Origin of the sequence: Citrobacter sp. HN-141 (assembly GCF_033341895.1) — a bacterium.
Lineage (GTDB): Bacteria > Pseudomonadota > Gammaproteobacteria > Enterobacterales > Enterobacteriaceae > Citrobacter.
The window spans coordinates 1-50,354 of the sequence record NZ_JAWPBF010000023.1 but is presented as its reverse complement, the minus strand read 5'-3'; the positions used below and the strand labels follow the sequence as shown (position 1 = coordinate 50,354).

Here is a 50,354-nt window from a genome sequence, read left to right as displayed (position 1 = left end):
GCTGATAGAAACAGAAGCCACTGGAGCACCTCAAAAACACCATCATACACTAAATCAGTAAGTTGGCAGCATCACCTTGACGATGAATCAAGCAAGACCGATCGTTATATAAGCGATATTTAACAATATTTAAAAACAGGGCGCTCGCCGTCATAACGGAATAATGAAAATAGAACCGTAATACCAAAGTGGTATCATTTAATATATAGTTAACAAGTTTATTACAAAAAACGCCTACCGGGGACGATAAGCGTTTGGCGGGAAAATGGGGAGGGGTGAGAATTAATGCAGCACGGTTACCGCATCTTCCAGTCGACCGGCACGATGTTTTACCATTGCTGAAATCTGCGCGCTCTCTTCAACCAGTTCGGCATTTTTCTGCGTAATATTGCTCAACTCATTTACGGCACGGGTCAGGCTGGAAAGTCCATCTGACTGCTCCAGCGTTGAATGGCTGATTTGAGCAATCAACTGCGTCACGTTCTGGACCTGCGCCACAATATCATCCATTGTCCGCCCTGCGGCATGAACCTGATCGGAGCCGGACTGCACCTTGTCGGCGCTGGCATCAATCAGTTTACGGATGTCATTTGCTGCGCTTGCACTACGACTGGCAAGATGGCGCACCTCTCCGGCCACTACCGCAAATCCTTTTCCTTGTTCGCCAGCCCTGGCCGCTTCAACCGCCGCATTCAGCGCCAGAATATTTGTCTGGAAGGCGATATCGTTAATTAGGGTCGTGATAGTGCCGATCCGTTGGGTGCTGTTGGCAATATCGTCCATTGTTTTAATGACCGTATCCATCGCCTCACCGCCCTGTGTCGCCGCGCTGCTGGCGGCAATAGACAGCTTGTCAGCCGCCGCTGCCGTCGCAGAGTTTTGCTTCACCGATGCCGCCATCTGATTCATGGTGGTGACCGTTTCCTGCACATTCTCTACCGTCTGCTGCGTATGCTTGTTTAAATCATCACTGCCTTTCGCCAGCGTTTCACTGTCGTTACGCACACAGCTGACCTGGCTCGACACGTCATGAATAAGCCAGCGGCACATTAACCCTAACTGCCCCACCGCCCGTAGCATCAGACCCAGTTCATCGCTACGGTTAAGATGGGTCACGCTGTTGCGCTCGCCAGTCGCTACTTTCAGTGCCTGCTGAGCAACATTCTCGATTGGACGCACAATCTGCCATTCGAAAATAACCGTCGCCAGCATCATCACCAGTGCGCTCACCAACAGTTGCGGCCATTCAGCCCCCATCTGCTGTAGCGCAGTTGCCAGGATGACAAACATGAAAGCCATGACACTGCGCACCCGCCAGCGAACCGGAAGCGACGGGAGTTTACCCAACCAGCCTTTACGTACCACCAGCCCCTTATGGACGCGCCGATGACAGCGGCCTTCATTGAGTGCTTTATATAAAGGTTCGACCGCCGCAATTTCCGCTTCCGTCGCCCGGGTACGGATCGACATATACCCGGTTACGCGCCCTTCCCGCACCATCGGCACCGCATTGGCCCTCACCCAGTAGTGATCGCCATTCTTCCGCCGGTTTTTCACAATACCGCTCCACGGTTCCCCCTGTTTCAGGGTGTACCACATATCCGCAAACGCCGCTTTCGGCATGTCCGGGTGACGAACCAGGTTGTGCGGCTGAGCAAGCAATTCATTCAGCTGATAGCCGCTGACCTGGACAAAGGTATCGTTCGCATGGGTGATATAGCTTTGTAAATCGGTGGTCGACATGAGGGTGATATCATCATCCAGCGGTGTATTTTGCTGACTAACGTAGGGATGAGAAGACATGGTTGCGTCCTGTGCAGGTTATCTGGTTGTTAACTCTTTCGGCTTATGTTATTTCGGCGCTAATCTTTTTAACTTTAGTTGTTAAATTTGATTTAGATCGCAATTTGCGATTAAACCTCAAAATTTGTATGTTTTCTAATTCATTGATTTAAAATACTTTCATTACGTAACTATTCAACACACCTTCACTCTGCGCACCGCAATAGTGCAATTTTCGCCCACTTTTAGAGCAATAACGCGTTTTTCCCGTCGGTTTTACGCACGTAAACCTGGGCAAAATGCCAGCAAATGTTAATGTTTGAGATTAAATGTTGCACAAGCAAGATCTTCCCTGGTGTTTATCCCGATTTTCGTTAAGCGCATCGGGATGGCGCAATCCCTGCAATACTTAATTCAGTATCATGTGATACGCGAGCTCCGGGAGCATATTTTGAACAGGTTACCTTCCAGCGCATCGGCTCTGGCCTGCAGCGCACACGCACTGAATCTCATCGAGAAGCGAACGCTTGATCATGAGGAAATGAAAGCACTAAACCGAGAGGTGATTGATTACTTCAAAGAGCATGTCAATCCGGGGTTCTTAGAGTATAGAAAATCTGTAACTGCCGGCGGGGATTACGGAGCCGTAGAGTGGCAAGCGGGAAGCCTGAATACGCTTGTCGACACCCAGGGACAGGAGTTTGTCGATTGCCTGGGAGGTTTTGGAATTTTCAACGTGGGGCACCGTAATCCAGTAGTGGTCTCCGCCGTACAGAATCAACTCGCGAAACAACCTCTGCACAGCCAGGAATTACTTGACCCATTACGGGCCATGCTGGCAAAAACGCTTGCTGCACTGGCTCCCGGAAAGCTGAAATACAGTTTCTTCAGTAACAGCGGGACCGAGTCGGTCGAAGCGGCGCTAAAACTGGCGAAAGCGCATCAATCGCCGCGCGGTAAATTCACATTTATTGCCACCAGCGGAGCCTTCCACGGTAAATCGCTGGGGTCGCTATCCGCCACCGCTAAATCAACCTTCCGCAAACCGTTTATGCCGCTGCTGCCGGGCTTCCGCCATGTTCCTTTTGGCGATATTGATGCCATGCGCACCGTCCTGAGCGAATGCAAAAAGACCGGCGACGATGTTGCCGCCGTGATTCTGGAGCCAATCCAGGGGGAAGGAGGCGTGATCCTGCCGCCGCAAGGGTATTTAACCGCGGTACGCAAACTTTGCGATGAGTTTGGCGCGCTGATGATCCTCGACGAAGTGCAAACCGGCATGGGGCGCACCGGCAAGATGTTCGCCTGCGAACATGAAAACGTGCAACCTGACATTCTGTGTCTGGCCAAGGCACTTGGGGGTGGCGTGATGCCAATTGGCGCGACCATTGCCACCGAAGAAGTGTTCTCCGTCCTGTTCGACAATCCTTTCCTGCATACCACCACATTCGGTGGCAACCCGCTCTCATGCGCGGCGGCGCTGGCGACCATTAACGTCCTGCTGGAGCAAAATTTACCCGCTCAGGCAGAGCAGAAAGGCGATATGTTGCTGGATGGTTTCCGTCATCTGGCGCGTGAATATCCGGATCTGGTACACGACGTTCGCGGTAAAGGCATGCTGATGGCGATTGAGTTTGTCGATAATGAGATTGGCTACAGCTTTGCCAGTGAAATGTTCCGTCAGCGAGTGCTGGTCGCCGGAACGCTGAATAACGCGAAGACGATCCGTATCGAACCGCCGTTAACGTTAACGATTGAGCAATGCGAACTGGTATTGCGATCAACCCGCAAAGCCCTGGCCGCATTACGGGTGAGCGTGGAGCAGGTGTAACAACCTTACCCGGCCTATAAAAGACACCCTTTTGTAGGCCGGGTAAGGCGTAGCCGCCATCCGGCAATTAGCCTAACTTAAACAATCCGTACCCCCGCCGGCATGACGCGTTCAGGCGTCAACAGCACGCTTTCACTGCCATCATCAGTTTCGGCGCACAGCAACATGCATTCAGAGGTTTCACCGCGCATTTTGGCCTTTTGCAGGTTACACAGCACCACTACCGTTTTCCCCATTAGCTCCTCTTCGCGATAATACGGCACCAGACTGGTTACCGTTTGCAGCGTTCTATCGCCGACATCAACCTGCACGATATAGAGCTTATCGGCATTCTCGTGGCGCTTCACTTGCGCTACTTTTCCAACACGTATTTCCATCCGGGCAAAATCGGCAAAGGCTACGGTATCCATATCTCTCTCCTTAGTAAATTTTTACTAAAAAATAGTCGATTTTTAGTGGAAGATAAAGCGCGAAGAATTTACTAAAAACAGATGCATCTCATGGGGCTTCATTTACAATAAACAGCCCATGCGGTCGAATGGTGGAATGAAAGGCAAATATGGCAACACTTAAAGATATAGCTGCGGAAGCAGGCGTTTCTCTGGCAACGGTTTCCCGCGTTCTGAATGACGATCCAAACCTGAATGTGAAAGAGGAAACCCGGCATCGTATTCTGGAGATTGCAGAAAAGCTGGAGTACAGGAGCAGTTCTTCCCACAAAATGCAGGTGAATGTTGCCAGTCAGCACCACATCCTCGCACTTTACAGTTACCAGCAGAAGCTGGAGATCAACGATCCCTACTATCTGTCTATCCGCCACGGTATTGAAACGCAGTGTGAAAAGCTGGGTATTGAGCTCACCAACTGCTATGAACATCATGTGCCACCCAGTATCAAAAAGCTGACGGGTGTCCTTGTGGTTGGGAAGTCCAGCGATGCAATACGCCAGACCGCCACAGCGCTAACGGACAATATCTGTTTTATTGATTATCAACCGCCGGGCGGCGGTTACGATTTCGTTGATACCGATCTGGTGCGCATTAGCCAGGAGATCATCGACTTTTTCATCAAACAGGGGGCGACACGCATCGGTTTTATTGGTGGTCAGGACGTGCCAGGAGAAGCGGATATCCGCGAAGTTGCCTTTGTGAAATACGGGCAGCAGAAAGGTGTCGTTTCAGAAATGGATATCTACCGGGGCGGTTTCTCCAGCGCATCTGGCTATGAGCTAGCCAAAAAAATGCTGGAAAAACAAGATTATCCGTCAGCCTTGTTTGTTGCTTCAGACTCCATCGCTATCGGCGTATTACGGGCCATTCATGAAAATGGGGTCCGGATTCCGGAGCAAATTTCGCTCATCAGCGTCAATGATATCCCTACCGCGCGTTTTACCTTTCCCCCACTCTCCACCGTGCGTATCCACTCTGAGATGATGGGCATTCAGGGTGTTAACCTGCTGATTGAAAAAGCGCGCGATGGCCGCGTGTTGCCGCTTCAGGTCTATGTCCCCAGCCAGCTGAAACTGCGCGGTACAACCCGCTAGCGTTCGCTTTGCCCGATAGTGTCGTCGGGCAAATCCTCCCTTCCTCACAGCCCGTCAATTTTCTCTATTTCGTGATCGAGTTAAAGTAAATCGAATTCCTCTATTTTATTTAGTAAAAAGTTTACTAAAATAATTACCTATGATGTCGTTGAGCACAGGCTGTTAACGGTCGATTCATGCGTAAGGAAAGAAAATGAGGATTATCGATAATGTAGAACAGTTGCAACAACATACGCATACGAAAAATCACTGGCAGCGTTGCGCAGAGGTGATAGGAAAGCTCGATAGCCTCTCTCCCGGTGTGGTTTACTCGCAGGGAGAGACACTGAACTACGACGTCAGAATCGACAGCACAACGGATGCCCTGTTTATCGGCCATCGCCGTTGCATTGAAGTGCATTACTTTTTACAGGGCACACAAAAAATCGAATACGCGCCGAAAACCCAGCTACAGGAAATTGACTGCTACCGGACAGACACCGACCGTGAATACCTGAAAGGTTTGGGGCAAACCGTACAGGTCAACGCTGGACAAGTATTCATCTGTGATACTGACGAGGCATATCGATTCATTACCCACGCTATCGTGAAAAAATTGGTTATTAAAATCATCACGGAAGAGAACACCAGGCTGGTATAAACAGATTATTACGCCAGTGCATGGCAAACGCATTTATTTATATTTCATCTGAATTACATAAATAAATCACATAACTAATTCATATCATTGATAGTTTTAAATTACAAATGCCATAAATAATATCTGGAGATGTATTATGAGCGTCGTTGTCTCTGACAAGCAACAGATTATTTCTTTATATACAGAACACGATCATGTTCCTGCTGTATTGGAAGACCATCGTATCAATGGAATTAACAAAGAGCTGCCACGACCATACCTGTTCCCCTTTACCAGCCAGTATCTGGCAATCAAGAATATTCCCGCCGAGGCCAGTAATTTTCTGTCTCTGAATGGGATCTGGAAATTTAACTGCGCGAGCAACCCACGGTCCAGACCTAAAACGTTTTATGAAGAAGATTATGATGTTTCGACCTGGGATACCATTCAGGTTCCAGGCAATTGGGAAGCACAAGGGTTTGATAAAGCGATTTATATTGACGAGCGTTTTCCATTCACCACCAACTGGCCAGAGATACCGCGCGACTATAACCCGGTGGGGTCTTACCGCCGTACATTTTACCTCGACCAACGCTGGTCTGGACGTGAAATTTTCCTGCAACTGGCCGGAGCCAGAACCGCATCGTTTATCTGGATTAACGGCCAGCGCGTAGGCTATACCCAGAATGCGAAGAACCCAGCTGAATTTAATATCACTCCCTATATTCGGGAAGGTGAAAACACGATTTCGCTGCAAATTTATCGTTGGTCTAACGCCAGTTATGTAGAAAAACAAGACATGCTGGATATGTCTGGCCTTGAACGGGAAGTTTTTATCTATTCGACAGCGAAAACACGTATTTATGATGTGTATTGCAAGCCAGAATTGAACGATGATTTTACCCAGGGAATATTAAGCGTTAGCGTGAGCCTAACTCACTACGATAGCCATCCAGATAATCTGTCACTGAATATCAAACTGCTGGACGACGCAAATAATCTGTCTGTATTAATAGAGTACAATCAACCATTTACGCGTAGCGGAACAACACAACAGTTTAGCTTTAGCGATCGCCTGCAGAACCCTCGTTTGTGGAGCGCAGAAACACCTAACCTCTATACATTATTACTGACACTCACCGATCAGCACGGTGAAACCATCGAAGCGACCAGCCATAAAATAGGTTTTCGCAAAGTACAAATCATCAACAGCCAGCTTACGGTAAACGGTAAAGCGATCAAAATAAAAGGGGTAAACCGCCACGAGCTGCACCCGACGCTAGGGCATGTGCCTACGGAAGAAAACATGCTGACCGATATTCGGCTTATGAAAGAGCACAATATCAATGCGGTACGCACCAGCCATTTCCCCTGCCATTCACGCTGGTATCAGCTATGTGATGAATATGGCATCTATATTGTTGATGAAGCGAATATCGAATCGCACCCGTTGGCGCTAAAGCCAGAAACGCAAATTGGCGATACCGAATCCTGGATACCCGCACACTTAGATCGCGTACAGGCTATGGTTGAACGCGACAAAAACCATGCCTGCGTTATCGTTTGGTCGATGGGCAATGAGGCCGGAACCGGACGTGTCTTTGAAACGCTATATCAATGGATAAAAGAGAAGGACGATAGCCGCCCAGTCCAGTACGAACCTGCCGGTGAAGCACACTATAGCGACATTGTGTGCCCGATGTACCCGACCCTTGAACGCCTGGAACAGTTTGCCCGGCAAGGTAACGATCGCCCGATGATTATGATTGAGTATGCCCATGCCATGGGTAATTCCGTCGGTATTCTGCGCGATTACTGGAACATAATCGACAGCCACGACAATCTGCAGGGGGGCTTTATTTGGGAGTGGATGGATCACGCGCTGGCATTAACCAACGAGCGTGGCCAAAAATATTGGGGATACGGTAAAGATTATCACCCGGATAAACCCAGTGACGGCAATTTTTTGAACGATGGTCTGGTCGCCGCTGACCGGGTTCCGCATCCTCATATGGCGGAAGTGAAAAAGGTCTATCAGCCTGTCTATTTCCATGCAATAAATCCGGCATCAGGCCTGTTTGAAATAGAAAACCGATACGATTTTATCGACCTGCGCCACCTCGATATTCAGTACAGCCTCTCTGAAGACGGGCAGCAAATCGCCAACGGCAGTCTGGGTTCCCTTTCCCTTGCCCCTGGCCTGCGCCATTCAGTTAATGTTCCCGTAGCAAACCTGGCGCTTCAGGAGAATAAAGAGTACCTGGTGACACTCAGTGCCGTCACTAAAAACGAAACACCGCTTATTGGCAGTGGCTATGAAATTGCCTGGGAGCAGTTCAGCATCACGCCTCCCGCTACGTTTCATATCTCCCCTGAAGCCTATTCTCTTGCTCTCTCGGTACAAGAAACGTCTTCTGCTATTGAGATCACAGGATCTTATTTCTCTCTTGCGTTTGATCGCCTCAGTGGCCGTATGGATCGCTTTACCGTTAGCGGAAAAGATCTTCTCCTTACCGGTATCGAACCTAATTTCTGGCGTGGGCTCACGGATAACGATCTGGGCGCCAGACTTTTCGATAAGTCTGCAGTCTGGAAAGATGCCGCTAAGCAGCGCGTATTATCCGACCTCAACGTATCGCAGACCGCCAGCCACGAAGCGATCGTGACCAGTGAATTCTCGCTCCCCACCGTGGACTGCAAATATGTGCTGACCTACACCATCTATTCGACCGGTGAGATGCGTGTCAGCGTTGATTTTATACCGGGCACTCGTGAGCTTCCTCTTTTACTGCGTATGGGTACTCAGCTGACATTGCCCAGCGAATTTAACTATATCCAGTGGTTTGGCCGTGGTCCGGTGGAAACCTATGCGGACAGAAAGGGCGCCAAAGCGGGTATCTACGGCGGAACGACCTGGGCGCAATTTCATGCTTACCCGCGACCACAGGAAAGCGGCAATAAAACGGATGTTCGCTGGGTGCGTATTGTCAATCACGACGGGCTTGGTCTGGAGGCCATTGCCGACTCGCAATTATTAAATACCAGTGCCTGGCCTTTCGCCGCCAGTGAGCTCGATTTTGTCGCGGACAATAACGGCAGTAGCGCATCCGGGTTAACACCATTATCACGCAAACATGGCGTTGATGTTCAGCCAGGAGATATCACCACATGGAACATCGATTTAGCGCAGATGGGCACAGGTGGTCAAAATTCATGGGGTTCTTTGCCACCCAAGGATTATCAACTACCGGCCCAACCTTACCATTATGCATTTTATTTACGCCCGGTACGTCGCAATACGTAAGGTGATTTTTATTTCTCCCCTTTTCGAATGTCCGCTACCGGGCATTCGAAATGCGCTTCTAAATAGAACTATATTGATACACAAGTAAAGGGAAATGGTATGTCTGAAAAATCCGATGCAAGATATCAGATGTCATTAATAACATTCCTGTTTTTCTCCATTGCCGGAGGGGGATTTGTTCTTAAAGGCGTTGTAAGCCAATACACTGACTGGGGGTATAACTCCTGGTTATTATATGCTTTCGCTTCATTATTTTATGCAATTCCTTACACCTTCATGATCATTGAGCTTTCATCGATTAAAAAGCTACGTGAATCTGAGAGTGGATATCAGACATGGTTGAACCTGATTTTAGGTCGGAAACTGGGGTTTATTGCCGGTTTTTTCTATTTCTACGTTAACATTTTTTATTTCGTTGACCTGTTACCTAACATCATTACCTATTTTATCTACACCTGTACCAGCGATGTTGCCTTTGTTACCACATTAACCAATCAAACCTGGTTTAAGCCGGTGATCAGCATCACTTCAATCGCGCTGTTCTGGCTGGCAACATGGGTATCGATGAAGGGGCCAAAATGGCTATCGCGTGCGCTGTCGTTCTCTGGATACGCCGGATTTGCACTGACGATGTTGTTCATCATTGCGGCAACCTGGAAGCTATCGTCCGGTACGGTCACATTTAACGGAACGCCGATTGCGCCAGAGTATTTACAGCACATTGATTTATCCTGGTCAAAAATAGCCTCAATGTCATGGGCCTTGCAATCGTTAGGTGGGCTGGAAGCATTAGCGGCATACAAACGTAACATTCGGGGTGGCGATCGTAATTTCAGAACTGGGTTAATTCTTAACGTATTTATCTTCTCAGGTATTATTGTTATTTCGTCTATCCTGATGAATTTTATTTTACCTGCAGATCAGGCCGCCAATCTTGGCTTGTTATCCGCTATTTACGTGGCCTTCCAACAGTTAGGCTTCCCCGACTGGTGGACCAACGTCATTGCCTTGTTCCTGATGATCACCACCCTGTGCGGCTCGCTGATGTTATGGACCGCCGCACCGGTTAAAATGCTGTTTGTTGATGCGCCCAAAGGTATCTTTGGCCATAAACTCTCTGAGGTAAACAGTGAGGGTACGCCAGTCAATGCCCTGAAGATGCAGGGTGTCGTGGTCACAATTATCATTATCCTGTTTATGCTGGGTCAGTTTAACTCTGAAATGAACACCATCCTCGTAGCCGTTAAAAATCTTGATGGCGGGGCGGCAACAATTCCTGTGCTGTTTATGGTTGCAGGCTATATCAAGCTACGTATGAAGCCCAACCACCATGACTACGTCCGGGATTTCCACTTCCTGGGAAAAGGGCGTTTTTGGGCACTGTTATCCGTTGCACCAATAGTTATTATTTTTACTGCCTCTACGGTTGCGGCATTAATTCCAGGACCAGAAGACTGGAGTGCAAACTTTATTGGCGCATTAATTCAGGTCATTCTTGGACCGGTTAGTATTATTGCCGTGTGCTATTATTGCAGTATTATGTATAACCGCTGGAGGATCAAAAACCCTCACGACAACTCACTCTTTAATAAAGTTTAACTTTATTTCCCGTTATAGATTTATTGTTTAAAGCCCGCCTCGCCGTCAATAACACGACAGCGCGGCGGGCTTATGAATGATATAACGGCATGAGCAATATAAAAATATAATAATCTCTTCTGATGGAATAGAAAAATGACATTTAATCTTAATGCCTCCAGGGTACTGATCGCCCTTTCCTTTTGTTGTTACTTGCCTCTGGTTGTCGCAGCAGAAAGCATTTCGGCCGAACATGACGACACCAAAACGCCAGAAATCACGAATACCGAACCTTCATATCGTTTTTATGGCGAGATGGGGGTGGGAGGTTATACGGCGCTGGAGGGGGATTATAAAGGAAAATACGAAGACGGCACTTATATTGAAGGTGGCGTGGAAGGTCAATATGGCCACTGGTTCGGGCTTATATACGGTGAAGGGTGGACAGTACAGGCAGACCACGATGGTAATGCCTGGGTGCCCGATCATGGCTGGGGTGGTTTTGAAGGAGGGATAAACCGCTTTTTGGGGGGTTATCGTACCGATGATAAAACCGAAATTATCCTGAGCCTGCATAACGACTCTTCCCTGGACGATCTGCAATATTGGGCAGATTTCACACCAGAGTTTGGTTATGAACTTCCCAATACCCGCGATATTGCCACAGCAGTCAAAGTACAAAACCTTAGCGGTGATTTCCGTTATAGCATCATCGCGACACCGGCGGGTCATACCGATGAAGATAAAGCGTGGCTGCATTTTGGTAAATACGATCGCTACTCCGATAAATATATCTACCCTGCAATGGCAAACGGCTATATCCAGTATGACTTTATGAAAGATGTCACCTGGATGGGCGGGACAGAAATTACCGATGGCACCGGCCAGCTTTTTGTCACCGCTATTCTGACGCCGAACTTCGGCGCACGTGTCTGGCACCATACCGGACGTGGCGAAGGGCTGGGTAATCCGGGAACGGAAACCGGCACAATGGTCAGCGCCATGTATGAGGCGTTTAAAGGCTTTTATCTCTCTACAGCCTACAGCTACGCGCAACACAACCTGGATAACGATCCCGACACAACCACATCCTATGCGCAATTCGGCATCTGGTACGAATATGGCGGCGGTAAATTCGCCACGGCTTTTGATAGCCGATTCAACCTGGGTAACAGTACTGACGATTCAGATAACAAAATATTCCTGATGCAGTATTACTACTGGGGTCATTAATTTCTCTGTTTATTTCGCTAAATGTGAAAAGGAGCTTCATCATTATGAAAAAAATATATTCGTTAACCCCGCTAACCTGCGCGTTACTATTTAGCATGTCAGCGCATGCAGCAACCGCCACCGATTTTAAAGATGTTATCGATCGCCACGGCGCACCTGAATATATGCGTGATACCAATAACGACAGCCATCAGCGCTTTAATCCTTTCTTCGATCTGGGTTCATGGCATGGGCACCTGCTGCCAGACGGCCCAAATACCATGGGGGGCTTCCCCGGCGTCGCTCTGCTAACTGAAGAGTACATTAATTTTATGGCGACTAACTTTGATCGCCTGACGGTGTACCAGAGCGGTAAAAAAGTGGCCTTCACGATGCAGGCGTACAGTATTCCGGGCGCACTGATACAAAAACTGACGGCCCCCGGCATCGAAATTAACCTGACCCTGCGTTTTGCGGATTCACACACCTCGCTGCTTGAAACCAGGATAACGAGTGATACTCCACTGGATCTGGTGTGGGATGGCGAGCTGCTGGAAAAAGTGGAGGCAAAAGACGGAAAGCCGACATCGACCAACACCGTCGATGAAGAGTATCCAGATTATCAACGCAAAATCGTCACCACCCGCGATGGCCTGAAAGTCACCTTCGGCAAAGTGCGTTCGACCTGGGATCTGCTTACCTCTGGCGAGTCAGAATATCAGGTGCATAAATCGCTGCCGATGAAGACGAAGATCAGCGGTCATCGCTTCACCAGCAAGGCGCATATCAAAGGTTCAACCACGTTCTATACCACTTATTCACATCTGCTGACTTCACTGGAAGTCAGTAAAGAACAGGTGCAAATCCGCGATATTCTGGCGCGCCCGACGTCTTACATGCTCGCTTCCCAACAGCGCTGGGAAGAGTACCTCAAAAAAGGGTTGAACAATCCGGATGCGACAGCCGAGCAAACTCGCGTCGCAGTAAAAGCGATTGAAACCTTAACCGGTAACTGGCGTGTCCCGGAAGGCGCAGTAAAACACAATACCGTAACGCCGTCGGTGACGGCCCGTTGGTTCTCCGGCAACCAGACCTATGCCTAGGATAGCTGGAAAATTGCCTCGGCAATGGTGCACTTCAACCCAGAGATTGCCAAAGACAGCATTCGTGCGCTCTTTGACTGGCAAATCCAGCTCAACGATCCGATACGCCCGCAAGATGCCGGGATGATCCTCGACTTAGTGACCTGGAACACGATCCCAGAGCGTGGTGGTGACGGCGGAAACTGGAACGAGCGCAACACCAAGCCCAGCCTGGCGGCATGGTCGGTGATGGAAGTCTACAACGTCACCAAAGATAAGGCCTGGCTCGAAGAGATGTACCCTAAACTGGTCGCGTACCACGACTGGTGGTTACGTAACCGCGATCACAATGGAAATGGTGTCCCTGAGTACGGCGCCACACGGGATAAGGCTCACAACACCGACAGCGGCGAAATGCTGTTCACTGTGAAACAGGGCGACAAGGAAGAGACCCTCTCCGGGTTGAGTCACTACGCAGCTGTCATCAGTAAGGGGCAGTATGACAGCCTGACGATCCCGGCACAGGAAGCCGCTGGCTGGGAATCCGGGCGTGATGATGCCGCCGTATTTGGTTTTATCGATAAAGATCAGCTGGATAAGTACATTGCCAACGGGGGTAAACGCAGTGACTGGACGGTCAATTTTGCTGAAAACCGGGATGAAAATGGCAATCTGGTCGGTTACTCATTGCTTCAGGAGTCTGTCGATCAGACCAGCTACATGTACAGTGATAACCATTATCTGGCAGAGATGGCAACGATCCTCGGTAAACCAGCAGACGCGAAGCACTATCAAACGTTAGCGAAGAAGCTGGCGGATTACATCAATACCTGCATGTTTGATTCAACCACACGGTTCTTCTACGACATCAGGATCGAAGACCAGCCGTTGGCAAACGGCTGCGCAGGAAAACCGATTGTTGAGCGTGGCAAAGGACCGGAAGGCTGGTCACCGCTGTTTAACGGTGCGGCCACACAATCCCACGCGGATGCGGTAGTTAGCGTGATGCTCGATCCGAAAGAGTTCAACACATATGTTCCACTTGGCACCGCAGCACTGACCAATCCGGCCTTCGGCGCGGACATATACTGGCGCGGGCGCGTGTGGGTGGATCAGTTCTGGTTCGGGCTAAAAGGGATGGAGCGTTATGGCTATCGCGATGAAGCGCTAAAACTGGCCGATACGTTCTTCCAGCATGCCAAAGGGCTGACGGCAGAAGGTCCCATTCAGGAAAACTATAACCCGCTGACCGGCGCACAGCAGGGCGCACCGAACTTCTCCTGGAGCGCTGCGCATCTTTACATGCTGTATAACGATTTTCTTAAAAAACAGTAATCAGTGGTATTTTGCCGGATGACGCTTCGCTTATCCGGCCGACAAAGCCACATTTTCACCGGCCGGATAAGGTGCTAGCACCGACATCCGGCAAATTCGTTCTCTGGCCTCGCTCCTTTTTTGAATCCCATCACAATCACGGCATTCCCCTTTTCCCTTTTGCGCGACGACGGCTAAATTAGTAACTCATCCGACCACATAACAATAATTTTACATACTGGACACCTTTATGAGCTATCCGTCGCTGTTCGCCCCGCTCGATTTGGGATTCACCACGCTTAAAAACCGCGTGCTGATGGGTTCAATGCATACCGGTCTGGAAGAGTATCCCGATGGTGCAGAACGGCTGGCTGCGTTCTACGCCGAACGCGCTCGTCACGGCGTAGCCCTGATTGTGACCGGAGGAATTGCGCCCGCGCTATCGGGCGTGGGGATGGAAGGCGGCGCGATGCTGAACGACACCAGCCAGCTGGCGCACCACCGTATCATTACCGATGCGGTTCACGACGAAGGCGGGAAAATCGCCCTGCAAATCCTGCACACCGGGCGTTATAGCTACCAGCCGCATCTGGTTGCGCCTTCAGCCATTCAGGCCCCTATTAACCGCTTTACGCCGCATGAACTGACGCACGATGAAGTGCTGCAACTGATTGAAGATTTCGCCCATTGTGCACAGCTGGCGCGGGAGGCAGGTTACGATGGCGTGGAAGTGATGGGCTCGGAAGGCTATCTGATCAACGAATTCCTGACCCTGCGCACCAACCAGCGTAATGATGACTGGGGTGGTGACTATGCCAACCGTATGCGTTTTGCCGTGGAAGTCGTGCGGGCGGTGCGCCAGCGTGCCGGCAGTGACTTTATTATTATCTTCCGCCTGTCGATGCTCGACCTGGTGGAGCAAGGCGGAACCTTTGACGAAACCGTCCAGTTAGCACAGGCGATAGAAGCCGCAGGTGCCACAATAATTAATACCGGTATTGGCTGGCATGAGGCGCGTATCCCCACCATCGCCACACCGGTCCCCCGGGGTGCGTTTAGCTGGGTAACACGCAAGCTGAAAGGTCATGTGACGATCCCACTGGTCACCACTAACCGTATTAACGATCCGACCGTTGCGGATGACATTCTGGCACGCGGCGATGCCGATATGGTATCGATGGCCCGGCCGTTCCTGGCCGACGCAGAGCTGCTGTCAAAAGCGCAAAGCGGACGATCCGATGAGATCAATACCTGTATCGGCTGCAACCAGGCTTGCCTGGATCAGATTTTCGTGGGGAAAGTTACCTCCTGTCTGGTGAATCCGCGCGCCTGTCATGAAACCAAAATGCCCATTGTTGCAGCCACTCACCTGAAGAATCTGGCGGTTGTCGGTGCGGGTCCTGCGGGTCTCGCTTTTGCTATTAACGCCGCCGCACGCGGGCATCACGTAACGCTGTTTGACGCGCATGGTGAGATTGGCGGGCAGTTTAATATCGCCAAGCAGATCCCCGGCAAAGAAGAATTCTATGAAACGCTGCGCTACTACCGTCGGATGATCGACGTGACTGGCGTGACCCTGAAGCTGAATCACTTTGTCAGCGCACACGATCTGCACACCTTCGACGAAGTGATCCTCGCCAGCGGGATCGAACCGCGCATGCCGCCGATCGACGGTATTGAACACCCTAAAGTGCTGAGCTATCTCGATGTCCTTCGTGATAAAACGCCGGTAGGGAAACGCGTGGCGATCGTTGGCTGCGGAGGGATCGGTTTCGATACCGCCATGTATCTGAGTCAGCCCGGCGATCCCACCAGCCAGAATATTGCCGAGTTCTGCGTGGAATGGGGTATCGACACCAGCCTGCAACAGCCTGGCGGCTTACGCCCGGAAGGTCCGCACTTATCCCGCAGCCCGCGCCAGATAGTGATGTTGCAGCGTAAAGCCAGCAAACCGGGGCAAGGTTTAGGTAAAACAACGGGATGGATCCACCGCACCACCCTGCTTTCACGCGGCGTAAAAATGATCCCGGCGGTGAGCTATCAGAAGATCGATGATGACGGGCTACACGTGATGATCAACGGCGCGCTACAGATCCTGAATGTGGATCACGTGGTGATTTGCGCCGGCCAGGAACCACGCCGGGAGCTGCTTGATCCGCTGCATGCTGCGGGTAAAACAGTACATCTGATCGGGGGATGTGATGTGGCGATGGAGCTGGATGCCCGACGCGCAATTGCACAAGGGACAAGGCTGGCGCTGGAAATTTAACGTCATGTCTTTCGTAGGCCGGATAAGGCGGCCACGCCACCATCCGGCACACGCAATTAGCGACGACGACCGGTTTTAACCGCCTTCAGCACCACGAATTTATTATTGGTAGCGATGGTTTCACAGTTGCCGAAAATCTTCTTCAACTTGTGGAAGTAGTCGAGGTGACGGTTAGCCACAATGTACAGCTCACCGTTGATTTTCAGGCAGCGGCGGGCGTGGTGGAACATTTCCCAGGCAATGTTATCCGTCAGCGCATGCTTCTGATGGAACGGCGGGTTACACAGCACGGCGTTAAAGCGGAAAGGCTCCACGCCAGACAGCGCGTTGTTGATCATAAATTCACAGCGATCCAACGCTTCAGGCATGTTGCTTTCGACGTTCAGGCGACTTGATGCCACCGCCATCGGTGATTCATCCACAAACACCACGCTGGCTTGCGGGTTCTTCTCCAGCAACGTCAGGCCAATCACACCGTTGCCACAACCGAGATCGACAATCTCCCCTTCCAGATTTTCCGGCAGGTGCTCAATAAAGAAACGTGCGCCGATATCCAGCCCGGTACGGGAGAAGACGTTGGCATGGTTATGGATAGTCCAGTCGGTGCCTTCCAGTTTCCAGCTCAGCGTCTGCGAGGCATCAGCCAGTTCTGGATTACTGAAGGTGCAGTTAATCAGACGGGCTTTTTTCCACGCCAGCGTGGTAGTGGTTGGGCCCAGCACCTTTTCAAACAACTCAAGCGTTGAGGTATGAATATCACGCGCCTTCGCCCCCGCAATGATGCGCGTTTGCGGCGTGACAACCTGACGCAGCGCACGGAGCTGTTGTTCCAGCAGCGCCATGGTTTTTGGCAGCTTAATCAGCACCACGCCCGGCGCCTGCGGATAATCAGCGGTACTGTCGAGGAACTTGACGCTCGACTCAGCAATGTCGTTGTGACGCAGGTTCTCGCGTGTGGCAAGCTCGCTGAGATAGGAGTCGCCAATGCTGTACGGCGTATGTTCCGCCAGTGCACAACCCAGCGCGCCGAAAGTATCATTCAGGAGAAGCACCGGGCCGCTAATCTCGGTATCGTCCAGCTGTTGCAACAGATATTCATCTGCAGCTTCCCACGCCAGCAGCGGGTTAACGTCGTCCGTCTCCGGGAAACGTTTAAGTGTCAGTGAACGGAAACCGTTGTCTGTGTGGCTCATCGGCCCTCCTGAATGGTAAAATTTCGGCGTATCCCTGAAAAGGGTGCGTGAGTATACACTTTTATGATTTGCGTGGACATGAATGAACCAACTAACTTACCTCCAGGGCTACCCGGAACATTTGCTTTCTCAAGTGAGAACGCTGATTGCTGAGCAGCGCCTGGGCGCAGTGCTGGAGAAGCGCTATCCAGGTACACATGACTTCGCAACTGACAAAGCGCTCTGGCAATATACCCAGGAGCTGAAAAATCAGTTTCTGCGCAACGCCCCACCGCTGAATAAGGTCATGTATGACAGTAAGATACACGTGCTGAAAAATGCGCTGGGACTGCATACTGCCGTCTCCCGCGTGCAGGGTGGCAAGCTCAAAGCCAAAGCGGAGATCCGCGTCGCCACCGTATTTCGTAACGCCCCGGAGCCCTTTTTACGCATGATCGTGGTGCATGAACTGGCGCACCTGAAAGAAAAAGAGCACGACAAAGCGTTTTACCAGCTGTGCTGTCATATGGAACCGCAGTACCACCAGTTGGAGTTTGATACCCGCCTGTGGCTCACGCAACAATCGCTGAAGCAAACTGCGTAGTCGCGCACTGGCTTTGTCTTCAGGGCATGCTAAATTGACGCAAGGATCCCTTTTCGCAGCCTGAAGGCATTTATGATACGTTTCGCAGTGATTGGCACAAACTGGATCACCCGCCAGTTTGTGGATGCCGCCCATGAAACCGGCAAATATAAGTTAACCGCAGTGTATTCCCGTAGCCTTGAACAGGCACAGACCTTCGCCAATGATTATCCCGTCGAGCATCTGTTTACCTCGCTGGAGGCAATGGCGCAAAGTGACGCCATTGATGCCGTTTACATTGCCAGCCCGAACTCTCTGCACTTCCCGCAGACAACGCTGTTTCTACAACACAAAAAGCATGTCATTTGCGAGAAACCGCTGGCCTCGAACCTGGCACAAGTCGAAGCCGCTATCGCCTGTGCGCGCGAAAATCAGGTGGTGCTGTTTGAAGCGTTTAAGACCGCCAGCCTGCCTAATTTCCTGCTATTACAGCAATCGCTCCCCAAAATCGGGCGAGTCAGGAAAGCGCTGATCAATTACTGCCAGTACTCTTCACGTTATCAGCGTTATCTGGACGGTGAAAATCCCAATACGTTTAATCCGGCGTTTTCTAACGGTTCGATTATGGATATCGGCTTTTACTGTCTGGCCGCTGCGGTTGCGCTGTGGGGTGAACCACTGAGCGTTCAGGCAAGTGCCAGCCTGCTGGAAAGCGGCGTCGATGCCCACGGCGTGGTCGTACTCAATTACGGCGATTTTAGCGTCACGTTGCAGCACTCGAAAGTCAGTGATTCCGTGCTGGCCAGCGAAATTCAGGGCGAATCAGGGTCGCTGGTTGTCGAGAAGATTTCCGAGTGTCAGAAAGTGTGCGTTATTCCACGCGGTGGCAAAACGCAGGATCTTACGGTGCCTCAGCACATCAATACTATGCTTTATGAGGCAGAGGCTTTTGCTCATCTGGTTGAATCCGGCGAAGTGGATCACCCGGCACTGGCCGTCAGCCGTATCACCGCCAAACTGCAAACGGAGATTCGCCGCCAGACCGGCGTGGTTTTCCCGGCAGACGAAGCGGAAACATCGCTGACTGCGTAAAGGTGTGTAAAACGAATGTTGCAGGCCATTGACTGAATGCATGGCCTGTAATATTTTGTAACCCGCAAAGGGGAGTAACTTCGTTGTCGGTTGATCGTCATTACGATGTGTGAAAAACCACATCCGGTCACCGGGCGATAACAAAGGAATACGCTGTCGTATTCCTTTGTTGTTGTAAGTGAGACCTTGCCGAATGGCAAGGTCTATGCATAAAAAGCAGCGGCTAACGTCATTCGGCGTTGGCCGTTTTTTTATGCATGGGGAAATAAAATGAATACTGTTGGCACACCGTTGTTATGGGGTGGCTTCGCTGTCGTGGTGGTCATTATGCTGGCCATCGATCTGCTGCTACAGGGTCGTCGTGGCGCACATACGATGTCGATGAAGCTGGCCGCGGCCTGGTCAATCGTCTGGGTAACGTTGTCGTTGCTGTTTAACGCGGCATTCTGGTGGTACCTGGCTGAGACTCAGGGCCGTTCCGTTGCCGACCCGCAGGCGCTGGCGTTCCTGACCGGCTATCTGATCGAGAAATCGCTGGCGGTAGATAACGTCTTTGTCTGGTTGATGCTGTTCAGTTACTTCTCCGTACCTGCGGCACTGCAACGTCGGGTACTGGTGTATGGCGTACTGGGCGCGATTGTATTACGTACGATCATGATCTTCACGGGCAGTTGGCTTATCGCCCAGTTCGAATGGCTGCTGTACGTGTTCGGCGCATTCCTGCTGTTTACCGGCGTGAAGATGGCGCTGGCGAAAGAAGACGCTTCCGGTATTGGCGACAAACCGTTAGTGCGTTGGCTGCGCGGCCATTTACGTATGACCGATACCATTGAAGACGAAAAATTCTTCGTGCGTAAAAACGGTCTGCTGTTTGCAACGCCACTGATGCTGGTATTGATCCTGGTTGAACTGAGCGATGTGATTTTTGCCGTCGACAGTATTCCGGCAATCTTTGCCGTCACCACCGACCCGTTCATCGTACTGACCTCTAACCTGTTTGCTATCCTGGGTCTGCGTGCGATGTACTTCCTGTTGGCAGGTGTGGCGGAGCGTTTCTCGATGCTGAAATATGGTTTGTCGATAATCCTTGTGTTTATCGGTATCAAGATGCTGATCGTCGATTTCTACCATATCCCGATCGCTATCTCGTTAGGTGTGGTCTTCGGTATTCTGTTTGTGACGCTGGTTGTGAATGCGTGGGTCAACCACCAGCACGATAAAAAGCAGCAAATACAGTAACTTTTACTTAGCTAGTTGATAAAGCCCGACCGCACATTGCGTGCGTCGGGCTTTTTGCTGGACATGTCAAAACAATGTTAATTTAAAGTTATAAAATATGATCTGAGCGCGGAAACCAGGATATTTATCTTCCAGAACCGGCATCTTTCCTTATACTCAGCCATGCAAACACTTTGTTACATCCAGAAAGATGCGTCATGAGAACGCACAACGGGTGAGCAACAACACAATTCAAAGGATGACTACATGACTACGCTACGTTCATCGGGGCTGATCTCGCGTTTGGCGCAGGGGAGCCTGGTTAAACAAATTTTGGTCGGTTTGGTACTGGGGATTTTTCTGGCACTGGTGTCAAAACCTGCGGCAGAAGCCGTCGGCCTGCTGGGGACACTGTTCGTCGGCGCATTAAAAGCCGTCGCCCCAATCCTCGTGCTGATGCTGGTAATGGCCTCTATCGCCAACCACCAGCACGGGCAAAAAACCAATATCCGCCCCATTCTGTTCCTTTACCTGCTGGGAACATTTTCAGCGGCATTAGCCGCCGTGGTGTTCAGCTTTGCCTTCCCTTCGACGCTGCATCTTTCCAGCAGCGCCAGCGATATCGTGCCGCCATCCGGCATTATTGAGGTGATGCGCAGCCTGCTGATGAGCATGGTTTCTAACCCCATTGATGCGCTGCTGAATGCTAACTATATCGGTATTCTGGTATGGGCAGTCGGCCTTGGCTTTGCGCTACGCCATGGTAATGAGACGACCAAGAATCTGGTCAATGATATGTCCGATGCCGTCACGTTTATGGTGAGACTGGTTATCCGCTTTGCACCGATAGGTATCTTCGGTCTGGTCTCTTCCACACTGGCGACGACGGGTTTTGCCACCCTCTGGGGCTACGCGCAGCTGCTGGCCGTACTGGTTGGCTGTATGCTGCTGGTTGCGCTGGTGGTCAACCCGCTGCTGGTGTTCTGGAAAATTCGCCGTAACCCGTACCCACTGGTATTGGCATGCCTGCGTGAAAGCGGCGTGTACGCCTTCTTTACCCGCAGCTCTGCAGCCAATATTCCGGTGAATATGGCGCTGTGTGAGAAGCTGAACCTGGATCGTGATACCTATTCGGTATCTATCCCACTGGGCGCCACCATCAATATGGCAGGCGCGGCGATCACCATTACCGTACTGACGCTGGCGGCGGTGAATACGCTGGGTATTCCGGTTGATTTACCAACGGCGCTGTTACTGAGCGTGGTGGCTTCGCTGTGTGCCTGCGGTGCATCGGGCGTGGCGGGCGGTTCTCTGCTGCTGATCCCGCTGGCATGTAATATGTTCGGTATCCCGAATGACATCGCCATGCAGGTGGTCGCCGTTGGCTTTATCATCGGCGTATTGCAGGATTCCTGTGAAACGGCGCTGAACTCTTCGACAGACGTCCTGTTTACCGCTGCAGCCTGCCAGGCAGAAGACGAGCGTCTGGCAAATAACGCCCTGCGCGGCTAATCTCTGCGCCCCTCCGTCATCGGGCGGAGGGGTTCTCTTCTTGTACACTTTTTTCAATTTTGAACGGATCAATGCCGCGTTTTTGCATGCGCCGGAAGCGAATAATGTTCAGGCCGTTCATCACCAGAAAGCTACCTTCGATCATCGTCCCGCCAATCGATCCCAGCCAGAAATTGTGAATGACCCAGCAGCCCGTTGCACACCACATTACGCAGCGCACGGTTAACCCTTTGCAACGAAACAGTGCCCAGGTGCTGGCCAGCGTACCGATAATAGGCAGTAGCTCCATCGCATGCTGTAATTTTGCCAAGCCAAGAACCAGCGTGAGGACAATAAAAACCGTCATGACCCACATCTTGCGGGTATGCATCGAAACGATTGTGCGGATAGTGTTGAGCTCGGCACTCATTCCTGCAGGCCAGGCGCCCATCAGGAAAAAATGCACGCCAATGGTGGCGCTATAGACGGCGAGCTGTAGCCGGAACCGGCGCTCGTCGCGATTAAAAAAAGTGGTAATCCCGATCAGAAAGGCGATGACACCTACGCCCTGGGCCAGCCAATACGCGGTCATGAATGATCCTTGTCAGGTAATGCGAAAACAAACGGCGCTCCATATTATGAAACGCCGTTTTTAGATTCCACCATAAACAATCTTACCCAAAAGATTTTGTGCCACAGCAAGGCGGCAAGTTCGCACATCCCCGGGAGCTTACATGAGTAAGTGACCGGGGTGGGCGAACGCAGCCAACACCGCTGTGGTGCAAAAGATGAAGGGTAATTACAACGTTACGCCACTTTTGAAAATAGCCAGTTCCCGGAAATCATTGCGTTCGTTACAGGTCGGTTTGCCGTTGGCAAACTCAACGATCGTATCGACAAACTCGTTCAGCAGTTGCGGCATCGCTTTACCGTGGATTAGCTGTCCGGCGTCAAAGTCGATCCAGTGCTTTTTCTTCGCCGCCAGCTCGCTGTTGGTGGCAATTTTCACCGTCGGCACAAAACCGCCGTACGGCGTGCCGCGACCGGTACTGAACAACACCATATGACAGCCGGCCCCCGCCAGCGCACTGGTCGCAACGGCGTCATTGCCCGGAGCACTTAACAGATTCAGACCTGGCGTTTTCAGGCGTTCGCCGTAGCACAGTACATCGACAACTTTGCTGGAACCCGCTTTCTGTGTACATCCCAGCGATTTATCTTCCAGCGTGGTGATGCCACCCGCTTTGTTCCCCGGCGATGGATTCTCGTAGATCGGTTGGTCGTGAGCAATGAAGTACTGTTTGAAGTCATTGACCATGGTCACCAGCTTACCGAAAGTTTCTTCGTCGCGGCAGTGGTCCATTAATAGCTGCTCGGCACCGAACATCTCCGGGACTTCAGTCAGCACGGTAGTCCCGCCGTTGGCGATCACGTAGTCAGAAAAACGCCCCAGCATCGGGTTAGCGGTGATCCCAGACAAGCCGTCAGATCCGCCACATTCCAGACCGAACTTCAGCTCGCCGAGTTTACCCGGCTCACGCTTATCGTTACGCATCACGCTGTACAGCTGGTGGAGATGCTCGATCCCCGCTTCCACTTCGTCTTCCTGGTGCTGGCAGACCATAAAGTGAACGCGTTCAGGATCATACTCCCCTAACGTTTCACGGAAAGCATCCACCTGGTTGTTTTCACAACCAAGCCCCACTACCAGCACCGCCCCCGCATTCGGGTGACGCACCATGTTTTGCAGCATGGTGCGGGTGTTAATGTGGTCGTCGCCGAGCTGTGAACAGCCGTAGGTGTGGCTGAAGAGATGCACGCCGTCGATTCCTTCGGCGTCGTGGGTCTCTTTCAGAAAACGGGTTTGCATCTGACGCGCCATCGCATTGACGCAGCCGACGGTCGGCAGTATCCACAACTCGTTACGTACCCCAACATCACCGTTCGCGCGGCGATAAATCTGCACATCGCGATCGGCTGCCTGAGCAACTTCCGCCTGAAAATCCGGTTGGTAGCTATACGTGTCCAGATCGCTCAGATTCGTGCGCGTGTTGTGAGCATGAATGTGCTCACCCGCCGCAACGTCCACTAGCGTATGGCCAATTGGCAAACCGTATTTAATGACGTTTTCGCCTTGCGCAATATCGCGTAAAGCGAATTTATGGCCACGAGAGACCGCCTGACGCAGGGTGACCGCCTGCCCATCAACGGTGACTTCGGTTCCTTCAGCCAAATCAGCAAGCGCTACCGCGACGTTATCCAGCGCATGGATCTTGATGTATTGCATACCTTCACCCGGGCCTTAGTTCAGTTCAATGGCGAAGTAATCACGCGCATTGTTAAAGCAAATATTTCTGACCATTTCACCCAGCAACTGGATATCTGCCGGTGCTTCACCTGCAGCAACCCAACGGCCAATCATCTGGCACAGAATGCGGCGGAAGTATTCATGGCGCGTGTATGACAGGAAGCTGCGGCTATCGGTCAGCATGCCGACGAAGCGGCTCAGCAAACCGAGCTGGGCCAGTTGTGTCATCTGACGTTCCATCCCATCTTTCTGGTCGTTAAACCACCAGCCGGAACCGAACTGCATTTTGCCCGGCATGCCTTCACCCTGGAAGTTACCGATCATGGTGCCCAGCACTTCGTTATCACGCGGGTTCAGGCAGTACAGGATGGTTTTCGGCAGCAGGTTCTGTTCATTCTGCTTGCTTAGCAGTTTGGACAGTTCTTCAGCCATCGGACGGTCGTTAATGGAGTCGAAACCGACATCCGCGCCCAGCAGTTTGAACTGACGCAGGTTGTTATTACGCAATGCGCCAATGTGGTACTGCTGCACCCATTCGCGACGTGCGTATTCAGCGCCAAGGAACACCAGTACGGCAGTTTTGAACTGGGCAACTTCGTGCTCGCTCAGAGTTTCACCCGCCAGACGACGCGCCAGGATGCTATCCAGTTCAGCTTCGTTAGACTCAGCAAATAACACCACATCCAGCGCATGGTCGGAGACTTTACAGCCGTGAGCTGCAAAGTGATCAAGACGTTTAGTTAGCGCGGTTTGCAGGTCGGTAAAGCGGCGGATCTCGGTGTCAGAAACTTCCCCCAGCTTCGCCATGTAATCGTTAAAGGTCGCCAGTTCAATGTTAAAGGCTTTATCCGGACGCCAGCTTGGCAGCACTTTGATAGCAAAGGTGTTGTCTTTCGCGACCGCAGCGTGATGCTCCAGAGAGTCGATCGGATCATCGGTGGTACCGACCATTTTTACATTCATCTGCTGCATGATTCCACGCGCGGAAAACTGATCCTGTGCCAGCAATTCGTTGCACTGGTTCCAGATTTCATCAGCAGTCGCAGGAGACAACAGCTTACCTGTAATACCAAATGGGCGACGCAGTTCAAGATGCGTCCAGTGATAGAGCGGGTTACCGATGGTGTGCGGGACCGTGGCTGCCCAGGCGTCAAACTTCTCGCGATCGGACGCATCACCGGTACACAGGCGTTCAGCGACACCGTTAGTGCGCATGGCGCGCCACTTGTAGTGATCACCCTTCAGCCAGATGTCATACAGGTTGTTAAAACGGTAGTTATCAGCGATTTGTTGCGGCGGCAAATGGCAGTGGTAGTCGAAGATTGGCTGGTCTTTGGCGTAATCATGATACAGACGGCGGGCAAATTCGGTATCCAGCAGGAAATCCTCAGTCATAAACGGGGTCATTATCGTCTTCCTCTCAGCGAGTGCGTCAGATTGCTTATGTTTTGATGTTGTCAAAGTTATCACACCAATTTCCATACGCTGAAGATATTTTCGTGAGTTAGATCAACAAATGATGACAAAAAAATTACTCTCAAAGAGGTAAAACTCATGGCAAGCCGCGCCAGCACTGGCTTTGCTGAATCGAATTAATGACCACACGAAGATTCACACTTTTGTGATGGCACTCACCTTTTAAAGCTGTATGACAAGTTATCTTTTTGCCGTCGCGATACATAAGCCGACGGAATGCAAATTACCGATGGTCCACCATCGGATTGACCGGTACGGAAACCGAATTAGCACAATCATTGACATGGCAAAGTTCGGGGCAGTGCCGGTTTTTTTTCGGTCACGCCCTTCGTAAAAGAACATCCTCCGCCCTGGACTGGAAGATGACCGCTCGTTAGCGGACATAACAAAACGATGAGGTTTTACATGCGTAAAATTAAAGGGTTACGTTGGTACATGATCGCACTGGTGACGCTTGGCACCGTGCTGGGTTACCTGACACGTAACACTGTGGCGGCAGCTGCGCCAACTCTGATGGAAGAGTTACACATCTCCACTCAACAGTACTCCTATATCATCGCAGCGTATTCTGCTGCTTACACCGTAATGCAACCCGTTGCTGGCTACGTGCTGGATGTGCTCGGCACCAAAGTAGGCTACGCGATGTTCGCCGTTCTGTGGGCCGTCTTCTGTGGTGCCACCGCACTGGCTGGTAGCTGGGGTGGACTGGCACTGGCACGAGGCGCAGTCGGTGCCGCAGAAGCCGCGATGATCCCTGCGGGTCTGAAAGCCAGTTCTGAATGGTTCCCGGCAAAAGAGCGTTCTATTGCTGTCGGTTACTTTAACGTTGGTTCTTCTATCGGCGCGATGATTGCTCCGCCGCTGGTCGTGTGGGCTATCGTCATGCACAGCTGGCAGATGGCATTCATTATTTCTGGTGCCCTGAGCTTCATCTGGGCGATGTCCTGGCTTGTTTTCTACAAACACCCACGCGACCAGAAAAAACTGTCTGACGAAGAGCGTGATTACATCCTTAACGGTCAGGAATCACAGCATAAAAACAGTACCGCGAAGAAAATGTCGCTTGGCCAGATCCTGCGTAACCGCCAGTTCTGGGGTATCGCGCTGCCGCGTTTCCTGGCAGAGCCGGCCTGGGGTACATTCAACGCCTGGATCCCGCTGTTCATGTTTAAAGTCTACGGCTTTAACCTGAAAGAGATTGCGATGTTCGCGTGGATGCCAATGCTGTTCGCTGACCTCGGCTGTATCATCGGGGGTTACTTACCGCCACTGTTCCAGCGTTGGTTCGGCGTAAACCTGATCGTGTCCCGTAAAATGGTCGTCACCATGGGCGCACTGCTGATAATTGGCCCAGGGATGATTGGTCTGTTCACCAGCCCGTATATTGCTATCGCCCTGCTGTGCGTCGGTGGTTTTGCTCACCAGGCACTGTCTGGCGCGCTGATTACGCTCTCTTCTGACGTATTTGGCCGCAATGAAGTCGCGACCGCTAACGGCCTGACGGGGATGTCTGCCTGGCTGGCGAGTACTCTGTTTGCCCTGGTCGTTGGTGCCCTGGCTGACACCATCGGCTTTAGCCCACTGTTCGCCGTACTGGCAGTATTCGACCTGCTTGGTGCGTTAGTCATCTGGACGGTACTGCAGAACAAGTCGGCAAGCGAGATTGATTCGGGCCCGCAAACCGGCTCTCCCGCTACGCAAAATTAACCTGACGCGAGTCGTCATAGGTATATAATGCAGAGCCGCCAGTTGACTGGCGGCTTTTTTGTCGGTGCGAGTAGAGCCGCCATCGCAAAAGTGGTATAACAAATATAGTCTGCCGTATCATGCCTGGAGTGCATATGGAAATCACTGAACCACGACGTTTGTACCAACAACTTGCTGCCGATCTAAAAGAACGCATCGAGCAAGGCGTCTATCTGGTGGGCGATAAACTTCCCGCCGAGCGCTTTATTGCCGATGAAAAGAACGTCAGTCGTACCGTGGTTCGTGAAGCGATTATCATGCTCGAGGTTGAAGGCTACGTTGAGGTGCGTAAAGGATCGGGTATCCACGTCATCTCTAACCAACCCAAACATTATGTTGCGCCCGACGAAGGTCTGGAATTCGCCAGCTACGGTCCTTTTGAATTGCTGCAAGCGCGTCAGCTTATTGAGAGCAACATCGCCGAGTTTGCCGCTACCCAGGTGACCAAGCAGGACATCATGAAACTGATGGAAATCCAGGAGAAATCGCGCAACGAAAAAAGCTTTCGTGACTCCGAATGGGACCTGCAGTTCCATGTTCAGGTTGCGCTGGCGACACAAAACTCAGCTCTGGCCGCCATTGTTGAAAAAATGTGGACTCAGCGCGTTCACAACCCCTACTGGAAGAAATTGCACGATCACATTGATCTGCGCACGGTAGACAACTGGTGTGATGACCATGACCAGATCCTGCGGGCATTAATTCGCAAAGATCCGCATGCAGCCAAACTGGCGATGTGGCAGCACCTTGAGAACACGAAACAGATGCTGTTTAACGAAACCAGCGATGATTTTGAGTTCAACGCGGATCGTTACCTTTTCACGGAAAATCCGGTCGTTCATCTGGATACCGCGGCAAACAGCACAAAATAAACGTTCTGACTTTCACAGGCGCGATAACCGCGCCTGTTTCTGACGCTCGGTAAGCATTAGGTATAAAGTGTCAGCCTGTGTAAATCCTCTCGCCTCACTCCCTTGCGATAAGCAAAATCAGAGCTCAACCACCGTAATTTATATAACGGACTACGTTGACCTTTGTTACAATTAAAAGCGTTTTGAATTTTTTATGTGTTAGTGCTTGCTTACTTCACAACTTAACAGGGAACAGTTCAGGCCGTGAATTTGTGCAGACCGCGATCCATGCAAAAAACACCAATAAAATCGTGGCATTACAAACTCAAGAACAACGGCGTGACCATAACCGATTCTCCAGGAATACTGAATGGAACTACTGACTCAATTACTGAATGCTTTATGGGCTCAGGATTTTGAAACTCTGGCCAATCCTTCCATGATTGGTATGCTGTATTTTGTACTGTTTACAATTTTGTTCCTGGAAAATGGGTTGCTACCCGCGGCCTTTTTACCTGGCGACAGCTTGCTGGTACTGGTCGGCGTACTTATTGCCAAAGGCGCAATGGGTTTTCCGCAAACGGTACTGCTACTCACCACCGCAGCCAGCCTCGGTTGTTGGCTCAGCTATATTCAGGGCCGATGGTTGGGTAATACCCGCACCGTGCAGAACTGGCTTTCACATCTTCCGGCTCATTATCACCAACGCGCGCATCATCTTTTCCACAAGCATGGCTTATCCGCGCTGTTGGTCGGTCGCTTCATTGCGTTCGTCAGAACATTACTGCCGACCATTGCCGGGCTGTCAGGCCTGAATAATGCGCGTTTTCAGTTCTTCAACTGGATGAGCGGGCTATTGTGGGTACTGATTCTGACCACGCTGGGCTATCTACTGGGCAAAACACCTGTTTTTCTAAAGTACGAAGATCAGCTCATGTCCTGCCTGATGCTGCTGCCTGTCGTATTACTGGTGGTTGGCCTGGCCGGCTCACTGGTTGTACTCTGGAAAAAGAAATACGGGAACCGAGGGTAAATTATGCTGAAATCACGCATAACGCTCCGACAACTGGCCTGGACCACCTCCTTTATGCTGTTTTTGGGCGCGTTAATCCTGACCTGGTCGGTCATTCGCCAGCAGGAATCGACGCTTGCCATTCGCGCCATAAACCAGGGTGCCAGCATGCCAGACGGCTTCTCTATCTGGCATCATCTGGATGCCAACGGCATTCGTTTTAAAAGTATTACTCCGCAAAATGACGCGCTGCTGATCACCTTTGATTCCAGCGCGCAGAGCGCAGCCGCAAAAGCTGTACTGGACAGAACGTTGCCACACGGCTTCGTTATTGCTCAACAGGATGATGACAATCAGGCAGTGCAGTGGTTATCTCGTTTAAGGGATACGCCGCACCGCTTTGGTTAATCTCCAGGAATCTGAATTAGATCACTCACTTTGGTGATTTCACCGTTTAGTGCCTATGATTAATAAACTGAAGTTATGACCTACAGCTTTATTATTCTGGAGCATCGACTACAAAACATCGGGTCGCATCACAATGGAAGGTTCAAGAATGAAATACCGCATCGCTTTGGCAATGAGTCTTTTCGCTCTCAGTGCCGGCAGCTACGCTAACTCCCTCTGTCAGGAAAAAGAACAAGATATTCAGCGGGAAATTAGCTATGCCGAAAAACACAATAATCAGAGCCGCATCAATGGGTTAAACAAAGCGCTTAGTGAAGTTCGGGCAAACTGTACTGACAGCAAACTGCGTGCGAGTCACCAGAAAAAAATCGCAGAGCAGAAAAATGAGATAGCCGAACGTCAGCGTGATTTAGCCGAAGCGAAGCAAAAAGGCGATGCGGATAAAATCGCAAAACGCGAACGTAAGCTTGCAGAGGCTCAGAAAGAGCTGAAGGAACTTGAGACCCGCGATTACTAAGTACGGTAACTACCCACTCACCTGGAGAAAACTATGTCGAAAGATAACGCTACGGAAAATCTGCGCGCTGAGCTGAAATCCCTTGCGGATACGCTCGAAGAAGTACTGAGCTCCTCTGGCGATAAGTCGAAGGAAGAGATGAGTAAAATTCGCAGCAAAGCCGAACATGCGCTGCGCGAGAGCCGCCATCGTCTGAGCGAGACCAGCGATGTGATTGCTAAGCAAACCCGTGAAGCGGCCGCCAAAGCCGATAACTATGTGCGCGAAAACCCATGGACAGGCGTTGGTATTGGCGCTGCGGTCGGTGTGGTGCTTGGTGTACTGCTGTCGCGCCGCTAACAATGGCTGACTCTCAACACGCACAAGGTCCAGGCAAAAGCGTCCTGGGGATTGGACAACGGGTCCTCACGATTCTCGTTGAGATCGTAGAGACCCGACTACGGCTGGCCGTCGTTGAACTGGAAGAGGAAAAAGCTAACCTTGTCCAGATCGTACTGATGCTGGGACTGACTATGCTCTTTGCGGCATTTGGGCTGATGAGTCTGATGGTGCTTATCATCTGGGCCATTGACCCTCAGTACCGCCTGAACGCGATGATTGCCACCACCGTTGTGCTGTTGCTTTTGGCGCTCGTTGGCGGGATATGGACATTACGTAAAGCCCGTAAATCAACACTGTTACGCCATACACGCCACGAACTCGCTAATGACAGGCAGGCCCTGGAGGATGATGTCTAATGAGCAGTAACGTCGAGCGCCAAAAACGTAAGGCACAACTGCTTGGTCAGATCCAGCAGCAACGGCTGGATCTGTCTGCCACCCGCCGCGACTGGCTGGAGGCGACTGACGTATACGATCGTGGCTGGAAAACGCTGCTGAACCTGCGCGCCTGGGTGCTGGTCGGCAGCAGTATTATGGCTGTACGGACCATTCGTAATCCTAATCTGCTGGTCCGCTGGGCCAAACGCGGCTTTAGCGTCTGGAGCGCATGGCGTTTGATTAAATCGACAATCAGACAGCAACAATTGCGCGGTTAACCCCTGCCGTATCCCCTATTTTGCGGGTTCCTCAAATTTTTTGAAAATTACTGACAGTTTTCCTTGCTAACAATTGTCATTCTGTACGTCTATGATTCTCTCCATCGACAGCAACGACGCGCTCTGCAGCGTTAATGCACAAAAAACAAAACAATCCGCCTGAGTGGTTTCCTGGAGAGTACGATGAAAAAATTAGAAGATGTTGGTGTACTGGTAGCGCGCATTCTGATGCCAATCCTGTTTATTACTGCAGGTTGGGGAAAGATCACCGGATATGCGGGTACCCAACAGTATATGGAAGCCATGGGCGTCCCTGGTTTTATGTTGCCGCTGGTTATTCTGCTTGAGTTCGGCGGCGGTCTGGCAATCCTGTTTGGTTTCCTGACCCGTACTACCGCGCTGTTCACCGCAGGCTTCACCCTGCTGACCGCGTTCATCTTCCACAGCAACTTTGCGGAAGGGATGAACTCTCTGATGTTCATGAAAAACCTGACCATCGCAGGCGGCTTCCTGCTGCTGGCTATCACTGGTCCGGGCGCATTCAGTATCGACCGTGTACTGAATAAAAAGTGGTAATCAAACTATACCCGTCATTCTTCAAGTTGCAGGTGTGTTGGCTTCACTCAGAAACCCCAGTCACATAGTTATCTATGCTCCTGGGCGTTTAATGAGGGACATCCATGTCCCTCACCGAAGGCAACCTTTGGCTGTTCAAATTCGTTCCAGACGAATTTGTCTTTCCCTTGCCGCCTTCCTGCAACTCGAATTATTTAGGGTATATACTTATTAAAAGACGAGGGGATTAACTCCTCGTTTTGCATTCCGGGAGAGAGATAATGGGACAACTGATTGACGGCGTCTGGCATGACACCTGGTACGATACCAAATCAACCGGTGGTAAATTTCAACGTTCTGCATCGGCTTTCCGTAGCTGGCTCACCGCGGATGGCACGCCTGGCCCAACTGGCGAAGGTGGTTTTGCCGCCGAAAAAGACCGCTATCATCTGTACGTTTCTCTGGCCTGCCCGTGGGCACATCGCACGCTGATTATGCGTAAACTCAAAGGTCTGGAACCCTTCATTTCCGTTTCCGTAGTGCATCCGCTGATGCTGGAAAACGGCTGGACGTTTGATAACAACTTCCCGGCAGCAACCGGCGATACGCTTTACCAGCACGAGTTTCTCTATCAACTGTATTTACACGCCGATCCGCACTACAGCGGCCGGGTAACGGTTCCGGTGCTGTGGGATAAAAAAAATCACACCATCGTCAGCAACGAATCGGCTGAAATCATCCGCATGTTTAACACCGCGTTTGATGCGCTGGGCGCAAAAGCCGGGGATTACTATCCACCGGCCCTGCAAAGCAAAATTGACGATCTGAACAGTTGGATTTATGACAACGTCAATAACGGTGTGTATAAAGCCGGTTTTGCTACCAGCCAGGAAGCGTATGACAGCGCAGTAGAAAAAGTCTTTGAATCACTGGCGCGACTGGAGCAGATTCTCGGCCAGCATCGCTACCTGACTGGCGACCAGTTAACAGAGGCTGACATTCGCCTATGGACTACGCTGGTACGTTTTGATCCGGTGTATGTCACCCACTTCAAATGCGACAAGCATCGGATCAGTGACTATCTGAATCTGTACGGTTTTCTGCGTGATATCTACCAGATGCCAGGCATTGCGGACACCGTCAATTTCGATCACATCCGCAATCACTACTTCCGTAGCCACAAAACCATTAACCCGACCGGCATTATTTCTGTTGGGCCGTGGCAGGACCTCAGCGAACCCCACGGGCGTGACGAGCGTTTCGCGTAATTTACACGGGTCCCCTTTTGGGGGCCAAATAATTCACACCGTAAATATTTACCATCATTATATTCGCAGCTATTCTTATTTTGATTGCTTTAAAAACAAGTAATTGAACGCAGAATGAGGCGAAAATGGATTGGTATTTAAACGTATTAAAGAACTACTTTGGTTTTGGTGGTCGTGCACGGCGCAAAGAGTACTGGATGTTTATTTTGGTCAACATCATCTTTACGTTCGTGCTGAGCGTGTTAGACAGGATGTTTGGCTGGCAACGCGCCGGGGGAGAAGGCGTATTAACAACGATTTATGCAATTCTGGTTTTTATACCGTGGTGGGCCGTTCAGTTTCGGCGTTTGCATGACACCGACCGTTCAGCATGGTGGCTGTTAGTATTGCTGATCCCCATCATTGGCTGGTTGGTCATCATCCTTTTCAACTGTCAAAACGGCACGCCGGGTAGCAACCGCTTCGGCGCTGACCCTAAACAGCTGTCCTGACGTCATACACCTTTTGTAGGCCGGATGCGGTGCAATTGCACCGCATCCGGCGTAACAGTCAGGCTATTTACCCGCAAACAGTTTCGGGATTTCCCGCAAACACCAGGACTTCGCTTCGCCCATACTGTCCCGACGCCAGGCCATGATGATATCTATTTCATTTGTCGATTCCGGGCTAACCACACGCAGCCGGCCTGCGGCAATATCCTCTTCGACCAACGGATACGGCATAGTCGCTACACCCAGCCCGGCTAACAGCGCCTGACGCTTATCTTCAATAGTGCTGACCGTCAGACGCGGTTGTTTATCGAGAAGCTGAACGGTCAGCACCGGGCGTTCACGGGCCGTATCCGCCACCGCTATGCCCCGATATTTCACACGAGTGACTTCTGACAACGGTTCCGGCTCCTGGTGGATCGGGTGATTCGGTGCCGCCACATAAACGTTCATCAGCGAGTACAGCTTGCGCGAGTTAATTTCTGATGATGAGCGGAAATGCATATCCGGCGCGATCACGATATCCGCTCTGCCCTGCTCCAGACGCTCCCACGCCCCGGCCAGCACTTCAGTGATAACGGAAAGCTGCGTATTCGCCTTTCCGGCAAGGCGATCGATAAGTGGGAAGAATGCCGCCGTTGGCACCAACGCTTCGGTGACAATGGTCAGATGCGTTTCCCAACCACGGGCCAGCGCTTCAGCATCGGTCGTCAGCTTATCTGCAGCCTCCAGCAACACGCGGCCACGTTCAAGCAGCATACGCCCGACGTTGGTAAATTTTGTGCGGTGACCTGAGCGGTCAAACAGCACAACATCCAGCTCTTCTTCCAGTTTCTGCATGGTATAGCTGAGGGCGGAAGGTACGCGTCCCAGTTCATCTGCCGCGGCGGCAAAGCTGCCGCGCCTGTCTATAGCGTCCATGACGCGTAACGCTTCAAGCGTTAAAGCCCGTTCTTTGGCCATCTCGTTCTCATTCAGGAAATTTGAACATACCGGGCAGAATATCTGGCTAACAATGCAGCGTCTAGCCATTTAACATAAAAGGAAGTAAAGAGAGGTCAAGAACTATGATTACTACCCGTACAGCCAAACAATGCGGGCAAGCAGACTACGGCTGGCTGCAGGCCCGTTATACCTTCTCCTTTGGACACTATTTTGATCCTAAATTGCTGGGTTATGCCTCGCTGCGTGTTCTGAACCAGGAAGTTCTGGCACCGGGGGCCTCTTTCCAGCCACGTACCTATCCAAAGGTTGATATCGTCAATCTGATCCTCGAAGGGGAAGCAGAGTATCGCGACAGCGAAGGTAACCATATTCAGGCCAAAGCCGGAGAGGTGTTACTGCTCGCTACGCAACCTGGGATCAGCTACAGCGAGCACAATATCAGCAAAGACAAGCCCCTGACCAGAATGCAGCTCTGGCTGGACGCCTGCCCGCAGCGAGAAAACACCTGCGTGCAAAAAGCGACGCTGAATGCCGGCAAGCATCAACTGCTTGCTTCACCTGACGGTGAACAGGGCAGTCTGCATCTTCGCCAGCAGGTCTGGGTACATCATGTTGAGCTGCAAAAAGGTGAATCACTGAGTTTTCAATTGCATGGGCCTCGCGCATATTTGCAGTCGATCCATGGCACGTTCCACGCGGTCACTTCAGGTGCCGAAAAAGAAGCGCTTACCTGCGGTGATGGCGCATTTATTCGTGATGAAACTAACATAACGTTAGTTGCCGATACCCCGTTGCGCGCTTTGCTGATAGATTTGCCCGTATAGTCATTTGGAATCAAGGGAGTACGACTATTGAGCAAGAAGTCATCAAAAAAACGCCAGCCGCGAGTTGAGGCCAAAAAACAGGAAAGCGTCGTCTTTGGCTACGAGGAGATGCTAACGGAACTGGAAGCAATCGTTGCAGATGCCGAGCTGCGTCTGGAAGAAGAAGAAGCCGCCTGAAAAGGCGGCTTAGCGTTATGCCGGATGGCGACGCTAATGCGTCTTATCCGGCCTACGGTTTTGTAACGATGCGCCCCCGCAGGCCGGAAAGCTGCGCGCCATCAGGCAGTCAGTCGCCAGATTAATGTGCCTTGCTGGCCATAATCTCAATGATCTGCTTGTCGGTTTCCTGCATTGAACGACACGCCAGCGCACACAAGTTAGCGATAGATTGTTCCACGTTATGTGCCACAATCCCTTCGTTGCCGGTTACAGCAGTATCATCCAGCGCCATGAGTACCGCTTTCCAGGCTGCTGACGCACTGGTAGAGACTTTCATTGCGCAGCTGTTCGAGGCGCCATCGCAAATCATCCCACTCACGTCACCAATCATACTGCTGATCGCCATCGCGATAGTGTTGTAACGACCATCCACAATCCATGCCATCCCCGCCGCGGCGCCCATTGCTGCGGTCGTTGCCGCACACAGCGCAGACAAACGCGGAAGCTGATGATGGATGTAGATAGCACTCAGATGAGACAACATTAGCGCACGTGCCAGTTTCTCCTCATCCGCGCCAAAGTGCTCGGCCACCACCATCACCGGAACAGTCGCGGTAATGCCCTGATTTCCGGAGCCTGAGTTGCTCATGGCCGGCAGAGTCGCCCCGCCCATTCGCGCATCCGATGCCGCACTTGTACGGATCAGAATAGAGGTGGAGAGATCGTTAGCCAGCAGACCACGTGCACACTGTTTCTCAAGCGTGGTGCCGATATGCAAGCCCCAGCTACCGCTTAGTCCTTCCTGTGACAACGCGCCATTCAGTTTTGCCGCATCAAGGATAAAGCGGATCGACTCAAACGGTACCGCGTTCACGAACGCCAGAATTTCTTCCAGCGAGGTGTGAGACAACACCGCCAGCGGCGACTCCTGTTCCTCTTCCTGAGCATTCTGTTCTGTGGTGAACACCACGCCCTTATTGGTCTCAATGTGAACTATGTTGGTATGACCGCCCACAATCGTCACGCACGCCCATCCTTCAGCGCTGTAAACCTTCGCGCGGGAAAAGAGGATGTCCTCGCAAGGCTCCTGCAGCATCACCGCCACCTTCCCGGCGCTCAGCATCGCTTTGGCATCGGCAATCGCTTGTGGCGACGCATCTTTCAGTACTTCTAACCCAGCCCCGGCATTTCCCCCCAAAGCCCCCAGCGCAGCCGCGACGGGAAGACCGACCATCCCGGTACCCGGCACGGTAACGCCCATGCCGTTTTTCATCAGGTTTGGTGAGACCCACGCATCAATGCGTTCCACCGCGCCGTCCAGCTCAGCAGAAGCGACGGCCGCCGCCAGAGCCAGAGAGATAGGTTCAGTACAACCCAGCGCAGGTTTCACTTCTTCCTGCACCGCGCGAATAAAACTATCCCATAATGGATTCAATGTAGTCTCAAACATAACAACAACCCTTGCTCAGATAACTCAGGAAAATGCCAGGAACGGAGAAACGCACAACAACAGGCCGGTGACGATAATCAGGTACAGAGAGGCGCCTTTGTATTTGTGCAATGCAGGAACTTTATAGACCAGCCAGGCCGGGATCAGACAACCCACCATACCGAAGATTGGGCTACAAATAGAGGTGAAGCTCAGTACCGGCGCATTGAGTACAATTGCACTCCAAGCCAGTAAGATAGCGAAGACCATGATGCCGCGTTGAACCAGCGTTTCGTTGATCTTCTCGGCTGGCATTTTGCGGCGCAGCACATTCATCACGATCCCCTGAGTGGCTTCACGAAAGCCCAGGTAAACGCCGAAGAAGGCGGTCATCACGGCGAAAATGTTCAGGATAACGCTGACGATTTTCACCCACCCTGCACCATCACCACTGATAAACTGCGCGGCAATCGCCAGAGCGGAAATATTCTGCTCATAGGCTTTAACCGCTTCGTCGTGGCCCATCGCCAGCGTGAAGGACACGGCGTAGAAAAAGACGGTGACAAACAGAATACCGAACGCGATGTTCATGGCACGCAGAGCTTTATGGCGTGCCACTTCAATCGATTTCTCACGAGATCGGTACGAAATAACCATCGGGCTTAGCGTCTGAATAAACAGAATTGAAGTCAGGGTAAACGGCAGCGTGATAATTGCGTTTTTGATCAGCAGCGCCATCGGCGGCAGTGAGCCCGCGTTATACAAATGCCACATCCCCACCATCGAAACACCAAGCGCGGCAACCACCAGCAGCTTGGTCAACACCATGCCCGTGGAGATCTTAAACAGCAGTTTTTCTCCGCGTGACGAGATGGCAACGAGGATGCAAATCAGCACCAGGCCATAGAACGGGCTGTCAGACAGCAACCCTTCAGTGACGCCAAACGTGTGCAGATAAGAGGCGCTATCGTTAGTGATAGCCGTGGAGTAAACGAACATCCAGATAACCAGCATCACAAAATATAATGCGCCTAACAGGATGCCCCAGTTTTTACCCAAATAGCCGCTGATTACGCTCGGGTAGTCTTTGCATTCCGGGGATTCCGCCAGCGTGTTGATAAACAGGCGCTGGAATAAATACATCGCAGGATAGCCGATAATGGAGGAGAGCAAGAACACCCACAGCCCCATCAACCCTACCTGAACGGGAAGAAAAACAATCCCCGCACCAATTGCCATCCCGATACTCATAATGACCCAGCCGGTGTCCGTGCTGTCGAACTTAATGGCTTCCTGCCATTCACTTTCGGTCATTCCCGCCCGACGCGCAGGCGCTGATGCGTCGAGTATTACGCTACTATTCGTTGCCGTTTCCATAATTTCCCGCTTAATGTGTAGGTAGAGGTTTTTTTTATTTTATCGCACTGCTTCAAGGCGATACGCAGTACTTAGGTGCAGGCGAGCTATTGGAGTAATGAAGAAATCATACGCGCAGGGTCAGAGAAAAACTTCACAAACAAACCCCTGTAATTTCTAAAAGTTAAGAAATATTTTCTCTTTTAAACTCAAATAAAGAATGTAATTTCTAATTTTGAAGCCGATCACAACAAAAAAGGTGCACTAAAGTGCACCTTTTTTATTCTGCTATGTTGATTAATTCATTCATTGCCGGATGGCGGCGCTTGCGCCTTATCCGGCCTACAAACGCGCACAAACCGTAGGCCTGAAAGCTGGGCGCCATTAGGCTCGGCTTTTAACCTCAGGTACAAACAACTTTAATTGCCAGGCCTCCACGTGAGGTTTCACGGTATTTGTCGTTCATGTCTTTGCCCGTCTCGTACATGGTCTCGATCACTTTATCGAGTGACACGCGTGGCTCGGACGTCCGGCGTAACGCCATTCGTGCGGCGTTGACGGCTTTTACTGCGTTGATCGCATTACGCTCAATACACGGTATCTGCACCTGTCCGGCGACCGGATCGCAGGTCAGCCCCAGGTTATGCTCCATCGCGATTTCCGCTGCAATACAGACCTGCGCAGGGCTACCACCCAGCAATTCTGTCAGCCCGGCTGCCGCCATGGAACAGGCTACGCCAATCTCTCCCTGGCAGCCGACTTCGGCACCAGAAATCGAGGCGTTCATCTTATACAGCGCGCCTATCGCCCCGGCAGCCAGCAAATAACGGGCGATGGAGTTGGCATTCACCGGACGGCGGAACTTGTCGTAATAAGCCAGCACGGCAGGAATAATCCCGCATGCGCCATTGGTCGGTGCGGTCACAACCCGACACCCGGCGGCGTTTTCTTCGCTCACGGCCAGCGCGAACATGTTGATCCAGTCAATGACGTTCATCGGATCGCTGGACAAGTTATCACTGGAGACCAGCAGCCGCCGCAGTGCCACGGCGCGACGCGGAACGTTGAGTGGACCAGGCAGAACGCCTTCGGTGTTCATGCCGCGTTCAATACCAGCGTGCATGACATCCCAGATCGCGGCGAAGCCAGCATCAATCTCTTCTTTGCTGCGCATCGCCAGTTCGTTTTGCATCATCAGACCGGAAACGGACAGCCCGTTACGCTCACACAGTTTCAGCAGTTCGCTGGCGGAATGAAAATTGTAGGGCACGTGTGCTTCAACATCATGCGCCTGACCAAATTGCTCCTCTTCAACGATAAAACCACCGCCGACGGAGTAATAGGTTTTGCTTAATAGTGTCCCGGTGCCGTTCCACGCGGTGATACGCATGCCATTTTCATGGCGCGGCAGCGTTTCGCTATGAAAGAGAATATTTTCGTCTGGGGAAAAATCGACAACATGCGTGCCCTCTGCAACCGGTAAACGTCCGGTACGGGCCACTTCCTGAGTAAAACCAGCGATAGAATCTATATTCACGTTTTGCGGACTGTTACCGGCCAGTCCCATCATGATGGCGACATCTGTCGCATGACCTTTTCCGGTCAGGGAAAGCGATCCATAAAGATCGACCACAATATGCGTAGCTTTGGGGAGTTCCCCGCTGCTGACCAACAGATCGATAAAGCTTTTACCTGCGTTCATTGGCCCCACGGTATGGGAGCTGGAAGGTCCAATGCCAATCTTAAAAATATCGAATGCGCTAATCATATCCACACCCTCGGATTGCCGTTCAGTGAAGACCAGGTTTCACACTCATTAAAGGATCGGGGCGATCCTGAGATCGCCCCGCAGGGGATTACACCGTGTCGCCACGTACGGCGATGGCTTCAATCTCCAGCTTCACATCCTTCGGTAAGCGGGCGACCTGCACGCAACTGCGCGTGGGGTAGATTGCCTTGTGCTCATCAAAGAACTGCTGGTACACCTGGTTAATGGTGGCGAAGTCGTTCAGGTCAGAAACGAAAACGGTCGTCTTTACGATATCGCTTACTTTCAAACCTGCGGACTCGACGATCGCTTTCACGTTTTCCAGACTTTGACGCGCCTGATCGGCTACGTTTTCAGCCACTTCACCGGTCTGTGGGCACACCGGGATTTGACCTGACGTCAACACCATGCTGCCCAGATCCACACCCTGTACGTAAGGCCCAATCGCCCCTGGCGCACATTCGGTTGCAATAACTTTTCTCATAATCCCTCCGGCGTCAGAGCGCCTGGGTGAAAGTACGTGAAATAACATCCTGCTGCTGTTCGCGGGTCAGCGCGTTAAAGCGCACCGCATAGCCAGATACGCGAATCGTCAGGTTCGGATAGTTTTCCGGGTGCTCAATCGCATCCATCAACATTTCACGGTTCATAACGTTAACGTTCAGGTGCTGACCGCCTTCCACATGCGCTTCATGGTGGAAGTAACCGTCCAGCAGACCGACCAGGTTGGTTTTACGCACTCCATCCTCTTTGCCCAGCGCTGCAGGCACAATGGAGAAGGTGTACGAGATACCGTCTTTGGCATAGGTGAACGGCAGTTTGGCGACCGAGGTTAACGACGCTACCGCACCTTTGCGATCGCGGCCGTGCATCGGGTTCGCCCCTGGCGCAAACGGCGTACCTGCGCGACGTCCGTCCGGCGTGTTACCGGTTTTCTGTCCGTACACCACGTTGGAGGTGATGGTCAGAATGGACTGCGTCGGCACCGCGTTACGGTAGGTTGGCAACACTTTAATTTTCTTCATAAAGCGTTCAACCAGGTCGCAGGCAATGCTGTCTACGCGCTCGTCGTTGTTGCCGTATTGCGGATAGTCGCCTTCGATTTCGAAATCAACTGCCAGACCATTTTCATCGCGAATCGGTTTCACGCGAGCGTATTTGATAGCCGACAGAGAATCCGCCGCTACGGAGAGGCCCGCCATACCACACGCCATCGTGCGATAGACATCACGATCGTGCAGCGCCATCAGCGAAGCTTCGTAGCTGTACTTGTCGTGCATGTAGTGGATGATGTTCAGCGCGCTGATGTACTGCACGGCCAGCCAGTCCATAAAGTGGTCCAGGCTCTCCATCACCGTGTCGTAATCCAGCACATCATCCATCAACGGTGCGGTTTTCGGTCCGACCTGGATTTTCAGTTTCTCATCCACACCGCCGTTGATTGCGTACAGCAACGTTTTGGCGAGGTTGGCACGCGCCCCGAAGAACTGCATTTGCTTGCCGATAACCATCGGGCTGACGCAGCAGGCAATGGCATAGTCATCGCTGTCAAAGTCGGCACGCATCAGATCGTCGTTTTCATACTGCAAAGACGAGGTGATGATAGACACCTGGGCGGCGTATTTTTTGAAGGCAATTGGTAGCTGCTCAGACCACAGCACCGTCAGGTTCGGCTCAGGCGCCGGGCCCATGGTGTGCAGCGTATGCAGGTAACGGAACGAGTTTTTCGTCACCAGCGTACGGCCATCCAGCCCCATCCCACCGATAACTTCGGTCGCCCAAATAGGGTCACCGGAGAACAGGGTGTCGAATTCCGGCGTACGCAGGAAGCGCACCATACGGATCTTCATGATGAAGTGGTCGATCAGTTCCTGCGCCTGCTGCTCGGTTAAGGTACCTGCTTTAAAGTCACGCTCAATGTAGATATCGAGGAACGATGCGGTACGGCCCAGCGACATCGCGCCGCCGTTCTGGGATTTCACCGCAGCCAGGTAAGCAAAGTACACCCACTGTACCGCTTCCTGCGCATTACGCGCCGGGCGGGAGATATCGCAACCATACTTCGCCGCCATTTCCTGCATTTGCAGCAGGGCGCGACGGTGTTCAGACAGTTCTTCACGCAGGCGAATTGTGGCTTCAAGATTCTGGCCCCACTCCAGATTCGACTGGAGATCGGCAAATTGCAGTTCACGTTCACGCACCAGGTAGCGAATACCGTACAGCGCCACGCGGCGGTAGTCGCCGATGATACGGCCACGACCATAACCATCCGGCAGGCCCGTCAGTACGCCGGATTTACGACAGCGCAGCATATCCGGAGAGTAGGCATCGAACACACCCTGGTTATGGGTTTTACGCAGTTCTGTAAACTGATATTCAAAATCAGCGTCCATCTCACGACCATAAGCATCAAAAGAGCTTTTGATCATATTGATGCCGCCAAACGGATGCAGAGCGCGCTTGAGCGGCTTATCCGTTTGCAGACCAACAATCTTTTCCAGTTCTTGTTCAATATAACCCGCATCGTGTGCGGTAATTGTCGTTGCAATATTGGTATCGAAATCAACCGGCGCATGCGTTGAGTTTTCAATACGAATACCCGCCATCACCTTTTCCCACAGCGCAGTGGTTGCTGGTGTTGCTTCGGCGAGGAAAGATTCATCCCCTTCATAAGGCGTGTAGTTGTGCTGAATAAAATCACGGACATTAATTTCTTCTTTCCAGTCCGTACCTTTAAAGCCATTCCAGGCTTCGGCATACAGCATATCGCTGGTATCGATATTTACCTTCATGAAAAATAATCTCTCTGCTGAAAATTAATTATGCAAATTCTACTGGTGTATTAATTTTGCCTAACGCAATGGCATCACGCGCAATCATTTTCTCTTCATTTGTGGGAATTACCGCACAAATAACACGAGCATCTTTATTAGAGATAATTCTTTCGCCGTGAGAATTTGGCAAACTATTCATCTCGCTGTCGATATTCACACCTAAAACGGCAAGATGCTCAATCACCAGACGGCGAATTAATACTGAATTCTCACCAATTCCACCGGTGAAAATAATTCCATCAAGACGATGCAACGATGCAGCATGTCCGGCGATATGGCGTGCAATACGATGCACAAACGTTTTAATCGCCAGTTGTGCGCGTTCGTGTCCTTCGTGCCAGGCTTTTTCCAGCGTACGTAAGTCGGACGACAAACCGGAAATACCCAACAGGCCAGATTCCTTATTCACTACGCGTTCAAGGTCGCTTAGCGTCTGGTTGGTTTCACTGGCGATCCACGCCATCGCACCGAAGTCCACATCACCGCTGCGAGTCCCCATCATCAGGCCTTCCAGCGGCGTCATCCCCATCGAGGTATCCACGCTCTGTCCATTACGAACCGCACAGATAGACGCGCCGTTCCCGAGGTGAGCCACAACCAGGCCAGAATCGTCATGCGGTAGCTCAAGCAGCTCATGCGCACGTTGAGAAACATAACGGTGCGACGTGCCGTGGAAGCCATAACGACGAACACCCAGCTCCTCAAAATATTTCCACGGTAAACCGTACATATACGCTTCAGGCGCCATTGTCTGGTGGAAGCTGGTATCAAATACCGCGACCTGCTGCACGCCTGGGAAAAGGTGCTGAGCGGACTCGATCCCACTCAGGTTCGCATAATTATGTAACGGTGCTAAAGGAGAGACCCGGCGAATATTCTCGATAACTTCGTCAGTAATAATTGCTGATTCGGTAAAGATATTTCCGCCGTGGGCAATACGGTGGCCAATTAAGGCCACGCTGTCCATTAAATTACGGTTCTCCAGTTCAACGGCAATAGCCTTTAATGCATCTTCGTAGCTGTGGTGAGCCAGCTTAGCTGGCTCACCTCCATTAATGGCTATGAACGCATTTTCAGAGTTAATACCGTCTGCAATTCCCGCCATTAAAACTTCACAGTTTGCTGCATCCAGCACTGAGAATTTAATGGAAGATGAACCGCAGTTAATAACCAGTACTACCGGAAACTCATTCATTTCACTACTCCGCTCATCCTGAGCTTATGGATTAAAACAGTTTGTAAACGATGTTCAGGATGGTCAGCAAACCAATCACGGTAACAAACACGTTATCCAGACGGCCACGGTATTTCGCCAGTGACGGCGCTTTACGGATGGCATACATCGGCAGCAGGCAGAGCAGTGAGGCGATAATTGGCGCACCCATCGCTTCAATCAGGTCCAGGATGTTCGGGTTGGCGTAAGCTACAACCCAGGTGGAACCCATGATGAAGATCATGCTGATAGTGTTGAGTTTGCCGGCGGAAACTTTGGTTTTATCGCCTTTGTAACCAAACTTCAGCACCAGACCGTTCAGACCTTCCAGCGTGCCCAGATAGTGACCGAAGAAAGATTTGAAGATAGCAACCAATGCGATGATTGAAGCACCGTATTCCAGAACGGTGGCGAAGGTGGACTTCGTACCGGACAGTGACGCGAAGTGGTTCGCCAGGTAAGACAGTACTGGAATGTTCTGCGCTTTCGCTTCAGCCATGTTGGCCGGAGAGAGTGTGAACAGGCAGCTAAAGGCGAAGAACATTACCACCGCAACCATCAGCATACTGGCGCGGGAGATGATTTTAGAACATTTCTGCTCGGTAAATTCACGACCAAAATCTTTCTCATACTCTTCACGTTTAGAGACCACGAAGGAAGAAACAATCGGCGAGAAGTTGAAAGAGAACACCATGATGGAAATACCCAGCCACACAGTGACCAGAATACCGTCATGACCCGTCAGCGCGATATTGCTGAGATCAACCTGCTGGATAACCGCAGAGTTCCAGTAAGGAATCAATGACAGAGAGATAAGCACCAGGCTGGCAATAAACGGCCATACCAGGTAGCTCATCACTTTAACCATCAGGTCCTTACCAAACCAGATGACGAATGCCATCAACAGCAGCAGGAACAGGGCGACAAAGCCACGGTTCAGCGCAGGCATCTGTAACTGGTTTTCCCAGAAGGTCATAAAGGTGTTGGTAATGGTGACGCCGTAAATCCACAGCAGCGGACAAATCGCAAAGAAGTAGAGGAACGTGATAACCACGCCGCCCGTTTTACCAAAGTGCTCTTCAACCGTTTCTGTGATGTTGCCGGAAGGATTAGAACCGGAAAGACACAGGCGTGCCAGCGCACGGTGGCAGTAGAAAGCGATGGGGTATGCTAACACCAGCATCAACAGAATGGGGATCAAGCCGCCAAAACCTGCGCGGATAGGGAAGAACAACACCCCGGCGCCGATGGCTGTACCAAATAAACCCAGTGTCCAGGTGGTGTCTGATTTGCGCCAGGACGATTGTTTTGTCTGGCTGGATACAATGCTATCAGTAGTACTCATATCCTATCCTCAACGAAGTATATTAAGCGTCAACTAAACCAGTAATTTGGGATACACGAGAAAGATCGATATTACCGCCAGAAATAATGCTGACTGTTTTTCTGTTCTGGATATAGCTATCTAATTTCCCGCTTAATAATGCTGCGCATGCCAGCGCGCCGGCACCTTCAGTCACAACTTTATTTCGCTGAATTAATGCCACCATGCTGTTGCGAATTTCATCTTCGCTGACCAGGACAATGTCATCTACCAACTCACGAACGATTTCATACGTTAAAGTACCCGGGCGAGAGACGTCACAACCATCCGCCAGGGTGCCGGTCGTTCGGTGCGTGGTTATTTCTCCAGCGTGGAAAGATGCCGCCATGCCGTGAACGTTTTCAGACTGCACACCAATAATTCTAATTGTTGGGTTGATAGATTTAATTGCTACGGCAATACCCGCAATCAGTCCGCCACCGCCAATTGGCACAATCACGTTATCGACATCGTACAGATCTTCCAGAATTTCCAGACCAATAGTGCCCTGACCAGCAATAACTTTCGGGTCATCATATGGCGGAATAAAGATACGGCCTTCAGTTTCCACAATCTCGCTGACCTTCGCGATGGTGTCGTTGAAGTTGTCGCCGTGCAGCACAACTTCTGCGGAGTAATCGCAGGTTGCCGCCACTTTAGATTTCGGCGCGCCTTTTGGCATCACCACTTTGCCGTCGATACCGAGCATAGCGCAGGAGAGAGAAACGCCCTGTGCATGGTTACCCGCAGAACACGCCACCACACCTTTGCGTCTTTCGGCTTCGGTTAATGAACTGAGCTTATTAAAAGCACCACGGATTTTAAATGAGCCCGTACGCTGCATGTTTTCGAATTTGAGGAAAATTTCCCCTTTGCAACGTTCACTAAAATAGTTAGAGCGAGGCATTCCCGTTTTATAAATTTTCCCCGCCAGTCTTTTTTTCGCTTCGAGGATATCTTCAATTGCAACTGGGAGATCGTATGTAATGTGCATTAGAACCTCTTACTAGGGTATTAAAGTAAATAGATAGCCGTGACCATTGTCAGATATAGACAGATGGCGTTTATTTTGTGTTAAAACAAATTCAATCTTTAATCAATTTCAATTAATTGCCTTCGTCTCCGACAATTATATGATGAATATTCTTTGGCTAATTCCACCAAAATAGATGCTGCTTTTTTAATTCGATAATTTTTCGACCATACGGCGGCATAACGCGCGACGGGTAAGGTTTCTTCTACCGGGATAGTAATAAACTGGTTTGAGCCAAACGGTGTGGTCATATCGCAGGGAATTACTGTTAAGAAATCAGCATTGAGAACAAGATTATAAATCGTAACGACAGAGTCTGTTTTAACGATGTTTTCACTGCTGATGCCATTATTTTGTAACGTGGTGAGAAGTTCGCTGTAGTACCCCATATTCGTTTGTGGCAACACCCACTGTTCGTTTTTCAACGCGCTCAGCGAGGTGATGCCGGTGCATGTTCGGGACTTGCTGGCAACCAGGATGAAGTCTGACTCAAAGAGCGGCTCGACGTGCAGATCGTGCAGTTTCATCTCATCACTTAGCGTACCGATGGCGAAGTCCAGACGCCCGTCACGAATCGCCGGTAAGAAGGAGGAGAGCTGAGCTTCATACATAGAAACCTGCGCTTTCGGGAACACTTCTTTGAATTTTTTAATCATGCCGGACATGATGGTAAAGGCAATCAGTGAAGGAAAGCCAAACGACACATCAACGACCGCGTTGCTGGTCATGCTGTTCATCTCATCAACCATGTTTTTCATTTCGCGGGTAATGGATTCAGACCATGAAAGCATCACCTGACCTGCCTGGGTCAGCGTCACACCGGTATTTTTACGTACGACTAACTCAATGCCAAAATAAGCCTCAACATCGTTAATGATTTTGCTGACAGCGGGTTGAGTTAAACCTAATTCTTTTGCAGCCGAGCCGATAGAACCACTTCTAATGACTTCCTGAAAGACCACTAAATGCTGTGTTTTAGGGAGAGTAATAGTATTCATATCGACCTGCGTTAATTACTTTGTTGACGGCAGGAAGTGTACCAAATTAAGCAATCGAGGATATGTGCGACCACTCACAAATCCCCTTCACTTACATTTTGTAAGATTATTATGAAACAATAAAACACATTGTAATCAATGAATTACAAAAACATGATCTCACTTTAACCTGACTTTAATCAAAAAAAGATGGGGGGATAACGGAATTTTATGGCAATAACACACCTGTTTTTTTCGCTATTTCTAAAAATCGTGAAAGGCTATATTTCAATCAATTACAGAGCAATTATCCGGCAAAATGATGCTTAAATTTAATAAGCAACTTATCAAATTTAATTATATTTTAATTGTAACCATGAATAAATAACGCCATGCATCACATTTTTTCGCCTTATTTGTTTGTAAAGAAACATTGCATTTATTAATATTTAAATTAAACAACACATAAAATTATCATATGCAACATTACATTAACACTGATTTTGTACGATTTATCAGCGAGTAATTTTGTGATGGCGATCGATTGCGTTCATTTATTCTCGAGAAAAACGTATCGCACAGCGTTTTGTGTTGCTTGTCACAAAACGGGAAATATCCACCAGTACCTTTTGCCAGAAAAAGAAAGTTATCCCCTTCAATAAAGGGAAAGCCACTTCTCATTGCGAGCCGCCGGGTTACATCATTAACGCCATACTTAAATGCGCTGTCACTTCATGAAGGGGGATTTGCACCCAGCAATGGTTTTCTTCATCACAAAAAGTGACCTCATTGTCGCTACCGTCGATAAGCAAAATAAAACGTGCCCCCTGGCGTTGCGCGTTCTTCTGCCGGGTCGATAAGCGTAGCGTGGAGCAATCATTGACAATGCTCAAATGCGGGAAATTACGCCTGAGCCGGCGGCCAAGCAGTATTGCCTGATCCCGTGCCCGTTCCTGGCTGGGTATGATGACAACATCGACATGCTTAGCGTAATCGCTGCTTTTTTTCGTCGCGGTGAGCAACTGCATAATCGGTTCCAGCATAAAAGCGAAGCCACATGCAGAGACAGGATGCCCAATCAGCCGGCTGGCGCTATTGTCGTAACGCCCGCCCCGACACAGTAATTTATTGTGATGCAACGAATCCGCATACCATTCGAAAAGCTGGTCGTTATAGTCATTTACGGGGAAGAGATTTTTATCGTGGGTAAAAGGAATATTCAGTGAAGTCAGTGAGTCGCAAAGATGCGTAAAACGCTGACGGGATTGTAATGACAGGCATGCTTCAAGTTGCGGCGCTTTTTCTGCCAGCCGCAGCATCAAATTATCTTTATCACTCAGTAAACGCTCTGGATGTTGCTCCAGGCAAGCTAACTGCCTGGCATTAAGCAGTGATGCCAGCGGCTGATAGTATTGCTGCAAGTGACGGCGAAATTGAGTGAACTCCTCGACATTGCCTAATGCATTGATTTTGAGTTCGACAAACGGCAACAGCTGTAGTGATTTGAAAAAATCGTACTGTAAGGAAATGAGTTCAATCTCAATGCCAATATCTGGATAGCCAAACGCTTCCACGCCTAATTGGTGAAATTGGCTGATGTTCTGCTGGTTCTGACGGCGGAACATTGCCCCCAGATACCATAATCGTGTGCCGATTTGTAAATTCTGATATTGCGATAGAAGCCGTAGACAGCCCATCGTTCCATCACCACGAAATAACGCCTGATGATTAAGCATTAGCTCATCACTTTCACCGGAAAAAGACCTCGTCGCGTTTTCTTCCAGCCTTTCAAGAAGTGGCATGCGGATCTCCTTGTAGCAATACTGCTGCAATAAATACTCCGCTTTTTTTTCCAGCCACTCCCAGTCTGCGGCGGGGTTCTGGTAATGCTTACGTGGACGACCACTTTTTCGTGGCCGCAGATTTCGCTGATATTTTTCTTCCAGCGACTGAGAGTAAGGCGTCGTTGCCAGTAGGCAGTTTTGCACCAGTGATGACTCAATACGCGTAATGACGGCTGGAACAATCATCCCCAGGCAAAATCGCTGGTAGGCACCTGAACGCTGCGCCGCATTTTCTCCGAGACGCAAGTACTCTTCATGGGGAGTGATCCGCACTTCGGGGGAATCAGCAAAGCTATGATGAGGTGTTTCATCCACGCAATGGCATTCAACGTATTTTTTTGTCAGTAAGAAATAGGCGTTGGGTTCGACGGGGCAGCAATTGTATCGACTATCCCAAAGCGTACCGTGGCGTTGGTGACGGTGGTTGAAGTAGTGGGTGTAACCTTTGGCGATATATTGCATAAAACGCCCGAGGCATTCTTTATCAGGAGCGGACAGAAATAAAAATATTTTCTTTGATGAAAGTGAATACGCATGTAATTTTACTGCATAGATACTCATTGCGGTATCGACGCATTGATAAAAATACTGGTAATCTTCTTCACCTTTAAAAATAGTTTCATCATTATGCCCGCACAATTGCACGAGGTGAGGAATTCCATCGATAAATAATCGGTTTTTTCGTGGCATAGGAATAATGTGTAAATAATATTTAAGTTGACTAAATAGTGTTTTTTATTAGTGCATAAGCCACGTCTGTTAATATATTACGATTTCTAGGTAATGACTCCAACTTATTGGTAGTGTTTTATGTTCAGATAATGCCCGATGACTTTGTCATGCAGCTCCACCGA

The 50,354-nt window shown here is 50.7% G+C and carries 42 protein-coding genes and 1 pseudogene; 25 read left to right on the top strand and 18 right to left on the bottom strand.

Translation table 11 applies throughout. From position 1 onward, the window contains the following. Positions 1-282: 282 nt before the first annotated feature. A complete protein-coding gene (locus RYZ59_RS21805) occupies positions 283-1,803 on the bottom strand; it encodes a PAS domain-containing methyl-accepting chemotaxis protein (RefSeq protein ID WP_048213331.1) in 1,521 nt (506 codons plus the stop codon). 430 nt (positions 1,804-2,233) lie between these two features. On the opposite strand from RYZ59_RS21805, the gene ygjG reads away from it, so the two are divergent. Continuing rightward, a complete protein-coding gene (gene ygjG / locus RYZ59_RS21800; protein WP_318050681.1) occupies positions 2,234-3,613 on the top strand; it encodes a putrescine aminotransferase in 1,380 nt (459 codons plus the stop codon). Positions 3,614-3,690: 77 nt separating this feature from the next. On the opposite strand, the gene RYZ59_RS21795 is transcribed toward ygjG, so the two are convergent. Next, on the bottom strand, positions 3,691-4,023 hold the full coding sequence (locus RYZ59_RS21795; protein WP_115642813.1) for a tRNA-binding protein: 333 nt from the start codon (positions 4,021-4,023) through the stop codon (positions 3,691-3,693). Between the two features lie 149 nt (positions 4,024-4,172). Here RYZ59_RS21795 and ebgR point away from each other — a divergent pair, with 149 nt between their 5' ends. From ebgR to RYZ59_RS21760, 7 genes and pseudogenes are all read left to right on the top strand, one after another. Continuing rightward, entirely contained in the window at positions 4,173-5,156 is a 984-nt protein-coding gene (gene ebgR / locus RYZ59_RS21790; protein ID WP_318050678.1) for a transcriptional regulator EbgR, read from the top strand. A 193-nt stretch (positions 5,157-5,349) separates the two neighbouring features. Further along, entirely contained in the window at positions 5,350-5,796 is a 447-nt protein-coding gene (locus RYZ59_RS21785) for a beta-galactosidase subunit beta (RefSeq protein WP_202037695.1), read from the top strand. 136 nt (positions 5,797-5,932) lie between these two features. After that, positions 5,933-9,079 carry a glycoside hydrolase family 2 TIM barrel-domain containing protein gene (locus RYZ59_RS21780; RefSeq protein ID WP_318050675.1) on the top strand — a complete coding sequence of 1,049 codons (3,147 nt, stop codon included), beginning with the start codon at positions 5,933-5,935 and terminating at the stop codon, positions 9,077-9,079. A 99-nt stretch (positions 9,080-9,178) separates the two neighbouring features. After that, positions 9,179-10,678: an APC family permease gene (locus RYZ59_RS21775; RefSeq protein ID WP_318050673.1), complete on the top strand. Its 1,500-nt coding sequence runs from the start codon at positions 9,179-9,181 to the stop codon at positions 10,676-10,678. Positions 10,679-10,813: 135 nt separating this feature from the next. Beyond that, the gene (ygjJ, locus tag RYZ59_RS21770; RefSeq protein WP_318050671.1) at positions 10,814-11,890 is read left to right on the top strand and encodes a protein YgjJ; all 1,077 of its coding nucleotides are present in this window, start codon (positions 10,814-10,816) and stop codon (positions 11,888-11,890) included. Positions 11,891-11,934: 44 nt separating this feature from the next. Continuing rightward, a pseudogene (gene ygjK / locus RYZ59_RS21765) lies at positions 11,935-14,286 on the top strand (alpha-glucosidase). A 229-nt stretch (positions 14,287-14,515) separates the two neighbouring features. Then, complete coding sequence (locus tag RYZ59_RS21760; protein ID WP_318050669.1) at positions 14,516-16,534, top strand: NADPH-dependent 2,4-dienoyl-CoA reductase; 2,019 nt, start codon at positions 14,516-14,518, stop codon at positions 16,532-16,534. 56 nt (positions 16,535-16,590) lie between these two features. On the opposite strand, the gene rlmG is transcribed toward RYZ59_RS21760, so the two are convergent. Next, entirely contained in the window at positions 16,591-17,727 is a 1,137-nt protein-coding gene (gene rlmG, locus RYZ59_RS21755; protein ID WP_318050667.1) for a 23S rRNA (guanine(1835)-N(2))-methyltransferase RlmG, read from the bottom strand. Positions 17,728-17,809: 82 nt separating this feature from the next. Between rlmG and RYZ59_RS21750 the strand changes: the two genes are divergently transcribed. The 4 genes from RYZ59_RS21750 to sstT all read left to right on the top strand — a co-directional run bounded on the left by RYZ59_RS21750 (position 17,810) and on the right by sstT (position 22,111). Further along, positions 17,810-18,310: a M48 family metallopeptidase gene (locus RYZ59_RS21750; RefSeq protein WP_318050665.1), complete on the top strand. Its 501-nt coding sequence runs from the start codon at positions 17,810-17,812 to the stop codon at positions 18,308-18,310. 72 nt (positions 18,311-18,382) lie between these two features. After that, positions 18,383-19,381: a Gfo/Idh/MocA family oxidoreductase gene (locus tag RYZ59_RS21745; RefSeq protein ID WP_318050664.1), complete on the top strand. Its 999-nt coding sequence runs from the start codon at positions 18,383-18,385 to the stop codon at positions 19,379-19,381. A gap of 270 nt (positions 19,382-19,651) precedes the next feature. Beyond that, positions 19,652-20,620: a TerC family protein gene (locus RYZ59_RS21740; protein ID WP_318050662.1), complete on the top strand. Its 969-nt coding sequence runs from the start codon at positions 19,652-19,654 to the stop codon at positions 20,618-20,620. A 246-nt stretch (positions 20,621-20,866) separates the two neighbouring features. Continuing rightward, a complete protein-coding gene (gene sstT, locus RYZ59_RS21735) occupies positions 20,867-22,111 on the top strand; it encodes a serine/threonine transporter SstT (protein ID WP_318050660.1) in 1,245 nt (414 codons plus the stop codon). A 16-nt stretch (positions 22,112-22,127) separates the two neighbouring features. Here the strand turns inward: sstT and RYZ59_RS21730 are convergent, their stop codons facing one another. The 3 genes from RYZ59_RS21730 to uxaC form a co-directional block, all read right to left on the bottom strand. Further along, on the bottom strand, positions 22,128-22,682 hold the full coding sequence (locus tag RYZ59_RS21730; RefSeq protein WP_318050658.1) for a YgjV family protein: 555 nt from the start codon (positions 22,680-22,682) through the stop codon (positions 22,128-22,130). Positions 22,683-22,889: 207 nt separating this feature from the next. Further along, on the bottom strand, positions 22,890-24,377 hold the full coding sequence (locus RYZ59_RS21725; protein ID WP_318050656.1) for an altronate dehydratase family protein: 1,488 nt from the start codon (positions 24,375-24,377) through the stop codon (positions 22,890-22,892). A 15-nt stretch (positions 24,378-24,392) separates the two neighbouring features. Further along, a complete protein-coding gene (uxaC, locus tag RYZ59_RS21720; RefSeq protein WP_318050653.1) occupies positions 24,393-25,805 on the bottom strand; it encodes a glucuronate isomerase in 1,413 nt (470 codons plus the stop codon). 474 nt (positions 25,806-26,279) lie between these two features. Between uxaC and exuT the strand changes: the two genes are divergently transcribed. The 11 genes from exuT (at position 26,280) to RYZ59_RS21665 (ending at position 33,758) form a co-directional block, all read left to right on the top strand. Then, positions 26,280-27,581 carry a hexuronate transporter ExuT gene (gene exuT, locus RYZ59_RS21715; RefSeq protein WP_318050652.1) on the top strand — a complete coding sequence of 434 codons (1,302 nt, stop codon included), beginning with the start codon at positions 26,280-26,282 and terminating at the stop codon, positions 27,579-27,581. Positions 27,582-27,715: 134 nt separating this feature from the next. Then, positions 27,716-28,492: a transcriptional regulator ExuR gene (exuR, locus tag RYZ59_RS21710; RefSeq protein WP_005131459.1), complete on the top strand. Its 777-nt coding sequence runs from the start codon at positions 27,716-27,718 to the stop codon at positions 28,490-28,492. A 349-nt stretch (positions 28,493-28,841) separates the two neighbouring features. Then, positions 28,842-29,504 carry a DedA family general envelope maintenance protein YqjA gene (gene yqjA, locus RYZ59_RS21705; protein ID WP_005131462.1) on the top strand — a complete coding sequence of 221 codons (663 nt, stop codon included), beginning with the start codon at positions 28,842-28,844 and terminating at the stop codon, positions 29,502-29,504. Positions 29,505-29,507: 3 nt separating this feature from the next. Further along, positions 29,508-29,891 (top strand): EnvZ/OmpR regulon moderator MzrA, encoded by a 384-nt coding sequence (mzrA, locus tag RYZ59_RS21700; RefSeq protein WP_318050651.1) that lies wholly within the window; start codon positions 29,508-29,510, stop codon positions 29,889-29,891. Between the two features lie 148 nt (positions 29,892-30,039). Further along, positions 30,040-30,408, top strand: a complete 369-nt coding sequence (locus RYZ59_RS21695) for a DUF1090 domain-containing protein (protein WP_202037682.1) — start codon at positions 30,040-30,042, stop codon at positions 30,406-30,408. Between the two features lie 33 nt (positions 30,409-30,441). Next, positions 30,442-30,747 carry a YqjD family protein gene (locus tag RYZ59_RS21690; RefSeq protein WP_003024832.1) on the top strand — a complete coding sequence of 102 codons (306 nt, stop codon included), beginning with the start codon at positions 30,442-30,444 and terminating at the stop codon, positions 30,745-30,747. A gap of 2 nt (positions 30,748-30,749) precedes the next feature. Beyond that, positions 30,750-31,145 carry a phage holin family protein gene (locus RYZ59_RS21685; protein WP_137382500.1) on the top strand — a complete coding sequence of 132 codons (396 nt, stop codon included), beginning with the start codon at positions 30,750-30,752 and terminating at the stop codon, positions 31,143-31,145. Beyond that, positions 31,145-31,444, top strand: a complete 300-nt coding sequence (locus tag RYZ59_RS21680; protein ID WP_318050648.1) for a YqjK-like family protein — start codon at positions 31,145-31,147, stop codon at positions 31,442-31,444. The genes RYZ59_RS21685 and RYZ59_RS21680 overlap by 1 nt, the downstream gene beginning before the upstream one ends. Positions 31,445-31,627: 183 nt before the next feature. Continuing rightward, positions 31,628-32,020: a DoxX family protein gene (locus RYZ59_RS21675; protein ID WP_137382498.1), complete on the top strand. Its 393-nt coding sequence runs from the start codon at positions 31,628-31,630 to the stop codon at positions 32,018-32,020. Between the two features lie 260 nt (positions 32,021-32,280). After that, on the top strand, positions 32,281-33,267 hold the full coding sequence (locus RYZ59_RS21670) for a glutathione S-transferase family protein (protein WP_137382497.1): 987 nt from the start codon (positions 32,281-32,283) through the stop codon (positions 33,265-33,267). Between the two features lie 125 nt (positions 33,268-33,392). Then, complete coding sequence (locus RYZ59_RS21665) at positions 33,393-33,758, top strand: DUF805 domain-containing protein (RefSeq protein ID WP_137382496.1); 366 nt, start codon at positions 33,393-33,395, stop codon at positions 33,756-33,758. Between the two features lie 63 nt (positions 33,759-33,821). Here the strand turns inward: RYZ59_RS21665 and yhaJ are convergent, their stop codons facing one another. Continuing rightward, complete coding sequence (gene yhaJ / locus RYZ59_RS21660; RefSeq protein WP_137382495.1) at positions 33,822-34,718, bottom strand: DNA-binding transcriptional regulator YhaJ; 897 nt, start codon at positions 34,716-34,718, stop codon at positions 33,822-33,824. 104 nt (positions 34,719-34,822) lie between these two features. Here yhaJ and RYZ59_RS21655 point away from each other — a divergent pair, with 104 nt between their 5' ends. Both RYZ59_RS21655 and RYZ59_RS21650 read left to right on the top strand, forming a co-directional pair. Further along, positions 34,823-35,524: a pirin family protein gene (locus RYZ59_RS21655; RefSeq protein ID WP_101742427.1), complete on the top strand. Its 702-nt coding sequence runs from the start codon at positions 34,823-34,825 to the stop codon at positions 35,522-35,524. A gap of 27 nt (positions 35,525-35,551) precedes the next feature. Next, positions 35,552-35,701: a hypothetical protein gene (locus RYZ59_RS21650; protein ID WP_137382493.1), complete on the top strand. Its 150-nt coding sequence runs from the start codon at positions 35,552-35,554 to the stop codon at positions 35,699-35,701. Between the two features lie 121 nt (positions 35,702-35,822). Here the strand turns inward: RYZ59_RS21650 and RYZ59_RS21645 are convergent, their stop codons facing one another. The 11 genes from RYZ59_RS21645 to RYZ59_RS24840 all read right to left on the bottom strand — a co-directional run. After that, on the bottom strand, positions 35,823-37,133 hold the full coding sequence (locus tag RYZ59_RS21645; RefSeq protein ID WP_318050643.1) for a serine dehydratase subunit alpha family protein: 1,311 nt from the start codon (positions 37,131-37,133) through the stop codon (positions 35,823-35,825). A 24-nt stretch (positions 37,134-37,157) separates the two neighbouring features. Continuing rightward, positions 37,158-38,489 (bottom strand): hypothetical protein, encoded by a 1,332-nt coding sequence (locus RYZ59_RS21640; protein WP_318050641.1) that lies wholly within the window; start codon positions 38,487-38,489, stop codon positions 37,158-37,160. Positions 38,490-38,871: 382 nt separating this feature from the next. Next, positions 38,872-40,236: an L-serine ammonia-lyase gene (gene tdcG, locus RYZ59_RS21635; protein ID WP_318050639.1), complete on the bottom strand. Its 1,365-nt coding sequence runs from the start codon at positions 40,234-40,236 to the stop codon at positions 38,872-38,874. 88 nt (positions 40,237-40,324) lie between these two features. Next, positions 40,325-40,720, bottom strand: a complete 396-nt coding sequence (locus RYZ59_RS21630) for an enamine/imine deaminase (RefSeq protein ID WP_318050637.1) — start codon at positions 40,718-40,720, stop codon at positions 40,325-40,327. Between the two features lie 13 nt (positions 40,721-40,733). Continuing rightward, complete coding sequence (pflB, locus tag RYZ59_RS21625) at positions 40,734-43,028, bottom strand: formate C-acetyltransferase (protein WP_271442074.1); 2,295 nt, start codon at positions 43,026-43,028, stop codon at positions 40,734-40,736. Positions 43,029-43,056: 28 nt separating this feature from the next. Then, entirely contained in the window at positions 43,057-44,265 is a 1,209-nt protein-coding gene (gene tdcD, locus RYZ59_RS21620; protein ID WP_318050633.1) for a propionate kinase, read from the bottom strand. A gap of 31 nt (positions 44,266-44,296) precedes the next feature. Next, positions 44,297-45,628 carry a threonine/serine transporter TdcC gene (gene tdcC / locus RYZ59_RS21615; RefSeq protein ID WP_137382487.1) on the bottom strand — a complete coding sequence of 444 codons (1,332 nt, stop codon included), beginning with the start codon at positions 45,626-45,628 and terminating at the stop codon, positions 44,297-44,299. 22 nt (positions 45,629-45,650) lie between these two features. Further along, positions 45,651-46,640, bottom strand: coding sequence for a bifunctional threonine ammonia-lyase/L-serine ammonia-lyase TdcB (gene tdcB / locus RYZ59_RS21610; RefSeq protein WP_137382486.1), 990 nt, complete (start codon positions 46,638-46,640; stop codon positions 45,651-45,653). Between the two features lie 98 nt (positions 46,641-46,738). Further along, positions 46,739-47,677, bottom strand: a complete 939-nt coding sequence (gene tdcA / locus RYZ59_RS21605) for a transcriptional regulator TdcA (RefSeq protein ID WP_003828596.1) — start codon at positions 47,675-47,677, stop codon at positions 46,739-46,741. Positions 47,678-48,351: 674 nt separating this feature from the next. Further along, positions 48,352-50,190: an ATP phosphoribosyltransferase regulatory subunit gene (locus RYZ59_RS21600; RefSeq protein WP_202037670.1), complete on the bottom strand. Its 1,839-nt coding sequence runs from the start codon at positions 50,188-50,190 to the stop codon at positions 48,352-48,354. A gap of 104 nt (positions 50,191-50,294) precedes the next feature. Beyond that, on the bottom strand, positions 50,295-50,354 hold a 60-nt coding region (locus RYZ59_RS24840; RefSeq protein ID WP_071528444.1), incomplete at its 5' end, for an IS1 family transposase.

What these genes read in the sequence shown, in the direction of transcription:
- RYZ59_RS21805 (WP_048213331.1), bottom strand. Translation starts at nt 1,803, where the DNA reads ATGTCTTCTCATCCCTACGTTAGTCAGCAAAATACACCGCTGGATGAT.
- RYZ59_RS21795 (WP_115642813.1), bottom strand. Translation starts at nt 4,023, where the DNA reads ATGGATACCGTAGCCTTTGCCGATTTTGCCCGGATGGAAATACGTGTT.
- ebgR (WP_318050678.1), top strand. Translation starts at nt 4,173, where the DNA reads ATGGCAACACTTAAAGATATAGCTGCGGAAGCAGGCGTTTCTCTGGCA.
- RYZ59_RS21785 (WP_202037695.1), top strand. Translation starts at nt 5,350, where the DNA reads ATGAGGATTATCGATAATGTAGAACAGTTGCAACAACATACGCATACG.
- RYZ59_RS21780 (WP_318050675.1), top strand. Translation starts at nt 5,933, where the DNA reads ATGAGCGTCGTTGTCTCTGACAAGCAACAGATTATTTCTTTATATACA.
- RYZ59_RS21775 (WP_318050673.1), top strand. Translation starts at nt 9,179, where the DNA reads ATGTCTGAAAAATCCGATGCAAGATATCAGATGTCATTAATAACATTC.
- ygjJ (WP_318050671.1), top strand. Translation starts at nt 10,814, where the DNA reads ATGACATTTAATCTTAATGCCTCCAGGGTACTGATCGCCCTTTCCTTT.
- RYZ59_RS21760 (WP_318050669.1), top strand. Translation starts at nt 14,516, where the DNA reads ATGAGCTATCCGTCGCTGTTCGCCCCGCTCGATTTGGGATTCACCACG.
- rlmG (WP_318050667.1), bottom strand. Translation starts at nt 17,727, where the DNA reads ATGAGCCACACAGACAACGGTTTCCGTTCACTGACACTTAAACGTTTC.
- RYZ59_RS21750 (WP_318050665.1), top strand. Translation starts at nt 17,810, where the DNA reads ATGAACCAACTAACTTACCTCCAGGGCTACCCGGAACATTTGCTTTCT.
- RYZ59_RS21745 (WP_318050664.1), top strand. Translation starts at nt 18,383, where the DNA reads ATGATACGTTTCGCAGTGATTGGCACAAACTGGATCACCCGCCAGTTT.
- RYZ59_RS21740 (WP_318050662.1), top strand. Translation starts at nt 19,652, where the DNA reads ATGAATACTGTTGGCACACCGTTGTTATGGGGTGGCTTCGCTGTCGTG.
- sstT (WP_318050660.1), top strand. Translation starts at nt 20,867, where the DNA reads ATGACTACGCTACGTTCATCGGGGCTGATCTCGCGTTTGGCGCAGGGG.
- RYZ59_RS21730 (WP_318050658.1), bottom strand. Translation starts at nt 22,682, where the DNA reads ATGACCGCGTATTGGCTGGCCCAGGGCGTAGGTGTCATCGCCTTTCTG.
- RYZ59_RS21725 (WP_318050656.1), bottom strand. Translation starts at nt 24,377, where the DNA reads ATGCAATACATCAAGATCCATGCGCTGGATAACGTCGCGGTAGCGCTT.
- uxaC (WP_318050653.1), bottom strand. Translation starts at nt 25,805, where the DNA reads ATGACCCCGTTTATGACTGAGGATTTCCTGCTGGATACCGAATTTGCC.
- exuT (WP_318050652.1), top strand. Translation starts at nt 26,280, where the DNA reads ATGCGTAAAATTAAAGGGTTACGTTGGTACATGATCGCACTGGTGACG.
- exuR (WP_005131459.1), top strand. Translation starts at nt 27,716, where the DNA reads ATGGAAATCACTGAACCACGACGTTTGTACCAACAACTTGCTGCCGAT.
- yqjA (WP_005131462.1), top strand. Translation starts at nt 28,842, where the DNA reads ATGGAACTACTGACTCAATTACTGAATGCTTTATGGGCTCAGGATTTT.
- mzrA (WP_318050651.1), top strand. Translation starts at nt 29,508, where the DNA reads ATGCTGAAATCACGCATAACGCTCCGACAACTGGCCTGGACCACCTCC.
- RYZ59_RS21695 (WP_202037682.1), top strand. Translation starts at nt 30,040, where the DNA reads ATGAAATACCGCATCGCTTTGGCAATGAGTCTTTTCGCTCTCAGTGCC.
- RYZ59_RS21690 (WP_003024832.1), top strand. Translation starts at nt 30,442, where the DNA reads ATGTCGAAAGATAACGCTACGGAAAATCTGCGCGCTGAGCTGAAATCC.
- RYZ59_RS21685 (WP_137382500.1), top strand. Translation starts at nt 30,750, where the DNA reads ATGGCTGACTCTCAACACGCACAAGGTCCAGGCAAAAGCGTCCTGGGG.
- RYZ59_RS21680 (WP_318050648.1), top strand. Translation starts at nt 31,145, where the DNA reads ATGAGCAGTAACGTCGAGCGCCAAAAACGTAAGGCACAACTGCTTGGT.
- RYZ59_RS21675 (WP_137382498.1), top strand. Translation starts at nt 31,628, where the DNA reads ATGAAAAAATTAGAAGATGTTGGTGTACTGGTAGCGCGCATTCTGATG.
- RYZ59_RS21670 (WP_137382497.1), top strand. Translation starts at nt 32,281, where the DNA reads ATGGGACAACTGATTGACGGCGTCTGGCATGACACCTGGTACGATACC.
- RYZ59_RS21665 (WP_137382496.1), top strand. Translation starts at nt 33,393, where the DNA reads ATGGATTGGTATTTAAACGTATTAAAGAACTACTTTGGTTTTGGTGGT.
- yhaJ (WP_137382495.1), bottom strand. Translation starts at nt 34,718, where the DNA reads ATGGCCAAAGAACGGGCTTTAACGCTTGAAGCGTTACGCGTCATGGAC.
- RYZ59_RS21655 (WP_101742427.1), top strand. Translation starts at nt 34,823, where the DNA reads ATGATTACTACCCGTACAGCCAAACAATGCGGGCAAGCAGACTACGGC.
- RYZ59_RS21645 (WP_318050643.1), bottom strand. Translation starts at nt 37,133, where the DNA reads ATGTTTGAGACTACATTGAATCCATTATGGGATAGTTTTATTCGCGCG.
- RYZ59_RS21640 (WP_318050641.1), bottom strand. Translation starts at nt 38,489, where the DNA reads ATGGAAACGGCAACGAATAGTAGCGTAATACTCGACGCATCAGCGCCT.
- tdcG (WP_318050639.1), bottom strand. Translation starts at nt 40,236, where the DNA reads ATGATTAGCGCATTCGATATTTTTAAGATTGGCATTGGACCTTCCAGC.
- RYZ59_RS21630 (WP_318050637.1), bottom strand. Translation starts at nt 40,720, where the DNA reads ATGAGAAAAGTTATTGCAACCGAATGTGCGCCAGGGGCGATTGGGCCT.
- pflB (WP_271442074.1), bottom strand. Translation starts at nt 43,028, where the DNA reads ATGAAGGTAAATATCGATACCAGCGATATGCTGTATGCCGAAGCCTGG.
- tdcD (WP_318050633.1), bottom strand. Translation starts at nt 44,265, where the DNA reads ATGAATGAGTTTCCGGTAGTACTGGTTATTAACTGCGGTTCATCTTCC.
- tdcC (WP_137382487.1), bottom strand. Translation starts at nt 45,628, where the DNA reads ATGAGTACTACTGATAGCATTGTATCCAGCCAGACAAAACAATCGTCC.
- tdcB (WP_137382486.1), bottom strand. Translation starts at nt 46,640, where the DNA reads ATGCACATTACATACGATCTCCCAGTTGCAATTGAAGATATCCTCGAA.
- tdcA (WP_003828596.1), bottom strand. Translation starts at nt 47,677, where the DNA reads ATGAATACTATTACTCTCCCTAAAACACAGCATTTAGTGGTCTTTCAG.
- RYZ59_RS21600 (WP_202037670.1), bottom strand. Translation starts at nt 50,190, where the DNA reads ATGCCACGAAAAAACCGATTATTTATCGATGGAATTCCTCACCTCGTG.